Source organism: Paenibacillus barcinonensis (genome assembly GCF_003217495.1).
Classification (GTDB): Bacteria; Bacillota; Bacilli; order Paenibacillales; family Paenibacillaceae; genus Paenibacillus; species Paenibacillus barcinonensis.
Map to the genome: position 1 here is coordinate 1 of NZ_QJSW01000003.1, position 57,671 is coordinate 57,671.

The window sequence follows — 57,671 nt, forward strand, 5'->3', positions numbered from 1 at the left end:
AGCTACCGTTTCCGGTAGTTGTCCCAAGCTTGAGGGCAGGTTGCCTACGTGTTACTCACCCGTCCGCCGCTAACCATCAGAGAAGCAAGCTTCTCTTCAAGTCCGCTCGACTTGCATGTATTAGGCATGCCGCCAGCGTTCGTCCTGAGCCAGGATCAAACTCTCCAATAAAGATGAATTTCGCAGCATCGTTCAACGCTGTGCAACTCATCGGGGTATTGAAAAGAGCGATAAGCTCATTTTGAATCTGACGATTCTTTTAAAACATAGTTACTATCCATTTGTTCAGTTTTCAAGGAACTTGTTTAACCTGTCTCTCATCAACCTCCGTCAATCAGACAGGAAACTTATCATATCATGTTAACCTGTGTTCTGTCAACATTGTTTTTCGTCATTCTTCCAAGCGTTTCGACTTTCATCTGCTTGAAGCGACAAGAAATAATATATCATGGTGACAAGCATTTGGCAAGCACTTTATTCAACTTTTATCATACTCATGGATATGACTAGAATCCTTCATATTTATTTGAAGTAGGTGATCCAAAAACTTTATAATAAGGTATCTTAAATTAGAGGAAGTATCCTGAGTTCCTACATCCAAAAGCGTTGCTAACCTCACCCTGCACTTTTTTCAATCCTTTCATATTCAGTATGTATCACAACTATCCATGCACATCTCCCTAAATTTTCGTTGTCGGGCTGCAAACTCCATTCCATTTCAATCCATAACGTGAGGTGAATACATATGAAACAATGGTTAAAAACAATCCGCAAAGGATATGGTAAAAAGCTGGTCTCCATTCATGCATGGAATGCGTGGATTGTTGTTATTCTTGCCATCTCTGGTCTCATGTTAATTGGAGGCTTCTGGCGTGAAGCACTGGGCATCGGTCGTGTATGGTTAAAATGGCTGCACATCGCAGTTGGTCTCGCTATGCTTGCCCCCGTAGTGTATTACTTATTTCTGGCCAGCAAGCATTGGAAGCAGCTTCGCAATAAGCCATGGCAAAAGGCAAATACACTTATCGTGCTGGCCCTTCTGATTGGCTGGTTACTTTCAGGTCTCGTCTTGTGGCAGTTCAAGCTTGCTGGCCCGCTTTGGTCCAATGCTGCGCTGCTGATCCATGATCTGCTCACCTGGGTCGGTTTACCTTACATCATCTACCACTCCATCACACGCACCCGATGGTTAAAGGACCCGGCGCGCCGTACAATCCAGATTAATGATTCTCCAATACAGATGCCAGATGTGAAAAAAACGGCCAGCCCCTCCTCCGAAACGGACGAGTCAGTCACACGAAATACACCAGCAGCGATGTCGGCTTTGTATGCGGACAGATCGCTTCATGACCAGGAAGTTCGACCACAAGGTCTGGATGGAAACAGGACAACAACGATCGAAAAGCCACAGCCGGTATATACCCGCCGGGCTTTTATCCGCTCTGCCGTAGGCGTAGGACTTGCGGTGACACTTGGGCCAACCTTCGTATCGTGGGTAGGTAAAAATCTCAAGTTTGATAACAGCATAGACAGCATGCTGGAAAGTGACCCTAATCGGATGGTTCCGTTGCCACAGCCCCTGTCTGCTTCTTCTCCTCCGATTGGCGGCGGAGCCGAAGGGCATTTTCGGGTATACACGGTTACACCAATTCCATCCTTCTCTAATGCAAACTGGTCGTTTCGTATAGATGGACTGGTGGAGCGTGCACAGATCTGGAATTGGGAGCAATTCGTCAAGCTTGCGCGAACTGTGCAGGTCAGCGACTTTCACTGCGTAACAGGATGGTCCGTCTATAAGAATACATGGGAGGGCATCCCGCTGAAGCATTTTCTGGAGAAAGCCGGTGTGAAACCGGGAGCGCACAGCGTCAAGTTTTACTCTGGTGACGGGGTCTACACCGATGCTATTACACTTGAGCAGGCCCGAATGGATGACATTATGATCGCAGTCATGCATGACGGAAAGCCTATTCCTGCGGATCTTGGCGGCCCGGTACGCCTTGTCATTCCACAGATGTACGCCTACAAATCGGTCAAGTGGTTGAACCGTATCGAAATTATTGACAGCGAGCATATTGGCTATTGGGAAGAACGTGGGTACGACAAGGATGCATGGTTATCCGGGGCTTCACAGCGCTTCCCGAATATAAGTGGATCATAAGACGCAAAAACAGAAGGGTGATGTTTCACAAAACTCCTTCTGCGTTATACACAACATAAAGAAGCCTCCAGAAGCACGTATATGACGTGTGTCTGGAGGCTTTCCTGTACTCCTTCATTACGATGGATTCACTCCCGGGTAGGAGCACAAACAAGCTTCGTGTGCTTCATCTGTTACGAATTTAACAAACGTACCAGCTCATCCTCATCCTCGATGGTCGGGATTCCAAGATCACGTGCCTTCGTTAATTTGCTACCTGCCTTCTCTCCGGCAATGACGAGGTCTGTCTTCTTGGATACGCTGCCAGTGACCTTCGCACCAAGTGCTTCAAGCCTTTGTGTTGCCTCTTCACGCGTCAACTGATGGAGTGTACCTGTGAGCACTACCGTTTTGCCGCTGAAGAAGGAGTCCTCTGCCACAACAGCCGGAGCTTCCGGTGCCTGTGCTTTCACGCCCAGATTCAGCATTTTTTCAATTGCCGCCTGGGTGAATGGATCAGCAAAGAAATTAACGATACTCTCCGCTACGATACCACCCACGTCAGGCAGCTCAATCAATTCCTCCACAGTTGCGTTCATGATCGCGTGCAGATCACGGTAATGCTCAGCGAGCATACGTGTAGTTGATTTGCCAGTGTTCGGGATTCCCAGGGAATAGAGGAACGAAGCCAAGTCTCGGTCTTTACTCTGCTCAAGCGCAGCAAGAAGGTTGTTCGCTTTCTTTTCGCCAAACCGCTCCAGCTTCACCAGATCATCAAACTGCAGTGTATATAGATCAGCCGGTTCTCTCACGTTCAATTCATCATAAAGCTGTATGGCTGTTTTCTCACTAAACGTCTCGATATCCATCGCATCCCGTGAAGCAAAATGAGAAATACGAGCTACGGTCTGTGGTTTGCAGGCAAGCTTGTTGTTACAGAACAAGTGCGCTCCGCGCTGCTCCAGCGGGAACCCGCATGCCGGGCAGTTCTCTGGATAGATGATCTCTTCACCATCATTTTCTTCAGTCACTTTGCCGAGAATCTCAGGGATGACGTCGTTGGAGCGGCGGATAAAGACGCGTGAACCCAAAGCAAACTTCAAATTTTTGCGCTCGATATCGCCTACATTGTTCAGGGTGCAGTTCTGCACGGTAACTCCCGCAAGCTCAACAGCCTCTACTCTCGCCAATGGAGTCACTTTGCCGGTTCGACCGACATTCCACACGACTTCGTTCAGCACGGTTGTAGTCTCTTCTGCTTCAAACTTGTAGGCCACCGCCCAGCGTGGGAACTTGTCTGTATAACCCAACACTTCACGAGTCCGCATATCGGTCAGCTTAATTACAGCTCCGTCAATCAGGTAATCGAGCTGTCCACGATTTTCCTGAATGGCTGCAAGCTGCTCCATCACATCATCAAACTCATGGAAGTAGGTGATGGATGGATTCACTTTGAAACGATTCTCACGCAGGAAGTCCATCATCTCCTGATGCGTAGCAAACTGAATGTCGTCCGAATAGCCGATATTATAAAAATAGGCATTTAATCGACGCTCAGCCGTCGTTTTCGGATTCAGATTACGAAGCGCACCTGCTGCTGCATTGCGTGCATTTTTGAGCGGCTCCGCAGCCGTTTCATTGTATTGATTCAGAACAGAGAGGTTCATGATGCCTTCACCCTGCACTTCAATGGTACCGCCAGTATACGGAATTTTGAGCGGAACAGACTTGATCGTTCTGACCTGCGCCAGAATACCTTCACCCACCGTTCCGTTACCGCGCGTAGAAGCCTGCACCAGTTCGCCGTTGGTATATGTGAGGTTCAAGGTGAGTCCATCAAATTTCAATTCAATGACATAACCGGGGTCCGGCAAGGGACTCTCCGGGTTTTTGCTATTGTAGTCATTCACCAGCTTCAGAACACGAGTATTCCAATTGCGCAGCTGCTCGATGTTCTGCGCCTTGTCCAAGCTCCATAGTGGGGATAAATGACGATGCGGGGTGAATCCCTTGAGCAGTTCGCCTCCTACACGTTGTGTCGGAGAATCGGGCAATACCATGCCGCTTTCCTGCTCCAGCGTAACCAGCTCATCATACAGCAGGTCATATTCCTTATCACTGATCTGCGGCTGATCCATCGTATAGTACTGATAATTATGCTGGTTTAGCTCGGTAACGAGTTGCTCCATCCGGTGCATCGGGTCCATATCGGGCCATCCCTCCGTAAATTTAATATATGTAGAACGAACATGCCTATTGCAACAAACGAACCGGGCAGAATCAATCTCTTGGCAGTTCGGTATGATGCAATAGGCCGTTTCATTCTTATTCCACTTTAGTAATCGGGGCAAATCCGGCAAGCAGGCGCTTCACGCCCACCGGAGCCGGGAAAGCAATCTGCAGCTCGGTATCGTTACCGCTGCCTTTGACCGCTACGATGGTACCCGTTCCCCATTTGCCGTGCTGCACTTTGTCTCCTGCCTTGAAGCCTGCCGCACTGTCGGACGAGACAGACTTCGAAGCTGACGTAGGTGCTGCAGAGCCCGGACGAGAGATGCTTGTTGTTACACGTGATGTCGGTCCAGCGGATGCCATTGCGGATGAGCCGCTGCGACTTTGCTGTTCAAACAGCTCGGTAGCACTGGTTGCCCTGCTGCCGAAGTTGCTTCCGCCACTAGCGCCCAAGCCACGTCCACCATACGATCCACCACCTGTGCTGGTGCCACGACGATAACGATCACGTGCGATAGACGTATCTTCCTTCAGTTCATCCGGAATTTCATCGAGGAAACGAGAAGGTGGGTTCGCTGTAGTGCGTCCAAACAAGGTCCGCATCTGCGCGCAGGACAGGAATAGCTGCTCTTCTGCGCGTGTTATACCGACATAAGCCAGACGACGCTCTTCCTCCAGCTCTTCGTTATCCATAAAGGCCCGGCTGTGCGGGAAAACCCCTTCCTCCATACCAATGATGAAGACAACCGGGAACTCCAGACCTTTCGCACTGTGCATGGTCATCAATGTGACCGCATCGCTCTGATCCTCTTCATCATCGTTCATGCTGTCGATGTCTGCAATGAGTGCCAGATCGGTGAGGAACGAAACGAGCGTTTTGTCTTCATTATTTTTCTCAAATTCCATCGTTACCGACAGGAACTCTTCAATATTCTCCAGCCTTGCACGAGATTCAATCGTGTTTTCCTTCTGCATCTCGTCACGATACTGGCTCATCTCCAAAATTTTCTCCGTCAGCTCCGTCACCGAAAGGTATTCGACCATCTGGTGAAGCGCAGCGATCATATCATAGAATTCTACCAACGCATTACGTGTGCGACCCGCAAAACCAAGATCGTCTACCACCTGCAATACACGGAAAATGGAAATCCCACGCTCTCCCGCCGCCGCTGCCAGCTTCGCTACTGTAGTATCCCCGATGCTACGCTTAGGCACATTAATAATTCGGGTCAAGCTGATATCATCATCCGGGTTGGACAACAAACGCAAATAAGCCAGAATGTCCTTGATCTCTTTTCGATCATAGAACTTGATACCGCCGACAATCTGATAAGGAATGTCAGACTTGATGAGAATTTCCTCGATGACCCGGGACTGTGCATTGGTACGATACAAAATCGCGTGTTGCTGATAGGATTTGCCGTTTTTCACATTTTTACTAATCTCCGAGGTTACAAAATACCCTTCGTCATGCTCCGAATCCGCCCGGTATACCTTGATCTTCGAGCCACCTTCTTTGTCCGTCCAAAGCTTCTTCGGCTTGCGGCCTGTATTCAGACCGATTACTTCATTTGCCGCATTCAGAATGTTGGAGGTGGAGCGATAATTCTGCTCAAGCAGAATCGTCTGCGCTTCCGGGTAGTCTTTTTCAAAGTTAAGGATGTTGGTAATGTCCGCTCCACGCCAGCGATAGATCGACTGGTCACTATCCCCCACGACGCAGATGCGGTGATGGCTGTCAGCAAGCATACGGCACAGCATGTACTGTGCACGGTTCGTATCCTGATACTCGTCGACATGAATGTACTGGAATTTTTTCTGATAAAAATCAAGCACTTCCGGCACTTCCTTGAACAGCTGAATCGTCGCCATGATCAGGTCGTCAAAATCGAGCGAGTTGTTGGCTCTTAAACGCTTCTGATACATCGTATATACCTTCGCTACAATGCCTTCGAAATAGTCTCCAGCCTGCTTCTCATATTGCTCCGGGCTGATCAGTTCATTTTTCGCTGTGCTCATCATCGCCTGTACAGCTTTCGGTTCAAACTTCTTCGTATCAATATTCTGATCCTTCATACAGCTGCGAATAACGGATAACTGGTCCGATGAGTCCAGAATGCTGAAGTTGGATGTGAAGCCGATGCGTTCAATGTCTCGGCGCAGAATACGCACACACATGGAGTGGAAAGTGGATACCCAGATGTCACGGCCCTGAGAACCGCCGACAAGCTGGGATACCCGGTCCTGCATCTCCCGAGCTGCTTTATTGGTAAACGTGATCGCCAAAATGCCCCACGGGGGTGCTTTTCGTGTTGCGATCAGATAGGCGATGCGGTGCGTCAGCACCCGGGTTTTACCCGAGCCAGCACCAGCCATAATCAGCAATGGTCCATCGGTTGCCTCCACAGCTTGGCGCTGAGGGGTGTTCAGCCGTGCGATGGCATCATGTATATTTACAGGTTGCATGCATGCATGCTCCTTTCGTTGGTTGATCAGTATAAGGGGCATGGGGTTACACTTGTCACTCCGAGTGCAGTGGCATCTTCCGGTCGCAGTTATTCCCGAATTTTTGAATATAAGATTTATACAATTTGAACTAAAGTAGGTTTACCCGGACACTCCGATGACAGAACAACCTTCCAATCGCTGTTATCCCCAGATTTTTTTAATTCCATTTTGCAAGGGGAAAATCCGGTGATAAAGGCGATCGCTTCGCTTTTCCAGGTTTTTTCTGTCCTCTCCGTTCACGTGTAAATGAATGGTTCAACTTATATAGTGGTAAAAATTCAGGAATAAAGGCGAAAACTTCGTTTTTTCAGATCGCTTCTGCACTCTCCGTTCGCGTGTAAACATAGTCACCTTATACTTATAGTTAGGTAAGAATAACAAGAAAACTGTAGTAGCTTTTCAGTTTTATAATGAAACTTCGTTGTTGCATTACTTCTGAGCTCTGCGATTTTGTATAAACCATAAATCGTAAATACAATTGTGGTAAAAGGTTTAAAATCCCAAGTACGACATTACCTCGTTATAAAGGGCAAAGTTCTATTTTAACAGATTCAAAGAGGAATGTGGGGGGTGGTAAACTAAACCGATCAGGCACTGCCTTTCACGGCTTGTACCGTCTCCAATGCCTGACTTAAATTGCTGTACACGATATTGCCAACAACAACGGTATCGGCAGCTTGAGCCGCTTGTCCTGCTTTCTCGGCTGTATCAATTCCGCCGCCATAAATAAGATGTGCTCGCTCCAGTTGTCTGTGCGTCTCGCTGACCAGCTCCATATCACCAAATGTTCCGCTGTACTCCATATATATAATGGGCAGATTCAGCAACCGTTCTCCAGCCTGAGCATAGGCAGCTGCAGCCGCTGTAGTCAGTTCTGTATCAGCTCCGGTTAACCTCGCCACTGTAGAGTCCGCATGAAGCACAATATACCCTTCGGTAATCAGCAAATCCCACGGAATCAAATAGCCGTAACGTTCGATGGCCTGCTGGTGCTGTCCAATAATCCACTGACTGTCCGTTGTATTGAGCACCATCGGGATCAAATAACCGTCAAACCCGGGCACAACCGCTTCCAGATCGGATACTTCCAGCACACAGGGCAACTCGTAACGACGCACCCTGGACATCAGCTCCACAGTATTATCATACGTAATTCCTGATGAACCGCCGATGATGATCGCATCGGTCCCTGACATGCATACCTGATCGAGTGCATTGTCCGTAATTTCACGGTCCGGGTCGAGCTTAAATACGTGTCTCCACTGCTTAATCATGTCTATCAACGAACATTCCTCCAGAGGTTCTTCTGCATCCTTAAAAGCTTGTAAACTAAGTCTAAGTCAGCGGACAACAGGTGTCAACGTTCGTATAAAAAGGCGAACAGAAAAACACAGACTTTCCCCTGCGTATAACCTCTGAAAAAGTCCGTGTTCTGAATTTTAGTTTTTTGATTTTCTATATATCCGTCCAGCTTTTCTTGATCTCTGCCCTACTGTGTTTAAGGTTTCCAGGCAAATCTGGTGTTCATCTCTTCCATCTCCTGCTCGGTGAGCACATCAGAGTACACCCCGTACACCCCCCACTTCTCATAATTTGCTGCCTGTTGGGTATCGTTAATCGTGTGCACATAGGTAACGGCTCCCGCCTTCTTCAGCCGGGCCACAAAGTTCTGATTCACTTTATACTCAGGCATCGTTACAGCATCAATATCATTATTCTGTACAAACTGCACGACCTGATCCTCTGTATCCTGTGTGGCATACAGCGTGTAAATAATAGAGGGAAAAGGATAAACTTCCTTTACCTTATCCAGCATGGGTTCATTATAAATTTGCACCACGACTCGACTTAAAGCAGAGGAATCGTGTTTCTTCGCTGCATCAACCAGCGATTGAAGCACCTGCTGGATATCTTCGTCCTTTTGCTCCTTGGTATCAGTGACGATGTACATGTCGGGGTACTTGGACAATACGTTCATGATGCCGTCAGCATCCATAGGCTGGTATATGCCCAGAATAGGTGTGTTCATAAATTCATCATGGGTAAGTGCTCCGGTCTGCTTATGTTCAGGCAGCTCTTCATCCTGTCCCAGCATTTTGCTCATATTGGCGGTCCACTCATGCCTGGCGACAGCCACACGGTCGGAGGTCAGCATGAAATCAATTTCAAAGACCCTCGTGCCCTTCTCATAATTGGCGATCATCGCTTCATACGCATTGGTATATGGCTGTTCCCGAATGCTGCCCATCGCATGGGCAATCAAGCGATAGCTCGCAAAGCCGTCACGTCCCTCCTCACTCTGGCTGTCATGGGCCAGAAATAACGTTCCCACCGTAACAAGCAGCAGTGTCAAAACAGCAGCAATCCGTTTCATATGTTGTTCACATCCTTATGTGTCCCATTGCATTCTCATTTTGGTAACTAACTACCCGAATTCGATGAGAACAAAACAAAAAACCGCCCGAAGGCGGTACAACAAATAGTTAATTTTGGCATTAAATATCGTGTTTTTTATGATCAACTGGGCTTTTCATTTGGAATGCTCCACCTTCAACTCTTTTAAATATGCAATCAATGCCTCTCTCCAGTGCCTCATTGGTCGAAGTCCATTGATGCGAATACCCTGATGATCCATCACGGAGTATGCGGGACGTGGAGCAGGACGCGGGAACTGAGCTGTGGTACAAGGCAGGATTCGGGCTGATGTTTCAATCACTCGCTGCCTGTTTGCTTCTTCTGCAATCGCCTGGGCGAATTCGAACCATGTACAGCTCCCCGCATTAGAGACATGATAGATGCCATATTGTTCAGTTAAAGCGAGTTCAGATATCAGTCGTGCAAGATCAACCGTATACGTTGGTGAGCCCTTTTGGTCGTGCACCACTTGCAGCTCCGGTCGCTTTTCCAGCAGCTCGAGCATGGTACTGACAAAGTTACGGCCATGACTGCCAAACACCCAAGAGGTTCGGAGAATAAACCATCGTGTGCTCAGACTCTGAACCAGTAGCTCCCCGGCAAGCTTGGACTTGCCGTATACACTTTGTGGATTGGTAGCATCGTGCTCCTGATAAGGCGTGGCACTCGTCCCGTCAAACACATAATCTGTGCTGATATAGACCAGCTTGGCTTTTACTTTCTCCGCAGCCACCGTCATGTTGCGTGTACCCGCAGCATTGATCGTAAAGGCTGTATCCACATCTGATTCCGCCTGATCTACCGCAGTGTAGGCAGCACAGTGAATAATAATATCAGGCTGATATTCTTCCACCTGCTTCAGGCACTGCCGCTGATCCGTGATATCCATCTGATCCCGATCACAGCCAAGCACGTCATGTCCGGCTGCTTCCAGCATGTTCACAACATCATATCCCAGCTGCCCGGCTGCTCCTGTCACCATAATCCGCTGCTTCATACGTCCGAATCACCCACCTGCTTGCCATACTGGAGCTTCACATCATCCTGATATGCACCAGACTGCACTCTTGCCATCCAATCCTGATGATTTAAGTACCAATTTATCGTCTCTTTAATGCCTGTTTCAAAATGATGAACCGGTTTCCAGCCGAGCTCCGTCTGCAGCTTCGTCGGGTCGATACCGTAGCGCCGATCATGTCCCAGCCGATCCTGTACATACTGAATCAGACTTGCCGGTTTGCCCAGCTGTTCCAGCACCGTTTCAACAATATGAATATTCGTTCGTTCATTGTTGCCGCCGATATTGTATACCTCGCCTGATCTCCCCTGGTGCATGACGAGATCAATGGCACGGCAATGATCCTCCACATAAAGCCAGTCTCGAATATTCAGGCCGTCTCCGTATACAGGGATGGCTTCATTGTTCAATGCACGGGCGATAATGAGCGGAATGAGCTTCTCTGGAAATTGAAATGGACCGTAGTTATTGGAGCAGCGTGTAATGTTCACAGGCAAACCAAAGGTTTCGTGATAAGCTCTGACGAGCAGATCCCCTCCAGCTTTGCTCGCTGAATACGGGCTATTGGGCATCAAAGGTGTTTCTTCTGTAAAAAGCCCTGTCGGTCCAAGAGAACCATACACCTCATCGGTTGAAACCTGTAGAAATTTGGTGATCTGATATTTTTTCGCTGCATCCAGCAGGACCTGTGTACCCATCACATTCGTGCGGACAAAAACATCGGGAGACAGAATGCTGCGATCGACATGAGATTCCGCGGCGAAATTGACCACTACATCAATACCTTGAGCAAAAATGTTCTCCATCTGCTGCACATCTGCTATATCAGCCTGAATGAAAGTATGACGTATATTGGATTCTATCGACTTCAGGTTTTCGAGATTGCCCGCATACGTCAGTGCATCCACGTTGATAATGTCGTAAGTCGGATGCTCTTGAAGCATATATAAAACAAAGTTGCTGCCAATAAAGCCAGCCCCGCCTGTAACCAGTATTTTCATGCTGTCTCTCTCCCTCTGCTAAAATATAGCGCTTATCTGAAAAGTCATTTCTGCCACATTCATGGTTCACTTATTAAAAATTCAGCTCTGCATCTTGAAGCACAGGATGCTTCTGATCCTTATCGGATAAGATCGGTTCCGTTACAGGCCAATCAATCGCAAGCGCGGGATCTTTCCAAAGAATGCCACGGTCATGTTCAGGTGAATAATAAGCATCCACTTTGTAAACCACTTGTGTATCGGGAACCAGTGTGCAGAAGCCATGGGCAAACCCTTGGGGAACTAATAGCTGACGCTGATTGTGCTCGCTGAGTATGACACCCTTCCACTGACCAAAAGTCGGTGAAGCTTTGCGGATATCTACGATGACATCGTACACAGCTCCAGATATCACTCTCACCAGTTTGGTCTGCGCTTTCGGATGAAGCTGATAATGGAGCCCTCGCAGCACTCCCGCCTCTGCCGACAAGGATTGATTATCCTGAATAAAGTTATGATGTATCCCGTGTTGCATTAGAATCTGCTCATTATAACTTTCCATAAAATATCCGCGATGATCTCCATATATCTTCGGCTCCAGTACAGCTGCACCCTTCATAAAAAGCGGAATTACCTTCATGTCATCCCCCCGCTCTGCTCTCTTGCACAGTATTTCTTCATATTGGTTATGTATATGTGAGCAGGATGCCAAGTGTTTGTTCATTCGCCTTAGTACAATAGAAAAGCCCAGCCGAAACGTCATTAGCGACCGGGCTGGGCTGTGGAATTCATAAAATTATTACATGTAGAATGCGATTGCATCCGATATTTGCAAAATGAAAGAACCGGCACGTTTATCGTCTCCCAACGATCCCTTCCAGATACTTGAGCAAATCCTCCCGCAGATCGGGGCGCTGCAATGCATAGTGGATGGACGTTTCGATAAAGCCTAATTTCTCACCCACGTCATGACGCAAACCATCAAAATGATACGCAAGAATCTGGCGCTGTTCATTCAGGCGAGACAGGGCATCGGTCAACTGAATCTCTCCGCCTACGCCGACAGATTGTCTGCCCAATATGTCGAAGATGTCCGGCGTAAGTATATACCGCCCCATAATCGCCAGATTGGAAGGCGAGTCCTCTGTCTTAGGCTTTTCAATCAAGCGATGCGCCCGGAAGACACGTTCATCCGTGGACGTCAGCAGTTCTCCATCCACGATACCGTAACGGGATACCTCGTTCCAATCGACTGGCTGTACGCCGACTATTGGAGACTGAAGCTCATCATAGACTTCAATCATCTGCTGCAAGCAGGGATGATCCGCTTCCACAATGTCGTCCCCTAGCAGGACGGCAAACGGCTCATTACCAATAAACTTGCGCGCACACCAGATGGCGTGACCAAGTCCCTTAGGTTCCTTTTGCCGAATATAATGGATGTCAGCCATCTCGGAAGGTTTGCGTACCTCGTTCAGCAGGTCCCACTTCTGCTTGTCTGCCAGGTTCTGTTCCAGCTCAAAGGAATAGTCAAAATGATCCTCGATCGCCCGCTTCCCTTTACCTGTAACGATGATAATATCTTCAATTCCAGAAGCAACGGCTTCCTCAATAATGTACTGAATAGTGGGCTTGTCCACGATGGGCAGCATTTCTTTCGGCATGGCCTTGGTGGCAGGCAAAAACCGTGTGCCCAGTCCGGCGGCTGGGATGATCGCTTTGCGGATACGTATAGGAAACACTCCTTTGGCTACATAAGTAAGATGAAATTGGGGCTACATGATCAATTCAGTTGGAAAAGCAATGTATTTCTCTATACATTACCACAAAGTAATTGACAATCGTTGTATAAAAAACAGACTTGCACTAAACCATCAACAGCTCGCGTATATCCTGCTCGGACAAAGTCGTTGATCCCCCGTCACCCGGTTCGATCACCTCGGCGATCAGATCCTTCTTGCGCTGCTGCAGCTCCAGAATTTTCTCTTCAATGGTACCCTCCGTGACCAAACGAATGACCTGCACAACCTGCTTCTGCCCCATACGGTGTGCACGACCAATCGCCTGCTCCTCGACCGCAGGATTCCACCACAGATCATACAAAATCACGGTATCTGCTCCCGTCAGATTCAGCCCGGTTCCGCCAGCCTTGAGCGAGATAAGGAACAGCTCCGCTTCTCCCTCGTTAAATCTGCGGCACATGTCCACCCGGCTCTGCGCGGGAGTCTGTCCATCGAGATAAAACAAGCTTTTCCCTTGCGCTGAAAGCGTCTGACGAATGAGACCCAGCATGCTCGCGAACTGGGAGAAGATCAGAATCCGTTTGCCAGCGGCCAGACAATCCTGAACGGTCTCCAGCAGTTGTTCCATCTTCCCGGAATCGCCCTGATAACCCTCCACAAAAAGAGCCGGGTGACAGCATAACTGACGCAGACGAGTGATTCCGGCCAAAATTTTGATTCGGTTCTTCTGAAAGCCATTGTCCTCCATATCCTTCGTTGCTTCATCCTGAAGCTGAGAAAGATAGGCCGCATACAGCTTTTTCTGTTCCACCGTCAGCTCGGAGCGCTGCACCGTCTCGATGCGATCCGGCAGCTCCTCCAGCACGTCTTTTTTCAGGCGGCGCAGAATGAACGGACGCACCATGCGTGAGATGCGTTCTGGCGGCAGATCACGAAACCTTCTGTAGCTCGGAAACAATCCCGGAAATACCGCTTCAAAAATAGACCACAGCTCATCCAGCGAATTCTCCACAGGTGTGCCCGTCAGAGCAAAACGGCGCGGCGCCTGAATCTGCTTGACGGCCTGTGCCGTCTGGGAGGACGCATTTTTGATCGCCTGTGCCTCATCCAGAATCAGGGTATGGAAGGTCCGGCCCAAATACGTATCCAGATCACGCCGCAGCAGCGGGTACGATGTCACAATTACATCCGCCTGGTCCATATCCGCCAGCATGCTGGCACGTTCGTCCTTTTGCCCCGCAGCGATCAATACGTTCAGATGCGGAGCAAACCGCGCAAACTCATTCGCCCAGTTGTAAGTCAATGAAGCAGGAGCTACAACCAGAATCGGCGGATGTGTTGCGCGTGTACGGATCGTTAAGCCCTTCTGCTGTGAAGTGTCGATAACGCTCCTCTCGAGCCGTTCATCGAATAACAGATCGTTAGAGATGTTCCCGTCTGCATCCGTACCTACGCCTAATCCCGCCTGATCAGCCCCGGCCTGTTCATGCTCGTATACAGGCTTCTCCTGTAACGATGCCGTGATATAAGCGATGCTTTGCAGCGTTTTGCCGAGTCCCATATCATCGGCCAAAATGCCGCCAAACCGATAATGTGCAAGTGTCCGAAGCCACTGATACCCGCTAGTCTGATAATCCCGCAGGATGGGTGCAAGCTTCTCTGGCAATGGAAAGTCCATCCGATCAGGGTCACGCAGATCATCCAGGAAACGTTTAAGCGAACCGCCCCATTTTACATGACCGGAGACCTCATCTCTGTGCGGGAGCTGCAAAGCCTTTACCGCAGGCAGACGGATATGGCTGCTCTGGATGTCTCCTGTTTCTAGCCCAAGCGCGTCAGCCATCTGAGCGAAGCTGCTCGCGCTATCATTTTCAAGTGACAGGAAGACGCCGCTTCGCAGGCGGAAGAACGCTTTTTTTTCCACAATACTGCGCATCAGTTCCTGCAATTCCTGCTCATCTACTCCCTCCATCTCGAAGGAAATCTCCAGCCAGTCCAGTCCTCTTCCCAGATCAGCGCGAACCTTCGGCGGTACCGGATAAGTCGGCATCATCGCTTTCACTGCATTTGGCATGTAGATATCAGCCAGCTTCTCCAGCTCGGGCAAAAGGTGATACAACACATCGTAGATCGCGTCCTCACGCTCGCTTGCCCAGACACTGCCCTCACGCTCCAGGAAGGAGTGGTCCAGTCGCTCAATCAGATTACGTTCTTTGAAACGGTCGCGAATCAGAATGACCTTCTTTTCTTCCTCATGGATCAGATACTCGGCCAGCGGGTTAATGACCATCACGCCATAATCCAGCTCCAGACGTGCCGTGATGCGTTCCCGATAAAAGTCGATGTATAGCTTCGGTGATAACTGAGGTTCCGCAATTTGCTCACGCACATGCGAATCAATGGACAGATGCCCCAGCGTCCGCAGTTCCGGCACAACATGCTGTACAAATTCATCTACCTGCTGAGCTGATATATCAATGCTCTCTTTGATTCCATAGGATGTGAGGGCACTGCTAAGGTCCTCCAGACTTCGTATCTGCATCGGCTCCAGCATATAGAGCTGGCCTTCAACCACCGCCGCATCATACGCCGGAAGCAGAATCAGTTCACGTAGTCCCGACACCTCCAGCTGATATCCTTCATTAACCCCTTCTGCAATGCGATAAAATAAGGGCAACGCTCCTTCCGCCAAAGCAAGCGGCCCGTTAGCCAGTCCCGCCCCCTCCATCCGGCTGTCGGCCTGCAAAAGCAGCTCCAGCAGTGGTTTCCAAATAATCGGCGCAATGAGAATATCCCTTCCGTCCGAAGCACCCAAATACCCGGAAATCGACTGACGGTATGCTTCCTCACTCTGTCTCATGCGAATGAGCATGGATAGAATGGCTTGATCCTGCGCATTAAACACATGCAGCAGTGGATCATAATGGAACAGCTTGGTGAAGGACATCGGCTCGCCCTTCTCGACACAGTTCAGAAACTGCTTGACCTTCTGTACAACATAGAGACGTTTATTGCCCACCTTTAATTCAAGCGCAAGCTTGGCTCCTCCGCGGGAAACATGCACCAGCTTGCATATGAACTGAACCTGTAGCTCCTCACGCAGCATGGAGCGAGTGACGGGTGCCGTGTATTTCTGCTCCCGTTCATGTGGCAATCTGCGCTCCTTGGCAAACAAGGACAAAATCTGGTCTGCTGTACGGTAGGACGGTTTATCCGCAGAACGCCCCCAGCCTGAAGCAGAACTCGGACGACCCGCCTGAGCAAAGGGAGAAGGCGATAACGTCTCTGGCCTTTGCCGCTGTAACTCCTCCTGATTGCGTGATGAAGAAGGAAGCGGGAATTCAGATAAAGCCGGCGTTGAACTTGAATAAGGCCGCTCCCACGTCTCTTCCTCGACCAGTGTACCTACTTTCGATGGTGTTCCTTTGCCGCTGGATGGTTCTGGCGTGTCCACGCGTTCATGAATCGCGAGCAGAACAGCGGCAATATGCTTGCAGTAGTCATAATAGTTACCATATGCGGGGCAGTTGCAGTGCGCTTCAATGTCTCCTGCATCATCCAGATCAACCTGCACCTTATATAACTTGCTTCCCCGGACGACTGCATCATAATGACACCCGTCCTCGCTCACCGTCAGCTTGCCAATTCTCCCTGACTGCTTGTATTCTTCACCACGTTTAAATGCCGTAACCCCGCACAGCAATTTGACATCCATTATCGTAAATGGCGCCACGCTTCACACCTCCTTGGCTACCGATACCGCCCTTATAGAAAAAACCCCAAGAGCTCCGTAAAGCAGAGTTTGGGGTTGCTTATTATTTTATTTCACCAGTTGACCGCGGGTAACGCCCAGTTGGTTCGTTGCTTTCAGTGTTTTCCATACTTGTGTACCGCTGATCTCGCCGCGCAGTGCACGGTTGTACAGGTCAATCACTTCCTTCACTTGCTCGGGTGTCTCTTCCAGAAACTCTACACGGTAACGGGATACACCCAGATCCATGAAGTTGGTCAGATACTCGGCACCTGACTGCTCCACAGCATTGTATACGGTGTTACGGCAGCCTTCATCCACACGTACCGGGTGAGACATACCAATTCGGTCTTGCAGGGACGCACGCTTTTCCTCACAAGGACGGCCACAGTTCGTATAGTCTGTGCCTTCACTCATAAACGTACAGTATACACAGTGCTCGGTGTGGAACATCGGCAGATGCTGATGAATAACGACTTCGGTCTGACTTGTACGAGAGTTGCCAAGCAGGTCAACCATCTGCTGAATGTTCAGGTCATATGATGGTGTGATCCAGTCACAACCTGCTTCCAGGAACAGCTCCACTGCCTTGTGATTGGCGATGTTCAAGGAGAAGTCACCGATCAGCTGCGGATGCTTCGCGTCCGGGTTCATTCTCCGGTGACGCAGGTAGAAGTACAACGCACCTGTGTTGCGTACCAGCACCGCATCCGGCTCCAGACGCAAAATGTTGTTGTGATAGCCATTCTCGCCAGGCATGTGAATACGCGGCGTAGCCAGCGCGATTTTGCGACCTGCAGCATGAACAGCTTCCACCGCTGCCGGAAACTGCTTGATGAACTCGAAGTCGGCGTAGATCATGCCGACGCCCGCCTCCAGCGCAGCCTGCACTTGTGGCAGGCTGCGGCACAGCGCGGTCAGCTCGGCTTGACCGCGGGCCACTGGCGATGCCGGTTGTACCGCATCGCTGTACACATCTACCGCCCGCTTCACGAAGACGGGCGGTTTCGGGCGCTCGCCCGCGAGTTGTTCAACCGCCTGACGGCGAATGTTATTCAACTCGCGCATCGGGATGATGACGTCACCGTGCAGGTTGACGTCCAGTTCCTCCAGCTGGAACACGGTGCCGCCGAGACGTCCGAATTGCTCCTCGAGCAATTCATGGGTCATCGGACGTTTCTGGGCAATGTCCAGCTCCATCTCCGAATCCACGCGCACGGTCGTGCCCTTCTGCACATCAGTCCACCATGTGCTGAGCGGCTGGCCAGGGCTGCCGATGACTTTAACCTTGACCGGGAAGACACGATATGGCTTGTCGGTCTCAAAGGTTTGGCGCAGACGTTTGTCGAGCGCAGGGTCATTGGTTTTCCACACCTTGTCGCCCACCTTCACGCGGCGCAAGTCCACATCGCTGCGGCCTGGCACGAGGTCCACGATCCAGCCCTCACCAGCCTCGCCTTCGATCTTCACACCTTTGCGGCGTACATCGTATACCCGTCCACCTTCTTCTTTCTTGGTTGGATCACCTGCATCAAACACAATGCCGTCTCCACGCTTCACAGGTGCGTCCAGCTTCAGCACAACACCGTCACGTAACACTTGGTCTACCCGACCAAGATAAACACCGCGGCTTTTCGGGAATGTACCGTCCACCAGCTGTTTGTTGTTGATGCCATCCAGGAAACCATGTGTGAAACCACGCGAGAAGCTCTGTTGCAGCTCACGAATCTCTTCCTTGCTTGCTCGTGTATTGTCACCGTCAAAATAACGGTCAATGGCCTTGCGGTATTTGCTGACTACGTTCGCCACGTATTCCGGTGTTTTGAGGCGGCCTTCAATTTTGAAAGACGTCACACCTGCTTCAATCAATTCCGGCATGATATCAATAGCTGCCAGATCCTTCGGAGACAACAGGTACGCCACATCGCCCATCGGCTGATGAACACCATCCACCATGAGGTCATATGGCAAACGGCAAGCCTGTGCGCATTCCCCACGGTTCGCAGAGCGTCCGCCCCACATTTCGGAGGTCAGGCACTGACCGGAATAAGATACGCAGAGCGCACCATGCACAAATACTTCCATCGGAAGCTTTGCTTGATCGCCAATCTTTTGAATTTGCTTCAGATTGTTCTCCCGACCCAGTACGACACGTTCCATGTCAAAAGGCTTCGTAAACTCAACCGCTTCAGGCGACGTAATCGTCATCTGTGTGGAACCGTGAATCGGGAAATCCGGCGAGATTTCACGGATCATTTTGACCAGACCCAGATCCTGTACGATGACGGCATCCACACCTGCATCCACACAGGCATCAATCAGTTCCTTGGCATCTTTCAATTCATTCTCAAAAATCAATATATTAAAGGTCAGAAACCCTTTTACGCCATAACTGTGCAGAAACGCCATAATCTCCGGCAACTCGTCCATACGGAAATTGTTCGCGCGTGCGCGTGCATTAAACTTCTCGACCCCGAAGAAAATCGCATCCGCACCGTTGGCTACCGCCGAACGCATGCAATCCCAGTCTCCGGCTGGCGCCAGAAGCTCAACGTCTTCTCTTCGTATTGTTGCTGTTTTCATGTAGATCCTCCCCATACCGGACGATGCCGGTGTTCTTCCCTTCGTACCACTGTCTCGGCACGCCTGCATTGCTGTCAACGTCAAGTATCACAATATCTATACATTATGTCTGTATTGCCTGAAACTCAGGCGTACAGTCTCTCTATTTATGAAATCAGAAGCAATAGCTCCTGAACTAGTATAGTGTACCACTTCTACACCTACTCTTCTACGCTTTCCTGAAAAAACCGTTTATATATAAAAAAACCGGAAGGTCCTCAGACCCTCCGGAACTACTCCACGCTTATTTGATAAAAGTAAATGAGTTCACTGCCTTTTCCAGCATAGCTGTCTGCACCTGCGTACGATTCGCATCGTTCAGCGCCGTTGTAATCGTGTACGTCATTCCATTCTTTTCAAACACAATCTGACGTCCGGTATACAGAATACCCTTGTCCGATTCATGATAGGTGAAGGAGAACGCTGGCACTCCAGCAAAGGTCAGCTCCTCACTGCGAATCAGACTGAAGCTTTTCCGGGTTTTGGCTGCCTCGGCATACGCCTCTCTCAGCTGACTAACCGTCATCTCGATCGACTTGTCCTCCGAAGCCGTGATTGAGAAATTGCCACCCGTAAAGGTGTAGATGACCGGTGAGCTCTCAAACGTATCACTGTAAGGCGTCCAGTAGCGCGGAATATTTACGCTATAGTGGTAACGCTTGGACGTGCGGGTGATGGTCTTCATTTGATCCGTCAAATACGGGTCCTCATCCATCTGACCGAAGTTATCCTTTACCGTGTCGAACTCAATCTCGATGCTCTTCACAATGCGTTCAAACCATGCCCGGTCATGCTTCTGCTCCTCAGGGAAGCTATACTCCACATAATAACGATACCCGTTCTTCTGCAAAAGAACATTAAACTCCGTCTGCCAGCCCGCACCGAAGTTATAACGGAATTCGTTCACCTCGGCGGTTTCACCGTAAATCTCTGTCTTGGAGGAGCCTACCTGTTCGTAACTTTCTGGCGTAAAGGTATCACTCATCCATTTGTGCAGCTGGTCACTCCAGTCTTTGACCGTTGCACCAGCCTTGGCAGAAGTCACGCGCAGCTCCAGATACGCTCCGTCGTCGCCTTCATATACCATGTTTTTGTTATCCATCGACCAGCCCGCAGGAACCATCAAGCCGATACCGTAATCCTCATTCCATACCGCGCGCATGCCTTCTTCTACCGTTGACAGGTCCTTAATCGTGCGATCGGACTGTGCGTAGCTTGGCTCGAAGGAGTTCAGCAGTGAAGCGTGTTTACCCAGATCCTTATAATTCGTTGCTTCATAATCGGCCAAATAAACGTCATATTGGCGACCATCATGAACATACTGACGCAGCTCCCATAACAAACCATCCGTATCCTTGACAACGACGCGTGCATACGGTTTGTTTTTAGCAGCTACAGCCTCACGGTCCAGGACCGTATCTCCCGACTGCTTGGCCACCTGTACAAGCTGTGTAAGCAAGTCGTCCGCATCCAGCGCTACATTCTGGTCACTCACGTACACTTCGAGGTAGTAGCTTTCATCTGCCGCCCCGAAGGTCATCATGCGCTCCTGCTCACTGGATTGCAGCACAAGCAGATCAGACGGGTAATGGATGGACCAGCCATAATAGCTGTTGCCTATCCGTGTTTTACCCTTGTCCAGATCAATGCCGACCTCCTCTGTTCCCTCACCCGCTTGCAGCAAACGAATAACAATCTCTCCCGAGCTGTTCGGAGCCATCGTGGCACCAATTCCAGCGGCAACCGGACGAAGAGGAACCATCAGCACACCATTCACCATTTTGGGCGCTGCCCCCAACTCCACTTTGACGCCATCAATCCAGGCGATAGAGCTGTTCATTGTCATAGCCACTACATGCGGTCCTTGTTTAATTTTGATGACCTCATTTTTCTCCAGACGAATCTCGCTGCCAAATGCCTTCTTGAATACGCCTACAGGAACCATCGTTACCCCTTTAACAATCAGGGGTTTCGTAATATTTTGTTTCTTGCCATTGATAAAAGCACTTGTACTTCCTGCTTTGACCCGCAGCTCGTTCGTAACCAGATCATCCGATGCCCACACCGGCAGAGCTGTTCCCACCAACAGCACCCCTGCCAAAACAGCCGTGCTCAGCACACGTAACCATGACTTCTTCATTCCGTTCCTTCGTCCTCTCTACTTTCGGGTTACTTGCCGGTATTATTCTTCTTCATCTGCCAAAAATGAATCATTCGCTTCGTCCATAAGGTCTGCACGATCAGCAAGAACCAAGGTACGGGTAACAATGTCCCCGTCGGTTTGCACCAGCAGTTTCACTTTTTGTCCAGGCAAGTAGGCTTTCAGCAGCTCATTGATGTCTACAACCGAAGATACACGTTTGCCTGCCACACTGTAGATGGCATCGCCTTCTTTAAGCTTGGCCTTCTTCGCTTCCGGGCTGAGCACCTCCGTAATAGTCAGCGGATCTTCTGCAGGCAAGCCTACAATGGCAGACCAGCTTTCTTCCAGCTGTAAACCAAGACTTGCGCGTTTGATCGTTCCATATTTGAAATATTGATTCACGACAAAATTAACGGTATCAATCGGAATGGAAAACCCCATGCTCTCAATGCCCACCGCAGAGAATTTCATCGAGTTAATGCCAACAACCTCGCCCTTCAGGTTAACCAGAGGGCCTCCGCTGTTACCCGGATTAATAGCCGTATCCGTCTGAATGAGACGGTAGGACGCCTCCACGCCGCGATTCAAACCACTAATAACACCGACTGTTGCCGAGTTACGCAAGGAAAAGGAAATCGGGGTTCCAATCGCTATGACTGTTTCACCGACAACCGCTTGTGAGGCTTTGGCAAATACAGCCGGCTTGAGCGACTTGGCATTAATTTTAATGAGTGCAAGATCACTTAACGGATCACTGAAGGATTCGGTTATGTTATATGTATTGCCATCTGTCGTTACCACGACTGGATTGATCAGTCCATCAATGACATGGGCGTTGGTAACAATCCATCCGTTGGACCGAATAATGACTCCTGTACCATGCGCCAGATTATAACGGTCGTTGTCCGTTCCATCCTGTCCCTCCGTTGTTTTGCCGATAATGCCTACAACAGACGGGGATACCTTTTCGATCACTTTCGGGATGGCAGCACTTCCCTTATACGTATACGTTCCTGACTTCGCATCATATTGTCCACTGCCGCCGAACATGTTCACCAGATCCTTGGTATTCACATACACCTGGCCGTCGATTACTTTGGCCTGTGCGCCTGTCTTGGATGCCGCTGCACCAGCCGAAGCTGCCATCGTTCCGATGGAAAGCACCGTGGCCATCATTATGGCTACTGCCCGTTTCACTACCCTTTTCATCATTTCACCTGACCCTCTCTATACATCCTTCTTGCGCGACTGGACAGTAATCCTGGCCGAAGCTATGATCTCTCTCATCTGCAATACTGGTATCCCCCAATGTATCATACAAATTATGGCTGTACAATCGTTTTAATTTTCGATCTATTTCGACAAAAAACGCACTTCATTGCTGTAAAAACAGACATAAAAAAACACCTTCCATGTCCATCGTGGAAAGTGTTCGTTATTGCGATTTGTCTTCTCATTACTCTTGTCGCGTGTTATGAACCAAACCAGCCTGTAATCATCGCGTAGTCTGTCATCAAAAATACGAGCAAACTGACAATTGTAAAGCCGATGGCAAACAAGTTTTTCTTCGGTGCCCGCAGTAAACGGACCAATCCGATGGAAATCAGGATCGTAAACAGGATAACAAAGATATCAAATGCATTAAAATTCGATGTACTCGCCGTGGCAGCTTCTGCAAGCAGCATGGATAGACAGACCTCCTCACCATAGTTGAACAACTGATTAACGCATACCCTAAACTCTTCCTCTATGTTATCTGTACCCTGTTAGTAATGCAAGCCCTATCATCCAGAAAAATGAAAAAAATCCAGTCTGATCTGTCTCTCCACGAAAGCTTGCCCAATCTTATATGTAAACACTTTCATTATTCATCTCGATTCAAAAAAAACTTCTTCGCCTGAGAGAGCGTGCAGATGATCATACACATCTCTTCTCAGGCTTAGAAGATCTATCGCCAGCTTATTGCACACTGCAGGATTAGTCCGCCATTTGCAGCGCCCGACTTCGCTCCGTATCGCGCTCCAGAACAGGCTTCAGATACTTACCTGTGTATGAAGCCTCCACTTGAACGATATCCTCCGGTGTTCCTGTCGCTACAATCGTACCACCGCCGCTACCACCTTCTGGACCGAGGTCAACGATATAATCGGCTGTTTTGATTACATCCAGATTATGCTCAATGACCAGTACGGATTCCCCTGAATCCACGAGGCGATGCAGCACGTTCAGGAGTCGGTCGATATCATCGACATGCAGACCCGTTGTTGGCTCATCGAGAATATAGATCGTTTTGCCGGTACTGCGTCGGTACAGCTCGGAAGCAAGCTTCACACGCTGTGCTTCACCGCCAGACAATGTCGTTGCAGGCTGACCGAGATTAATGTAGCCCAGACCAACATCCAGCAGCGTTTGCATTTTGCGGTGAATCTTCGGAATGTTCTCGAAAAATTGGGTTGCGTCCTCCACCGTCATTTCGAGCACATCTGCAATATTTTTATTTTTATATTTCACTTCGAGCGTTTCACGGTTGTACCGTTTGCCCTTGCAGACTTCACACGGCACGTATACATCCGGCAGGAAGTGCATCTCGATTTTGATAATGCCGTCTCCGCGGCAGGCTTCACAACGTCCACCTTTGATATTGAAGCTGAACCGGCCTTTTTTGTATCCGCGCACCTTGGCTTCATTGGTCTGTGCAAACAGGTCACGAATATCGTCAAACACACCTGTGTATGTGGCCGGATTGGAGCGCGGCGTGCGGCCGATGGGCGACTGGTCAATATCAATGACTTTATCAATATGCTCCAGTCCGCGAATCTCCTTATGCTGCCCTGGGCGTACACGGGCACGATTCAGATCACGCGCCAGCGTTTTGTACAAAATCTCGTTAATCAGCGTAGATTTACCCGAACCAGATACCCCGGTCACCGCAGTAAACACTCCAACCGGAATTTTTACATTCAGATTTTTCAGGTTGTTTTCTTTCGCCCCGCGCACTTCCAGCCAGCGATCGCCTACACCTCGACGCTCGGTGCGAACCGGGATAAACTTCTTGCCGCTGAGGTATTGACCCGTTAACGATTTCTCGTCGTTCATAATCTCCTCAGGTGTACCTTGCGACATCACTGTGCCGCCGTGAATACCCGCACCTGGCCCGATATCAATAATATAGTCGGCCGCCATCATCGTATCCTCGTCATGTTCAACCACAATCAACGTGTTCCCGATATCACGCATATGCGCCAGCGTAGAGATCAAACGGTCATTATCCCGCTGGTGAAGCCCGATACTTGGCTCGTCCAGAATGTAGAGAACCCCCATCAGACTGGAACCGATCTGTGTAGCCAATCTGATCCGCTGCGCTTCCCCCCCGGATAACGTTCCGGCAGCACGGCTAAGCGTCAGGTAATCGAGACCCACATTGACAAGGAAGCCGAGACGGCTGTTGATCTCTTTCAGAATCAGCTTCGCAATCGTCTGCTCCTTCTCCGTCAGCTGTAATGAATCAAAGAAACGTCCCGCTTCACCGATAGACAAGCTCGTTACATAAGCCATATTGTGATCATTAATCGTCACAGCAAGGCTTTCACGTTTCAAACGCTGTCCTTTACACGTACCACATGGCTTCGCGCTCATATATCCTTCGATAAACTCACGGATGCCCTCAGAACCGGTTTCGCGATAACGACGCTCCAGATTATTCACGATGCCTTCGAACGTAACTAGCGCTTCCTTGCGCTGTCCAAAGTCATTCTCGTAGCGGAAACGAATCTTCTCCGAGCCTGTGCCTTGCAGCAGCTTGCTCATCTGATCGGCAGGCAGATCCTCCACAGGCACATCCTGCGGAATGTTGAAATGCTCACATACGGATCTGAGGAATTGCGGATAATACGTGGACGTTCCGCCTGTCCAGGCGTCAAACGCTCCTTCTTCGATTGTTTTGCTGCGATCCGGTACAAGTAAATCCGGGTCTACAATCATTTTGACACCCAAGCCGTCACAATCCGGGCAAGCACCAAACGGACTATTAAAAGAGAACATACGCGGTGCAAGCTCATCTATGCTGAAGCCGCAGACCGGGCAGGCAAAGTTCGAGCTGAATCGCAGCTCTTCTTCGCCAATGATGTCAACCAGCAGTTGTCCGCCGGACAAATTAAGCGCCGTTTCTATGGAATCTGCCAGGCGTGCCTGAACGTCTTCCTTTACCACAATACGGTCAACCACAACATCAATCGTGTGTTTTTTATTTTTCTCTAATTGAATGTCCTCTGACAGGTCACGCAGTTCCCCATTGACCCGAACACGGACAAAACCTTGTTTGGATACGTCAGCAAATACACTTTTGTGTTCACCTTTACGTCCTGCAACCATTGGTGCGAGAATCTGCAGCCGGGTACGTTCCGGGTACTGCATAATACGGTCCACCATCTGTTCCACCGTTTGCGATGTAATCTCGATGCCGTGATCCGGACAATGCGGGTGCCCGATACGTGCAAACAAAAGACGCAGATAATCATAAATTTCGGTAACCGTCCCGACAGTCGAGCGCGGGTTACGACTTGTTGTTTTTTGATCTATCGAGATGGCAGGAGACAGTCCTTCAATGGAATCCACATCCGGCTTCTCCATCTGGCCCAGAAACTGACGTGCATAAGCGGACAATGACTCTACATAACGCCGCTGTCCTTCGGCATAGATCGTATCAAAGGCCAGCGAGGATTTGCCTGATCCGCTCAGACCGGTCAATACGACAAACTTGTCACGCGGAATGGTAATATCAATGTTTTTCAGGTTATGCGCCCGTGCGCCTTTAATGACAATATTCTCGCTCGCCAATACTATTCATCCTCTCATTGCTTATCTATAAACCTTTTAACCATTTTCATCTGTTATACCAGTATTGACCCGATAACAGCATTTCAATATGGAATAATATCGGAACATTCAGGCTGATTCGTTACTCAACAAGAGAACGGCCAACTGGCCGTTCTCTTATCCTAAACTCTGCATCAGGAGCATCTTCTATCGAATGACCGACGATCTATTCAGCTCGCAATTCCAGCAACGCATCACGAAGCTCTGCGGCACGCTCGAACTGCAAGTTTTTGGCTGCATCCTTCATCTCTGCTTCCAGACGCTGAATGAGCGACTGGCGCTCCTTCTTCGACATCTTCTCGGCAGCGCCGGTCAGATACTCGTTTTTGGATTCGGAAGCCTTCGTTGCCTCAATGACATCTCGCACTTTTTTGCGAATTGTCTGCGGTGTTATTCCATGCTTTTCATTGTATTCCGTCTGTATGGTGCGGCGGCGCTCCGTCTCTTTCATCGCTTTATCCATAGAATCCGTCACCTTGTCACCATACAAAATAACTTTACCGTCACTGTTCCGCGCCGCACGACCAATGGTTTGAATGAGTGAACGCTCGGAACGCAGGAATCCTTCCTTGTCGGCATCCAGAATCGCTACCAAGGATACTTCCGGCAGATCCAGACCTTCCCGCAGCAGGTTGATCCCGATCAGAACGTGGAATGTACCCAGCCTCAGATCACGCAGAATGGCCATTCGTTCCAGCGTTTTGATCTCGGAGTGCAGATATCTGACCTTAATGCCAATCTCCTTGAGATAGTCCGTCAGGTCTTCCGACATCTTCTTCGTAAGCGTAGTAATCAGCACCCGTTCATCCTTCGCAATCCGCTCATGAATCTCTGCAATCAGATCATCAATCTGCCCTTTCGTCGGACGCAACTCAATGACAGGGTCAAGCAGACCGGTTGGACGAATGATCTGCTGCACCATCGTATCTGTGTGCTCGATCTCATATGGACCTGGCGTTGCAGAAACATAAATAATTTGGTTCATTTTCTCTTCAAATTCTTCGAATTTGAGCGGTCGGTTATCCAGTGCAGACGGCAGACGGAAGCCATGATCCACCAGCACCGTCTTTCTCGCCTGGTCACCGTTGTACATCGCACGAATCTGCGGCAGGGTCACATGCGACTCATCGACCACAATCAGCATGTCATCCGGGAAATAGTCCAGCAATGTATACGGCGTATCCCCACGCTCACGGAAAGTCAGCGGCCCGGAATAGTTCTCGATCCCCGAGCAGAAGCCCACTTCCTTCATCATCTCGATATCATACCGTGTGCGCTGCTCCAATCGCTGGGCCTCCAGCAGCTTGCCCTGCTCACGTAGCACCTCAAGACGTTCCTCCAGCTCACGCTCAATATTCACCAGCGCCACACGCATCGTCTCTTCCTGTGTTACGAAGTGAGATGCCGGGAAAATAGCAATATGCTCACGCTCGCCAATCAATTCTCCGGTCAAAACATCAATTTCGGTAATTTTCTCAATCTCGTCTCCGAACAGCTCAACCCGAATCGCATGCTCCCCCTTGGAAGCCGGGAAAATCTCGACGACATCACCACGAACACGGAACGTTCCCCGCACAAAGTTAATATCATTCCGCTGGTATTGAATCTCCACCAGACGTGACAATATCTGATTGCGTGGCTTCTCCATGCCTACCCGCAGGGACAACAGCATGCTGGAATAATCATTCGGCGAACCGAGACCGTATATACACGACACACTCGCTACAATAATGACATCCCGACGCTCAAACAACGAGCTGGTTGCTGCATGCCGCAGCTTATCAATCTCTTCATTAATGCTTGAATCCTTCTCGATATACGTATCGGATGAAGGAATGTAGGCTTCTGGCTGATAGTAGTCGTAGTAACTGACAAAATACTCCACCATGTTATTCGGAAAAAATTCCTTGAACTCGCTCGCCAGTTGCGCTGCCAGTGTCTTGTTATGCGCAATAATCAGCGTAGGACGCTGCAGCTTGGCGATCGTCTGTGCAATAGTAAACGTCTTGCCCGTACCCGTTGCACCCAGCAGTGTCTGGTATCTCTTCCCTTCCTGAACACCCTTCACCAATTCCAGAATGGCGGCGGGCTGATCACCCTGGGGAGAAAACTCTGACTCGATTTCGAACGTTTTGTCGCTCATAATAATATCGCTCATTGCCGTATCTCACCCTATCGTCTAAAATAATAGTCACTATATATTGTCGAAGTTCCCCGAATTTCCAGTTGGGAAAACTTATAGTAATAGGAATATTTGTTCCCGTTCAATTATACCTTGTTCGTTTTCGTGTTGCAAACGTGAATTGAAGATAGGAGTGGGTTAATTTATGGATATTGCGACACTTATCGGTATAATCGCCGGAATTGCCGCAGTCATCAGTGGTTTTCTATGGGAAGGCGGACAGCTGTCCGGTCTGCTTCAGAAAACCGCTGCTTTAATTGTGTTCGGTGGAACGATTGCTGCCGTTGTGGCCAGCTTCCCCACATACCGTCTGCGTACGATACCGGCTGCATTACGCATGGCTTTTGGACGCCATCGTTACGATTCCAAACAATGGGTGGAGGAGCTGATTGAAATGTCCACCATTGCCCGCAGATCGGGCGTGCTTGCTTTGGAGCGCAAAGTTATAGATCATCCCAATCCCTTTTTGCAAGATGGCATCCAGATGGTGGTTGACGGAACAGACCCGGATATCGTTCGGCAAATTCTGGAGATGGAGATTGACTCAGTCGAGCAAAAACATGAAGGTTACGCCAAAATATTTGAAGCAGCCGGCGGCTATGCCCCCACGATGGGCATCATCGGAACCGTGATGGGGCTAATCCAGGTGCTTGGAAGCTTAACCGATCCCACTGGGCTCGGGCCAGCTATCGCCGTTGCTTTTACCGCGACCCTGTACGGGGTCGCCAGTGCCAATCTGATCTTCCTGCCTATTGCCTCCAAGATCAAATCCAGAAGTGCTGACGAAGTTCAAGCGATGGAGATGATGCTCGAAGGGGTGCTTGCGATTCAGAACGGTGAGAATCCACAGCTTGTCCGTAAACGGCTGGAGTCTTTTACTCTCACACATCGTCATGTCGCACCGTCTCCACTGGCAAAGGAGGGATTGGATGAGTCGGCGCAGTAAACGGCGTGCCAAACGCGGGTCGACTGACCATCGGGATCGGTGGATGATTACCTATGCCGATCTTATTACACTGCTGCTGATCTTTTTTGTCATCATGTACGCCATGAGCAATCCGGATTCAGGTAAATATGACGTCGTTACCCAATCCCTCCAGAGCACTTTTAATAAATCCAACTCCATACTTGAACTGGGAAACGGACTTGGAGATACTCCCGGTCATACGAGCAGTAAAACACCTTCTGCCCAGGTTCAGGGGGAATCGGAGAACAAACAGGAAGACCCTGCAGCGGATTCAGGCAAAGATACTCAGGATGATCAAAATCGTCCGCTCACGGAGCGAGAGGAACAGTTCAGAACACAGGAGCAGGAGCTACAAAATCTATTCAATGTGATTACCCAATATATTGAGGATAATAAACTGGAGAACCAGATTTATGTTGCGGATAAGCCGCAAGGTATCTCCATTACGCTCAGTGACCGATTCTTGTTTGATCAGGGACAGGCTGCACTGAAAAAAGATGCCGCGCCTACCCTTAGTAAGCTTGCCAGCTTGTTCCGTAATCTTCAAATGGTCGTCAGTATCGAGGGGCATACGGACAATGTTCCGATTGGAGCGAATTCGACCTACAAGGATAACTGGGAATTGTCTGGTGAACGTGCATTATCTATCCTGCGCTTTTTTCTGGATAAGGAGAAACTTGATCCAGACCACTTCCAATATGCAGGATACGCAGATACTCGTCCAACCGGAGATAACAAAACGCCCGCCGGACGGCAGAAAAACCGTCGGGTTGAAATTACCGTCCTTCGCCAGCTACAGCCTTGATTGATGATGAGGGAGTAAACTATGAATCTGTAGAAACTAGAAACAGCACAAAGCACGTCTGTGGTATGTTCATGTACCTGACAGACGTGCTTTTTAAGTTTATCTTATCCTCACGATTCGTCTATTTACCCATCTATCTTAGATGCTTGTGCTCGCATGGTTACGCATCCATACCCGGCTGATCTGGCCGAAGGATGGCCGAGCCGACAGCCAGCAGAATCACAGCCATTGCACACAGAATGAGCAGAGGCAGTGTAATATCTGCAAGCGTACCTCCGGCAGAGATCGTTTCAACAGCCTGAATCGTCCATTTCTGCGGTACAAAGTTTGCCAGCTTCTGCATATACTCCGGCATGATCGACAAGGGCCAGAAGCAACCTCCAATCATGCAGGTCGGTACAATAATAAGGGAGTTCAGCATACTGGCATTTTTCGTTTCACGGATTAGACCGCTGACTGTGCTTGCAAGCCCCATCGACACCAGCATAAACGCGCCAAGAATCAGAAAATGAATGCCAAACGGAATCCCGGCATCATAATGCAGCACCCATCTGCTAATTCCCAGCACAAGCACAATCTGAATGATCCCGATAGCAAGACTGCCCAAAAAATTGCCTAGCGCAATCTCGTACGATCTGACCGGAGCCGTGTACATCCGAGCCATCGTACGCTGCTTACGATCCTCCATAATAACAGACACCGCACTGGTTAACAGCCCCATCATAAACATGACCGTAAACCCGGTGACGTTTTTCAGCCCTGGCTTGGGATAGAGCCGTAGCTGCAGTTCTTCCCCGGATATCGTATGCTTGCTCATCTCTTGCAGCAATTCTTCAAGCTTTTCCCCTGCGCCCACCGCTTCAGAATTGGAGGAAGACAGCGGGGAAAAGGTACGCAAAGCAGAAGCGGACTGCATAAGTCCCTCTGTCAAACCTTCAACAGCTGCCCGAAGCATATATGAGCTTTCGCTGACACGCATCTCGATCAGCTCGATCTCTGTCCGCTTGCCCTGCAGCAACGACTGTGTGTAATGAGCTGGAATAATGATGCCCGTGCTTCCTTTTTGCGAAACGATATCCGATCTCACTTCCGTTTCACTATTTACAGCCTTGAAGCTGTATTCTTTGCTACGAGCCAGCTCCTTGATCAGCCATGATCCCGCAGCACCCTGATCCAGATTCACATAAGGGACGACAGCCCTGCTTGCCTGCTCGCTTCCAAAAAGAGCAATCGCTCCTGTCACCACGAGGCATGGAAGCAGGAGAAAAGCAATGAATCCTCGTTTGCGTCCCAGAGTTCTTCTGATCATCAGCCAAGCGATATGCAAACTATTCATAGCGGTATCCAACCTTTCTGTAGATCACTGCCGCTGCGGCAGCGAGCACTGCACATACCACTCCAAGCATGTAAATGTTGTGCATAATTTCGCGTGAAGGAGCATCCAGCATCATGCTGAGGAAGCTTTGAAGAGCCCAGTGATTCACCGTAAACTCGCTGATTCGCTGTACGACATCTATAGCAATTGGAGTAAAGCCACCGCTAATAAAGGTCATTACAATAATAATGCCCTGCATCAGCGCCGTGGCCGAGGTGGCGTTTTTGCTTAACAGTGCCACGATGCTACCTAATGTCATGGAAGCTAGCGTAATCAGTACACAGATTAGTATAATCCACCAGGGATGACGTCCCCAATTCACACCAAATAACAGATGTGTCATCACAATAATGACGATGGCCTGCATGAAGGCAAGAAGACTGTTACCTGCAATTTTGCCAGCAAATATAACCCCGGTACCCACGGGAGATGCCTGAAGACGAGCAAGTGTGTTTTTGTCCCTTTCCGTAAACAGGCTATTAATCGTGGTCATGCCGGAGTACAGCATAAACATCGCCAGCATCGCTGCGGCGTAGTATTGGGATGCACTGTACGACTGATTAGAGTTGCCAGGACTGCTGATCGTTATATTCGATTGTGCAACCAACCCGTTTTTAGCATCTGCACCTGGAACGGAATTCAATGTCATCTCAGGGCCGAGAACTTTCATCATAGCCATCTGTCGGTTTAACTCATCCGTGAACCGAGTGAACAGCGTCTGCCCCACCACATTCAATGTGCCATCTTTCCCCAGTATCCATTGCAGCGTGGTCTTTTCTCCTGCCATCCACTGCCGTACCATATCGGAAGTAACGATAACCGCGAAATCAAGCTCTCCCTTTTTCAGTGCGTCTACTGCCTCGTCCTGAGAATTCATATTCTCGACCTTTAGCATCGTGACCACCTCAGGAGAAGCTACATATGCTTTTAGCGCTTTACCTACAGTCGAATTTGCTGCTTCAGCCGTTTCAACCATTCCTACACGAACCTGACCAGGAACAGCTTCTTTTCCGTTCCCCATCGTACTGGATAGTGCGGTTCCTAATATGAAGATTAATAATAGTGGCAAAAGAAACAGATTCAGCACAACGGAACGAATTTTCAGAATCCGTCTTAATTCAAACATGCAAATATGCCATACACTCATTCCACAGCCCTCCTAATCTCGCAGCGTACGCCCGGTCAGATTAAGGAACAATGTTTCCAGGTCAGGCTCTTCGACTCGCAATGAATGAATGGACAACTCATGTTTACTGCAAATGAACAGCATATCCTGCAGCGCGAGCTGCGCAGAAGGCAGAATAATGGTTAATGCATCCCCACTTACTTCGACCGCCTGGACACGCGGGTGAAGCTTTAGCTCCTCCACTACACCGCCACCTATGCCAGAGGCGGTGAGCACAATTTTTTCCTCCGATGCAACACGTTCCCTTAGCTCAGCCTCGGTTCCACAAGCAATAATTCTCCCTTGATCCATAATAGCCAACCGATCACTAATCGCCGCGACCTCCTCCATATAATGACTGGTATAAATAATCGTCGAGCCCATTTGGTTAAGCGTGCGCACGGATTCAAGAATGTGATTCCGGGACTGCGGATCAATGCCGACTGTCGGTTCGTCCATAATAATCAGATCAGGCCGATGGCTTAGAGCACATGCGATGTTTAACCTTCGCTTCATTCCTCCTGAAAAGGTGGAGGGGGCTTCCTTGGCTTTATCCTGCAATCCGACAAACTCCAGGGACTCCCGCACTCTCTCTTTAAGCATTTTCCCCCGCAATCCGTACAGCCGGGCAAAAAAAGTAACATTATCCTCGGCACTCATCGTTTCATATAACGCCAAATCCTGTGGCACAAGCCCGATTTTGCGCTTTACATCCAGCGGTCGCTCCTTCACAGATATGCCATCCAGCCTGATGTCCCCCTGATCCATGCTCAGGAGACCAGCAATCATACTGATGGTTGTGCTTTTACCCGCACCATTGGGTCCAAGCAGTCCAAAGATTTCTCCCCGGCCTACACTCAGATTCAAATGATCTACTGACAGCTTGCTGCCGTATCGCTTCACAACATGATCAATTTCCAGTATGTTCATTCTTCTACGCCCCTTGTCGGTTTCAGCTTTTGCCACGAACTATCGTATTATCAGCATCACGAACTATGTTATTTCCAGTATAATGAATCGTTTACCTTTCTAAAGGTACACAAAGTCATGAGTCAAAGGTGACTTAAGTCACCTCCTGTATCAGAGATGGCCTATGCTATAATCAAGGATGCATGATGCGAAAATATATTTACTCCGAACTGCTTCGTTCACTTTCAATCCTATCATCATAAAAAGGATGTCTATGACCTATGCCCCTACGGTTTCTGCAATATGGTTTATTACTTGTGCCCACTGTGCTGTACAGTCTGATGCTGCCCGCAGAAAGCGAAGCGCTGTACACCTTCTATATTCTCATTGCTGTAGGACTGGCTGTTGCCCACCGCTTCACCCGTTCAGGTGCACCGCAGGCACTGTTATTTCTGGCAGAAATCGTGTGGAGCAGCCACTTGATCGCTTCATACGGCCCCTTCATGTTATCCACTGGTCTATCAGCGCTCTATGTATATATGTATCGGCTCAATGGGTCTATGCGATGGACGATGCTAGCTATACAGATTACCGCCATTAATCTTACATTATGTGAACATTATTCATCTTTACCATGGCTAATGTGGAATACTGCGGAGCTTCAGGCGATGGACTGGTCTTCAGAATCAACGCAGGTGATCATTGCCATGAATTTGCTCCTGTTCATGACAGCGGCGCTTGCATGGCAGGGAGCCAAAACAGCTACGAGCAGAGGACAACTGGAGCATGTGTATGACGAGCTGCGGAATAAACACTATGAGCTACAGGAAGCACGCGCGCAATTACTGCTATTTTCCAAACAACTGGAGGATGCAGCCCAGATCGAAGAACGTACTCGCATATCGAGACAGCTCCATGACGATATCGGTCATCGCCTGATACGTACCAAGATGATGTCTGAAGCTGCTCTGCTCACACTGCCCTTGCATCCAGAACAAGGACTTGTCATAGTTGAGCAGATTCGGGATCAATTAACGGCCAGCATGGAGGATATGCGCAATACGCTGCTTAAACTCAAGCCCGATCCACAGCCTTCCGACGCCTACGCGTTAGATCGTCTGCTGGAGGAGGTTGGCCGGGACACAGGGATTATAACCAATTACGCGATTCGTGGTCAGGCGTATCCCCTGTATCCGAGCACACAGATTGTGCTGTACAAAAATGCCAGAGAAGCGATAACGAATGCTCTTAGACACGGAAAAGCTAATGAGATTAAGCTAGAACTCGTATTCGAACAGCAAGAGGTCACGATGATGATCAGTAATGATGGCAGCACTCTCTCGCTGCTACATGCAGAGGGCTCCACCAGTACAGGTCTTGGACTCGAAAGCATGCGCCAGCGTACACAGTACCTGGGAGGCACTGTGGAGATTCAAGCCAACTATCCGTACACGGTAATCACCCGCATCCCTATTTCAAATAAAATGAACTTACTTTAAGCAGGATTTAGAAGGGAGCACATTTATGCCAGAGCCAGAGCAAGAGCGGAAGGTTGATAGCAAGGAGCTACCACCTGATGCATCTCCCCGTATCCAGGTGTTGCTTGTCGACGATGATTACTTTATCCGAGAGAGCCTGAAGGTTGTGCTCGGTCTTGATACAAGCATTCATATCACAGGTACAGCTTCGAACGGAAAGGAAGCGCTTGATCTACTCGCGTCAGGAACATCAGCAGATGTAGTGCTTATGGATATTCGAATGCCTGAATGTGATGGAGTCGAAGGCACACGACTCATCAAATCCCGTTTTCCCGACGTTCAGGTGCTCATGCTGACAACCTTTGATGACGATGAATATATCATTCAGGCTTTGCAGAACGGCGCAAGCGGATATTTACTGAAAAATGTACCTCCTGCCCGCATCATTCAAGGGATTGCCGCTGTATACCGAGGGGACATGCTGATTCATCCCGATATTGCCCGCAAACTTACAGGGCTTCTCCGTCCACCCGCGTCTGGCCCTGCACAGGAGCCTTTGGAAACCTACGGTCTTACCCGCGCAGAGCTGTCCGTTGCTGAAGCGATATCCGAGGGGCTATCCAACAAAGAAATTGCCGCCAGACTATTCCTGAGCGAGGGCACTGTCAAAAACTACGTTACCGACATCCTGGGCAAGCTGCACCTGCGGGATCGTACTCAAATCGCCATTTTTATGTTAAAAAAATAAACAACCCAAAAAGGCAGCCCCCACGCCAATTCTGGCGGTGGGAGCTGCCTTTTTGGATTACATTTCGACAGACCCTTTGTCACTCACTACAGGGGCCGGTGGCAGAGCAAGAGGAGCATCATCCGTGCGCCGCTCTTTCCGGCGTGTGAACAGCTTGAGCGTCAGTACCTGAAGCAGCGTCACTGGACGCAACTGCACAGCCAAGGCCTCATGATTATCCGGCGCCATAACAACCCCAAGCTGGTGATGCTCACCTTCGTAGATGGCACGCTGCATAAACTTGCTCTCTCCTTGATGGTTCCGAATCTCCAGCTTGCAGAAGGCCGAGTTCATTCGCAGGGCGCGGTGCAGCTCTTCCGGTGAATGAACAAGCATACCGTTCACCTTGTACAGCGTTTCCCCTGCTTCGATGCCCAGTTCTGCAGCCGGACTATTCGGAATTACACTCAGAACCTTGAGCCCGTGCTGCGGATGCACAAATGCTGGACTGAGGTGCTGCTCTTCCCGTGCACTGTACCATACCAGAAGCTCATGCCCGGCAAAAGCCACCAGCGCAGCCACTACGGTCAGAGATGGCCACCACACGGCAAGCAAACTGAACACAAGCAGGACGACGCTGTATAACAGCAAACGCTTTGCCGTAAGCTGAATTTTACGTCCTGGCAACATGCTTTGCGTGTTATCACTCAGCCCCAGCAGAATAGGCAGCGCAACCAGCGTGTAGCCTTGCCCCGCTTGAAACAACGGAGTCCATGGAAGTGTTGCCCCCGCTCCTGTGGCGGGAACAAGAATGAACAGCGGGAGTGCCCAGAAAAGCTGCATCTGATATCCGCCCACCAATTTGCCCCGTTTGCCCTCTATCAGAAAAGGAGAAGCCATAGATACCCCTTGCATGCGAACGAAGGCAGCTTCGCCAAAGTGCAATAACGCAGCCAGCACAAGCAATGCAGGCATGTCCAGTGCACGCACAGTCTCCACAGCCTGTCCGAGTATACCGGATGGCTGCCAGCCAGAAGCTATATTGAATGCAAATTGAAGTATGCCAAGCGCTCCCGCCGCATAAGCAAAGCACAGATAACGGATACGAATCAGAGCTAACACTAACGCTGCAATCCATATGCTGATCAGACTTCCCAATGTAAGGTGGGCGCCAAGGAACAGAAACGCGATCGACACCACGGCACCAATGATAATCCCTCCGAGCACAGCTCGAATCGTCTGTGTAATCGAGCTCTGCATACGAACAAGGAATAGCTTACGCTCCTGGAGCAGCTGACGATGGTACATCAAGGCAATCAAAATGATCGAGATATAATAAAACGGCTGAATCAACAACTGTAACAATGCTTCCCCTAAAGTAGTTAACCACGGCCATACCCATTCCATTGCGGCGTTCACTCCTCTCCTTCAGCCGGTTCAGAAAAAAAGAAGGCTGAAAATCAGCCTTCTTTATGGCTTCGACACAGCGGACGAAATATCCTTCGAGACATTTTCGATCGCGCGTTTCAGCTGTGCATCATATTGAGGATTGGCAATCCGTTCGATCAAAGATGCTTCCAGGGATTCAGCCGTTTTTTCATCAATCTGACCTGTAACCTGGATGCCTTTTTTCTTCTGGAATGCCTTGACCGCTTCCTCCGTCTTCTGATCGTAGTATCCATCCACACGATCCGGCTTGAAGTCAAGTCCTCTTAGCATCGTCTGCGCACTCTTCACATCCGTGCTATTGCTGTCATATTTCAGCGGCAGCTTCTCTTTATTAATCGGAGCTACCGAGAAATAGTCCGGCTGATTTACGGCAATGTCCGGTTTGATTCCTTTTTCATGAATCCAGTCCCCGTTAGGCGTCAGCCACTTCGCAATGGTAATTTTCAGCAAGCTGCCGTCACCCATTTGTTTATCGTAGCTGGTCTGTACGGTACCTTTACCAAACGAGTTTTCACCCACCAACGTAGCACCTGCCGACTGCTGCAGAGCTCCTGCCAGAATTTCGGATGCACTTGCACTACCCTTGTTCATCAATACCGTGATTGGGTAAGGCTTGGCTGTTCCACTTGATTTGCTTTGTTCCTTCTTGCCATTTTTATCTTCAACCTGAACGATGACTTTACCCTTCGGTACGAATTGCTCCGCAATATCAATAACGACTTGCAGCACGCCGCCCGGATCGTTCCGCACATCAATAATCAGGCCTTTCATGTTCTGCTTCTCCAGCTTCGCCAGCTCTTCCTTGAAGCGCTCACCTGTATTCATCGAGAACTGAGTGATGTTAATGACACCAATGCCGCCGTCCTCCATATGTGCATAGACGGTTTCCAGATCAATATCATCACGTATAATGGTGAATTCAATCGGCTCTGTAGACCCGGCACGTTTCACCTGTACTTTGGCTTCACTGCCTTTAGGACCCCTGATTTTGTTCACCGCTTTGTTCAATTCAAGCCCTTGAAGAGACTCGCCGTTAACAGACAAAATGATGTCCTTTGCGCGAATACCCGCTTTTTCGGCTGGTGAGCCTTTGATCGGGGATACGACAACAACATAACCATCCTTCGAGGAAACCTCTGCGCCGATGCCTGTAAATGAACCTTCAATCGACTCTTCAAATTGGGCCGCCGTTTCCTGTGCCATATAGTTGGAATACGGATCACCAAGCGATTCCATCATGCCATTGATCGCACCATCAATCAGCTTGGTACGGTCCACTTCCTTATAATAGTTTCTGGAGATCAAATCCATCGCGGTTTCAATCTTCTTCATATCGTTCTTCTGCTGCGAGCTTCCAGTAACACTTGCCAGAAGTCCTTCACCTGGTGCAGCCTGACTTGTAATACCCGGGTAAGTCATTAACACCAGCGTCAATAGACTTCCACCAAGCAGACCCAGTATAACGAACAGCAGTGCCGATCTTTTCTTCATCATCCGTTTGTCACCGCCTTTAGTTTTGAAGCTCCTCCGATTCGGACGATCCGAATCATTCCCTGAACATGCCAGCTTAGTATATGTCTAGCTTGTACGGAATATGTTTTTTCCATTCGGGATTTCATATTTCATCCCATTTATCAAAGAGTTAACCCGCATACATCCGTTGATGAATTATCAGTTATACCGTCATTCCATGCGACCATTCTACAGATAATTCATCGGATTCACAGCTGTTCCATTATCACGCACCTCAAAGTGCAAGTGAGGACCTGTAGAATTACCCGTGTTCCCGGACTCGGCAATCAGATCACCTTTATTTACCGTATCTCCCTTGCTGACTTTGATCCCGCCTTCACGCAAATGACCATACAACGACCACAAGCCACCGCCATGATCAATAATTACGGTATATCCGTAACCACTGTACCACTCTGCCATAATGACGATACCGCCAGAAGCTGCATGAACGGATGTGCCTACTGGAACTGCGAAATCGACACCGTTATGCATTTTGCCGACTTCTCCCGTAATCGGGTGCACCCGCGGACCAAATGGCGAGGATATACGTCCACCAGAGACAGGTCTTGCAAAGATACCACTGCCTGATGAGTATGTTTCATCACTGCCACCTGTACTGATACGGGTTGGAGCCTTTGCTGCTGCTTTGGCTCTTGCCGCAGCTTCAGCACGGGCTTTGGCCGCCGCTGCCGCCTGCTGCTCGCGCAATTTATTTTTTTCCTGTAAGAGAGCTGAGCGTTTACCGGCAATTTGCATTAATACCGCTTCCTGCTCAGCGGTCAACTCCTCGGATTGTTCAATTTTAGCATCATATGAGGCCAGAAGCACCTGCTTTTCCTTTTCTTTCTCGTTCAGCTGCGACTTCCGCTGCTGCTTCTGTGAATACAGACTTTTGGCTTCAGCATACTGCCGATCCAGGTCTGCCTTTTTCTCCACAACCAGCTGCTTGTCTGCTTTATGCTCGTCCAGCAGATGCTGATCCTGATCTACAATCGTCTTGAGTGAATCAGCTCGAGTCAGAAAATCGGTGAAGCTGGTGGAAGATAACAGGACATCCAGGTACGATACAGCACCGTCTGTGTACATCAGGCGCACACGTGATTCCAGCAGCTTTTCTCTGGCTACAATTCGGTCTTCTGCGGCCTGCAGATCCTTTTTCGTTGTACGAAGATCCTCCTCCGTATTTTCAATCTGCAACGATACACTCGCCAGCTCATCACTAACGACATTGATCTGCTCCAACACGACCTTCAGATAAGCATTGGTTTTATTCTTATAATGCTGTGCTTCCTTTTTGTTGGCAGCAGCTTTCTTCTGCTCCTGCTTGGCAGAAGCCGCTTTGCTCTCAAGCTGCTGAATCTGCTGATCAATATCGCTGATGCTGTTCTTGGCATATCCGTCAGAAGGTTGAAACGTCATACCGGCCAGTAACATGACGGCCAGCAGCGAAGCAGTTTTTTTCAAAATGATAATCCCCCATCCTATGAATTCACAAGAAAGCAACCTGCACAGATGGTGAACAGCATGTTCCTTTGCTTTCTTTCATTACATGTTCCTAAGAACGTTCTGAGCGTTGCGTCTTCCATACATATCGTCAAACAGCGCCCAATAATGAACCTGTTTTGCTATTCTTTTCGACAATTAATGCAAAATGCAGCTTACACTTTAAGTGACTTGCGGATGGACAGTGTACTGCCCAGAATGCCGACCAACACACCAAGCCCGATCAGAAGTGTTCCCATCAGCGGCCAAATCTCACTGAGCGGAACCAGATTAAGCATCTGCATAAACACATCCTGACCTACGGTTGCCATCAGGCGGCTGTATCCGAAGAAGAGAACACCCACTGTAATGATGGAACCGATTAACCCGATCAGTGCCCCTTCCACAAAGAAAGGCCAGCGGATAAAGGTGTTGGTTGCGCCCACCAGCTTCATGATGCCAATCTCCCGGCGGCGTGCCAGAATCGTTACGCGAATCGTATTTGAGATCAGGAACATGGACATAAGCCCCAGTCCCCCGACAAAAATAAATCCGATGTTCCGCACAAGCTTCGTAAATTTGAACAGCACTTCAACCGTTTCCTTACCATAATTCACTTTCATAATCGGCTTCTCCGGGTGCTTCTCGTTCAACGCTTCAATCTTCTGCGCTACAAAATTGACTGTTTCCGGTTCAATCACCTTGACTTCAATTGTATCCGGCAAGGGATTGTTATCCACATCGAAGCCACTTAATACATTATCTGCGCTTGATCCAAGACGCTCGCGGAACTCCTTGAGCCCTTCTTCCTTGGAAACAAAACGAATCTCGCTAACCTCAGGCATCGCGCTGATCTCCTGCTGCAACGTATTACGCAGGTTCTCATCGACATTCAGCTCCAAAAACGCGCTGATCTCCACCTGACTGTCTACCTGGTTCGCCATAGAGTTCACATTGAGCACCAGCAGCATAAACACGCCAAGAATAAACAGAGAGACGATGATCGACATGACGGATGCCACAGACATCCAACCATTGCGGAATACGTTCTTGAAGCCCTCCCGCAGATGTCGCAAGAGAGTACTAAAATTCATAACCGTACTCCCCTCTCATCTGATCCCGTACAATCTGTCCACGTTCAATGGCGATAACCCGTTTACGCATCGTATTAACGATGTCCTTGTTGTGCGTAGCCATGACAATCGTCGTTCCCCGGAAATTGATCTCGTCCAGCAGCTGCATAATGCCCCAGGACGTCTCCGGGTCCAGATTCCCTGTAGGCTCGTCCGCAATAATGACCGAAGGGTTGTTTACAATCGCACGTGCGATGGCAATCCGCTGCTGCTCCCCGCCGGAGAGCTGAGAAGGCTCACGATTGGCTTTGCTACGCAGACCTACCAGATCGAGCACTTCCATGACCCGTTTCTTGATATGCCGCTTGGGCGCTTCAATTACTTCCATCGCAAACGCAACATTCTCAAAAGCGGTCATCTTCGGCAACAAGCGAAAATCCTGGAACACTACGCCGATGTTGCGGCGCACGTATGGAATTTTGCGCGGTTTTAACTTGCCAATATTAAATCCGTTTATGGATATTTGCCCTTTGGTTGGCACTTCTTCTCTGTACATCAGCTTCATAAATGTCGATTTGCCTGCACCGGATGGACCAACGATATAGACAAATTCATTGCGGTCGATCTTCACCGACACCCCTTGTAATGCGTGGGTCCCGTTGGCGTAGGTCTTCCACACGTCCTGCATTTCTATCACATCATCACTTCCTGCTCACATAGTTAGCCATTATGATTTCGACACAATCCCGGCATTTCCTTTAAAAAGACCTGAATTTCATCAGGAAAAATCCACGGTTCCCCTCTTTTGCTGGTGAAGCATGGATTCATATGAAGTTTATTGTAACAAATTTGTTACCTATTGAGTACCCGAAAGTTTTCCTCCCTTGAATCATATAGATAGAACATGTTACGAATTCCGAAACAACAGAAGCCAAAAGGAGCGTTCGGTTATGAAAAAATTTCATGTAACGGTCATCGTCCTGTTCTCCCTGCTCTTGATCGGCTCCGCGTCCTATGGATTGCTCTATATGTACGTGCATCAGCCCAACCTGCCTAAAGGCGTGAAGGTCGGCGGCTGGGGAATGGATGACAAGCCACGCAAGAATGTGCTGAAGGAGCTGCACACACGTATTCAACAATTGCAGAGCTGGCCCGTTACCCTCGAAGTTGCAGAGCCAAGCCCGATCACAATGACACATACTGCAGGCGAACTTGGGGTGAGCTACCACGCAATCAGCTTCGAAAATGCCTTAAAAGAGCTGGAGGAGGGCAACCTGTGGGAGCGCGCATACGCAAGGCATCAGTTTCCCGAAACATTCCCTTTGGAGCTGACCTATAACGAACCAACACTGAAGCAACTGCTTAGCCCTGCCTGGGAAAAAGAAACCTTCGGTACCCCTACGGAGGCCGTGCGCCGTATCACCGCAAATGATAAAGTACAGTACATTCCGGAGAAAAGCGTGCACCGGATAGATTGGAAAACCCTCTCCACCCTTTTGCAGATGAACTTGCACCGGGAATTGAGTGATGTACATGAAGGCGCAAAGCCAGACCCCGTTCACATCGTTTTGCCCCTATACATCTTGAAGCCTGAGGTTACTATTGACTCATTAAAGAACGAGGGCATTGAGCGTAAAATCATACAATTCTCCACGGGTCTGGGCAATAGCAGTAAAGGCCGGATACATAATGTAAGCGCTGCGGCTCAAGCGATTAACGGTATGATTTTGCCGCCTGGGGGTGTATTTGACTATGAAAAGGTGATTCGCAAAGCGGAGAAGGAATATGGCTTTCGTGAAGCCCCGGTCATCGTCAATGGCCGACTGACACCGGGAATTGGCGGCGGAATCTGTCAGGTATCCAGCACCGTATATAACGCCGCCCTGCTGACAGGTCTGGATATTGTGGAGAGACGCAACCATTCACTTCCGGTTAAATATATCCCTAAGGGACTGGATGCCACCTTTGCGTCGGGAGCAATTAATTTTCGTTTCAAAAACAACACTGAAAAATCATTATTGATTCATGCGAAGGTACAGGGCGGGCGTATGGTTGTGAAATTTTTTGGCACATTTCCCGAGAATGTCAGCTATGCGCTGGAGTCCCGTACCATTGAAACGCTGAGTGTGCCCGTAAAATATGTATCCAGCAACGTACTCCCCGAGGGTGCCCAGCAAGTGCTTCAAAATGGACAGCCCGGTTATATCGTCGAGACGGTACGCACCAAGAAGGTGGCTGGAAAGGTCGTGGAGTCTAAAACGATCTCCCGCGATACCTACAAGGCTCAAAGTCGTCTGATCGCACGTTCAGGCCACATCAGCATGCCTGATCCAAAACAGCCTTCTGTAGTGGAGGATGGCATTCGTGAGGGGAACCAGCCTTAGATCTAGGAGGACAAGTAGAACGAAAGAAATTCACACCTGGCACTCCGCTGACAGAATAACCTTTCGATCACTGTTATCCCCGGAACTATTAAACTCCCTTTTCCTAAGGGGTACATCCGGGCATAAAGGCGAAGCTTATGCTTCCGATGTAAGCCTCAAACCCCCAACGAATGATCTGTAAAAAGTAAAAAGACACATGCCTCACCCACTTTTACGGGATATGAGGCATGTGTCTTAATTTCACGAATTATTTAAAACATCTTTATCATAGCCTTGTGTTCACTTAAATCACATCGTGTTATAACCAAGACTAATACTGGTTCATTGGTTGAAGTAAAGCGGCTGGACATTAACTTTGCTAGCTTGTCGCTTAGTGCCCACCCGTGTATTCATGCTGCTCTTCTCCCACAACCATCTTTTCGTTGCCCATGAAGAAGGAAGCGATCAACGCTAGTGCCGCAGGAATGACCGCCCAGGCGAACAGTTGCACAATGGAGGAGGACAGCGCATGGGTGATGGCATCCAGCACCTGAGACGGAATATGCTGTCTTAGTTCTGGCGATAACAGCGCATGCGGGTCCGTCAGATCCATTCCGGCAGGCAGACCGCCCGCACCCGCAGGTGCTCCAGCAGATGCGCCAGCTTCTCCGGCAGCGCCAGCCATGCTGTCCGTCATTTTACGCGTGAACACCTGGCTCTGCACGATTCCAAAAATCGTAATGCCCATCGTCATACCGAGTGAACGCAGGAAGTTCAGCGTGGAGCTGGCTGCTCCTCTTCTGCGTGGCTCAAATGCATTCATCGCTGCATTGCTCAGCACCGAGAATGATGAACCGACACCCAGACCAATCATAACCATGTATACCCGAATCGTCCATAAGGATGAGTCCTGATCCAGCGTAGTCAGCAGCCCCAGACCGACAACTAGCAGTGCCAGTGTAGGAATCATAATGTTGCGATACTTTGTTTTGGTCATGAGCACACCACCCAAGGAGGCTGTCACGACAGAGCCCAGCATCATCGGCAGCAGGACAAGACCGGAATTGGTTGCCTTCCCCCCAAGCACACCCTGGATGAAGATCGGGATATACACCGATGCCGTAATAAACGCTGCGCCGCTGAACATCGCAATGACATTGCTTGACCAATACACCCGCTTGCGGAACATGCTGAATGAAATAATTGGCTCCTTGGCCTTGCTCTCAGCATACAGGAAGAGCAGTGCAAGCACGACGAATCCGGCAAATAACCCCAGAATCTGCGCCGAGTCCCAAGCATAGGTTTTGCCACCCAGCTCCAGTCCGAAGATCAGGCAGACCACTGCACCGATCAATGTAACAGCCCCCAGCCAGTCAATCTGCTGCGACTGATGCTGGTGAGATTCCTTGTAGAAGAAGGCGATAAACAGGAAGGCAATCAAGCCAAGTGGCAGGTTAATGTAGAAGACCCATTCCCATGTTGCATACTCTGTAATATACGCACCTAACAGTGGACCAAATACACTGGAAAGCCCAAACACGGCTCCAAACAATCCCCCCAGCTTCCCACGTGCTTCAGGTGCAACCACGTCAAACATAATCGTAAATGCAATAGGCACCAGCGCTCCTGCACCAATCCCTTGAATCGCTCTGTACACTGTCAATTCTATAATCGACGTTGCCGTTCCGCATAATGCAGAACCCAGCATAAACACGATAATTCCGAATACAAAAAACTTCTTGCGTCCATACATATCGGACAGCTTGCCGAAGATCGGCATACCTGCCATCTCCGCCACCATATAAGCAGAGGTTACCCATACGAACTTGTCGAGTCCGCCAAGCTTGCCTACGATATCCCCCATTGCCGTAGCCACAATGGTATTATCCATAGAGGCCATTAATATGCTAAGCAGTAGTCCCGCCAGCACAAATCCAATTTTATTGTTGCGTGCAGCCATTGTTGTTAATCTCTCCATTCCCGTTCTATTCATATGACTGCATTAGTATATCCGAAAAGCAGCAACAAGCAATCAGTCCAAGGACCGATTGCTTTTGTGGCAAAACCTTCTATTAACATGCAGCAGCAGTTTCACCTCTAGATGAGCTGACTGTGGCCTACCTTCGCCTCCGGATCAACCGAAAGCTCACCAGAATACTCCACATGACGGATGTTGCAGCCACGACCGATATGAACCCTCGTCCCCCGAACTATATCTGCTTCGGTGTCTTCAAGCACAATTTCATCCCCTTCGATGAGCTGTGCCCGGAAGGAAGGAGCGCCTCCTAAACCAAGTGCTTTCCAGAAGCCGCTCCGTTCTTTGCGCCGAATATCAATACGCTCCCCGCCTACTTCTCTTGCGGAAGACGACGTGTATAACCGGATAAGCACACTATCTGCATTAAGCAGTCCACCTACCTTGATATTGCCTTGAACGCTGATTACCTCACCTTGAACATCTCCATCAATGGTTGCCATACCGCCAATGTCGATGCGCTCGCCATCTACTGTGCCACGCACATTACACTTTCCGTTCACCGTTAATTCTGGCGTAGACAGATCTCCATTAACCGTGGTCATGCCATCAATACGAACCCTGGAGCTGACCAGCGGACCGTTAATTGTACACATGCCGTTAACGTTAGTGCTTTCAGCGTGGGTAGCTCCATGCACCCCGAGCGTTCCGTTGACATCAAGGGACTGGGTGCGCATTGCTCCCTCCACCTTGGCCATTCCGTTCACCGTTGTGCTTTCCGAGATTAAGGAGCCATAGATTTTCAGAGTGCCATTAACGCTCAGGGAAAAGCAATCCAGATCTCCATCCAGTTTCGCCATCCCGTCGATATTAACCCGGTGGTAACTACCACCTGCCGTTTTGCGTGACCCTGTAACATTCAGATCATTTCTCAAATGACGTTCTTCCATTCGTATACTCCCCCTCAGCCCAATTTAAGTTTCAGCTCTTCCATAAAGGCTGCCAGTGGAATGCGAAGTACCACCTTCACGCCTTGGTCAAAATAAAGCTCTGCTCCCGCACCCACCAGCATGAAGGAAGGTATGCCCATCTTGCGAATCAGCAGCAGCTCGCTCGCCCGGTCACGGAAGCGATAGTAATGTTCAGACATCACATCAATCAGTAGCATGCCTTCCTGCTGGGTAATGTCTCCGCCCAGCAGCAGCTTCTCCAGCACATAGAGCATCATAATCTGTTCCAGACCATATAATGACTGCTGGCGTCCAGATTCGTTTAACAATTCCAGTGAAGATAATGAAACAATGTTTCGATCAAGCAGCTGCTGGTCGGACATCTCTATCTCACCCAGTGTTGGGGAGAATACGTCCGCCAGTTCATCCAGCGATAACCCGTCTTTCATATGAATGATCTTATCAATTCGCTGTAAAATCTGTTGTTTTGGGAAAAATGTCTCCTGTCCCGTAAACGAAGACTTCCGAATAAACCATTCCTCGGGAATAAGGTTTTTCCGTTTCCAGCGATACAATTGACCATATGAAATACCTGTCAGATCAAGCAATTCTTTTTTGGAGATCAAATCATTGGTCATATCAGGACCCCCTATTCATTAAAAATAGTGTAACAAAACATTGTTACGTTGTAAAACAAAATTATTGAATCCGTTTTCGAAACTGTCATTGCGTCCGTCGTATTTTGGGTATAACCTTTGATTATAGGCTCACCTTCTATTATGAAAGGGGTTACTTTGTAATGGCACTCATTAAATGTGAATTTTACTCGGACACGCTTGGATTAAGCACTAGCATGCATGTGATTCTGCCGCAGCAAACCCATAATCAGATCGGTCTGGACAATGTCACAGGTTCAGGTCTTCACCCGACTCTGTATTTGCTTCACGGTCTGTCTGATGACGACTCCATCTGGCTGCGCCGTACATCAATCGAACGATATGTCGCCTCTCTTGGCATCGCTGTCGTTATGCCTCAGGTCCACCGCAGCTTCTATACCGATATGGCCGAGGGAGGTCGATACTGGACCTTCATCAGCGAAGAATTGCCTGCACTTGCCCGCTCTTTCTTCCCGCTGTCTCCCCAAAGAGAAGATAACTATGTCGCCGGTTTGTCGATGGGCGGGTATGGAGCATTCAAGCTGGCTCTTCGCAAACCAGAGCAATACGCCGCCGCTGCAAGCCTCTCTGGCGCTCTGGATATGGCCCCTCATATGAACAATGAAGAGCCTTCTGCCTTACAACGGGACGAGCTGTTACGTATCTTTGGACCCGAATTTGCCGGTTCGGATAATGATCTGATTCATCTGCTCAAGGAAAGTAAAACGAGTCAGGGCCCGCGCCCTCTCCTGTATCAATGCTGTGGAACAGAGGACTTCTTGTATGAAGAGAATCAGACCTTCCGCAAAGCCTGCGCAGAGACCGATTTTGAGTTAACGTATGAGGAGGAGCAGGGTGAGCATGAATGGGGATATTGGGATATGAAAATTCAGGATGTATTAAAGTGGCTGCCGGTGCCTAAACAGGGTTAAATAATCCGCCAAGGCCCCGCAGCAGGGTTCAACAAAACAGGCCTGGAGTGCCGCTGCATTCCACCCGGTCAGTGTCATGTCGCACTTGACGTTGACCATTCATGGAGGCTCAGCTCTTCCCGGCCTGTTTTTTATCCAAACCTGTATATTGCCGCTATGTTCACCAATCCGCTTTCCCTTCTTCCGGCAGCAAAGCTTTAATCCGAAAGGCCATCCGAAGACGCAGCGTTTCCTCCGGGTCCTTCAGACTGCGGCCGATAATCTCCTCACATTTTTCCAACCGATAGATGACCGTATTGCGGTGAATGTACAACCGCTTCGCCGTCTCGGCAAGATGGCAGTGTGTTTCCAGATAAACCGACAGGGTATGAAGCAGCATCTGGTGATCCTTCAGCGTTTCATCTTCAAAGCCCTGCATCGTATCCATATAAAATTTCCGCAGATGCTCATGAGGGATCAGGCGCAGAATTTCCGGCACTTCCTTGGGCTGGTAAAGTTCTATAAAACGTGTTTTGCCTGAAATGCTTCCGAAATAGAGCGCCTCATTCGCTTCTTTAAAAGACATAGGAATCTGGGGCAGCGGCTGTGCGTAACTGCTGAAGCCAAAAGACAGGTCCGATTCGTAGTATGCTGCAATTCTGCTCTGAAGACGCTCCAGAAGCTCAATAAAGAAGGGCCGGATTACCTTCCACTCCTCGGTTAAGCGCATCAGTAAAATGTAAGATTGATCATGAGTATACACTTGGATTGGATAACGAAACTGAGCCACTTCTCCTTCAAGATACTCAGCGATTTGATCCTGCTCCGCCTTGTACTGCACAAACGAAGTTGTCTTATCTTTATTGTTCAGCTTGCCTACTGCACATATATATCGTTGGTCATTAGAAAGCCCAAACTCCCGGCCCCGACTGGCAATCTCTTCACTGCTAGAGAATACCCCGCCAATGAAATTTGTAAAAAACTCATTCTGGATGCGACGACGATTCTGCTTCAATGCATTATCCTTCATTAGTTCAAATGCAATAACGTTAGTAGCCTGTTCGATAGTCAGAATACTTGAACGCTCAGAGGGCGGCACAAAACCTGCAATACAGAGGTAATGCAATTGTCGATGCGTGTATACAGGAAACAGGGTCATCGTCTCACTCTCCCCCCCTAGCCAAGAGAATGCAGAGAAGGTGGACGGTGGCACGTAGAAGCGCCCTCCCTCGGATAACAAAGCCTCAAGCCGCACAGCATTTCGGGGTGACAGACGACCAAAGACAGGCTGCAAATAAGGACCAAGCAGAATAACAGGAAATTTCAGCAAGGCGGACAGCTGATCCAGCAGCTTGGGAACACCCTGACCGCTCATAATTTGCTGCGTGAACTGTCTGTGGGTCTGTATAGCATGGTGTAGCTGCGTTGTCTGCACATCAAGAATATGATTAAGCGCCTTGTTGACAATATCGCCAAGCGAAGGCTCCACAGGCAGCTCCAGGAGAGGCAGATGCAGTTCGTCAGCCAGCTGAACCGCTGAATCAGGGATGCTTCCAAGGAATCTTTTGCTTTTGATACCAAGCCCCGCGCATTCCTGACGGCCCATTTCACGGATCAGCTCAAGCAGAGCGGGCAGATCATCCTTAAAGTGAAAAGCGGTTGTGATTAACAATTCACTCCTTTTCAGATAAGGGATGATATCGGGAGCATCCATCATATTTACTGTATGAACTTCCCTGTTTAAACCCTGCTCTCCCCCCACAATGACTGTCCCGTTAAATATAGGCAGCTTCAGCAGGTCATTAATTTTCATCTTCCCCACTCCTTGGTTAACATGCACAACGAATTGAATGATTCTTCTACATTTTCGTGAATGATTTCTATTATTTTTTATTTTACGATTAATTAAACACAATGCCAAGTTAATTAATATAACATCAATTGGAAAGCTTGCGCTGCCGGAATGGGGGAAACTGCATTTGATCATCAAACAATTAAAACCATCTGCCTTGTCTGCACAAATCGAGGACATGGTGGAATGGCTGGCCTCGTACGGATCAGACAACAGCGGCGGTGTGACCCGTTTGCTCTATGACCCGGCTTGGAGTGCAGCCCAGAAGGCCGTTCAGGCGAAAATAGAACACCTTGGACTTACGGCACGTTATGACGATGTCGGCAATTTATTTGGGCGGCTTGCCGGGAGAGATCCCGAAGCAAAGGTGGTATTAACCGGTTCTCATATTGATACCGTAACCGGTGGCGGCAAGTACGACGGAGCGTTCGGAATCATCGCTTCCCTCCTTGCCGTGGAATATTTGCTGACGCATCACGGTCAGCCGCTCAAACCCATTGAAATTGTATCGCTGTGTGAAGAAGAGGGCAGTCGATTCCCCATGACGTACTGGGGCTCAGGAAATATAACAGGAGTAAAGGATCGAGATAACGTTCATCACGTCAAGGACGCAAACGGAATATCTCTGGATCAAGCGATGCAGGCTGCAGGATTTGGATCAGACCTTCATCCAAGCCCGGAGCGCACTGACCTCGAATGCTTCATCGAATTACACATCGAGCAAGGTGAAGTGCTAGAACGTGAAGGGAAATCCATCGGAATTGTCAGCCACATCGTCGGGCAGCGCCGCTATAACATTACCGTGTATGGGGAAAGCAATCACGCGGGAACAACACCTATGAAATGGCGCCGCGACGCCATGTTCACCGCCGCCGAAATGATACGCCTTTTGACGATTCGTGCCACAGCAGACCAGAGCGGACTTGTAGCTACCGTAGGACATATGGAGGTCAAGCCGAATGTAGGGAACGTTATCGCACGCGAAGTTACCTTCAGTCTGGATGTACGCCACAGCAATGCGGAAACGATTAAACAGTTCTGCGAGGCATGCTTTAGTGAATTCGAGATAATCGCGGCACAACACGGGACACAAATAAGGTATCATAAATGGATGGATGAACCACCAGTAGCGATGGATCACACGTTAACCAAGGCAGCTGAAGACATTCTGAAACGTGGTCGAATCTCATATAAACGGATGACCAGCGGGGCCGGGCATGATTCACAGATCTTCGGAACCCATTGTCCGACAGCACTGCTATTTGTACCAAGCCAGGGCGGAATCAGTCATTCCCCCGCTGAATTTACTCATACGGAAGATTTGCAGCGCGGTGTACTCCTGCTCATCGACCTGTTATATAAGCTGGCATATTGAACGAACAATCAGGAGGGGATTACAAGATGACACAGTATCGGGAAATTCACGCACCTTTGAGAACAATTATGACACCCGGCCCCGTTGAAGCGGACCCTAGAGTTCTACGAGCCATGAGCACCCCTATTCTGGGTCAATTTGATCCAGAATTCACTCGCATGATGAATGAAACGATGGATATGCTGCGACAAACGTTCCAAACGACGAACCAATGGGCCTTTCCCGTAGATGGCACATCACGTTCAGGTCTGGAAGCCGTACTATGCAGTCTGATTGAGCCTGGCGACAAAGTGCTTGTCCCCATTTTCGGACGCTTCGGACATCTATTGACCGAAATTGCCGAGAGACAAGGTGCCGAGCTCCATCTGATGGAATGCCCGTGGGGACAAGTATTCGACCAGCAAGCGGTAATCGACGAAGTCAAGCGAGTCCAGCCGAAAATACTGGCAATTGTACATGGCGAAACCTCAACAGGCTGTATGCAGCCACTCGACCTGATCGGTCCAGCCTGCCGAGAGCTTGGCGTGCTAACAGTAGTCGATGCTGTCGCCTCGATCGGAGGTGCACCGGTCAAAGTGGACGAATGGCAACTGGATGCAGTGATTGGCGGTACCCAAAAATGCATTTCTGTACCTTCCGGCATGGCGCCAATTACCTACAACGAGCGAGTGGAACGCATTCTGACCAGTCGGAAAAAGGTCGAACGTGGCGTTGCACTGGAAAGCGATCGCCGAGATGTCGCATATCCGATCCGCAGCAATTATTTTGATCTTAGTCAGCTACAGGACTACTGGGGACCGCGCCGTTTGAACCACCACACCGAGGCAACCTCCATGTTGTACGCACTCCGTGAAGGTCTGCGTATCCTGCTTGAAGAAGGGCTGGAAGCACGCTTCGCTCGTCACAAAATACACGAACAAGCGTTAATGGCCGGCATTCGGGGTATGGGGCTGGAGTTATTCAACGATGTCACATGGAAGCTGCCTGTCGTAACCTGTGTCAAGATTCCAGCAGGTATTGATGGCGAGGCTGTACGCACCACTCTTTTGAAACAATTCGGTATTGAGATCGCCAGTTCGTTCGGTCCATTACACGGGCAAATCTGGCGAATTGGTACGATGGGCTACAGCTGTCGAAAGGAAAACGTCCTGTTTGTGCTCGCCGCACTGGAAGCAGTGCTTATTCGGAATCACGCTCCGATTGTCATCGGGCGCGGGGTACAGGAAGCGCTTGACGTGTACGAACATTCTGATATCTCATAATAAATAAGAGAAACTATATACCGCTACACCAGCCAATCTTTACGTTTACGTGTAAATGAATGGTTCAACGTATAGAGTATCGCCAACCCTTTGTTTTCGTTCAACAGGAAGGATTCCGGGAATAACCGGAATCCTTTTATATCATGTAGCCATCCCATGGTTCAATAACTACATGTGATTCATGGATTCTATCCCTTGATGACACAGTCAATTAAGTGCTTTAACGTTTTGGATACGCAAACATTCTATATATTTTTTTGGGATACACCCATTTGTTTTTTTCAGACACTCAGGCTTCTTATAAGTTTTATTAACAGCCTGTAATTACACACGCGCAATTTATCAACGTGGCGTTAAACGGAAGGTGACACATGATTCATATCAACTGGCTGCGCTCTGGACTGGCCGGACTGCAATGGCTCTTCTTTTTATTTACCAATACAGTTGTTATCCCCATTACCGTCGGAGCAGCATTTGCACTGCCCCAAGACAAAATTCAATTCCTGATCCAATGCTCATTTGTGCTCACAGGTTTAGCCTGCGCTGCCCAAGCAGGCTTCGGACACAAAAGAGCTGTTATGGAAGGTCAGTCCGGGTTATGGTGGGGTGTTATTCTTAGCCTTGCCACCGCCGCTCCCTCACTGGGCATATCATTAACCGAGTTGGGAGGCAGTCTGGCTGTCGGAATATTAATCTCGGGTGCGATCACCATTCTCATCGGTTTATGCGGTCTGGCCAAGCCATTATCGAAGCTATTTACACCCGGCGTCATGGCTGTATTTATGTTCCTGCTCGCCTGTCGACTGAATATCATTTTTCTCGAAGGCATGCTCGGCATTTCGTCAGGCTCATCTGCTGAAGACAAAGTGATCCAGCCTCTCATCTTTCTTCTGGCCGCAGCCGTAGCTATCTTTGTTGTTATCCTTTCCGTCAAAGCGCGCCCCGTCATCGGCCAGTATGCCTTGTTAATCGGCATTCTGGGAGGATGGGTATTACACACCTTGATCTTCGGCAGCACAAGCGATGCATCAAACGCTGGCACTGCGGGGACAGACTGGTTTCCGCTCGGAGCACCCTCGGACGGACTGAACGCAGGTGTAGTCACGATCGCAATCATTACAGGCCTGATTAACACCTCGAATACGTTCGGCGCCCTGAAGGGTACAGATCAGCTATATGAACGGGAAACGTCTAGTAATCAATATAAACGATCCTTTACAATAAGTGGTGTACTTGCGATGATCTCCGGTCTTCTGGGGCTGGTGCCTTACGCCCCTTATGTCTCATCTATCGGATTTCTCCAGCAGACGCGCATCCGGGACCGCATGCCACTTGTCACTGGCGGTCTGCTATTCGCAGCAATCGGTCTGGTTCCGTCCATCAGCAACGTACTGACAACACTGCCGCTAAGTATCGGAAGCGCTGTGCTGTTCGTAACCTACCTGCGACTGCTAGGTTCCTCGCTGCAGTATTTCGGACGCATTGATATGAATGCAGCGAACCTCTATCGGACAGCCGCACCTCTATTCACAGGCATTATCGTTATGGGCTTACCATCTGATGTTTTCGTTTCACTGCCTCCTCTGTTACGCCCACTGCTTGGCAACGGGCTATTAGTAGGCATTTTGCTTGCTTTGTTATTAAATCAGGTGCTCTCCAGCTCCCCCCGGAGCAGGCTGAGTCCCCGTATGAATACGAAAGGAGAACAACCATGAGCGTTTATGACGAGAATCAACCCGAGGAATTACAGCCGCATTTGAACAAAACAGGGGACACACCTCCTTCTGACCCGTGGGGAGCGTATGTGAATGCGGGAATTTGCGTGCCTGCCACGCAGCCCGGCTCGCTCAGCGGACTGTCTTTTGCAGTTAAAGATGTCTTCGACATCAAGGGACACACCAGCGGGGCAGGCAACCCCGATTGGCTGCGTACACATTCACCAGCAGAATCCACCGCCCCAGCATTACTCTCTTTACTGCAAAACGGCGCCTCGCTTGAGGGCACAACACACACAGACGAACTGATGTACAGCCTGAATGGCGAAAACGCCCATTACGGAACTCCAACCAACCCCACTGCTCCTGACCGAATCCCAGGCGGATCATCAAGCGGTTCGGCTGTTGCGGCAGCAGCAGGGCTGGTTGATTTTGCGATCGGTACCGATACTGGCGGCTCTGTGCGCATCCCTTCTTCCTATTGCGGTCTGTACGGCTTCCGGCCGACGCATGGAGCTATTTCCACTGAAGGACTCATCCCCCTTGCCCATAGCTTCGATACCGTCGGCTGGATGAGCCGGGATGTCAACATTCTGCTCAAGGCAGGTCGTGTCCTGTTAAAAGAAAAGCCAACCGCTCCTAATGAGGCATCAGCACCTCAGGCCAATGCAAGTGACGATGCTCAGCAATCGTTTGAGCTTGATTCTTCACCCTTCACCCACCATTTTATCGCGGCAGAAGCGTGGAGCTTGCCAGAAGCAGCGGACCACACACTTCTGCTTGCCAGATTGCATCAGCTTCCGGGCTGGCAGCCGGATCAAACGACCACAGTACAGCTAACCGAAACCAGCGAGAGCCTGGCAGAGTGGTCAGCAGCCTTCCGCGTGCTTCAAGGGCTCGAAATTGCGCACGAACATGGGGAATGGATCAAAAAGGAGCAGCCCAAGTTCGGCCCAGGTATCGCAGAACGCTTTGAATGGGCTCAACAGTTGGAGCCGTCTGCAACCACTGAAGAAGCGAATCTACGCGCTCGGATCAAACATACTCTCGCTGAGCTGCTAGGAGAACATGGATTACTCGCGATCCCAACGGCACCAGGGCCAGCACCCTTCCTCGGCCTGAAAGGCCCTGAAGCCGAAGCTTACCGCGCCAAAACCATGCAGCTCTCTTGTATCGCCGGGCTCTCCGGCCTACCCCAAATTACCGTGCCCGTCATTCGCCCGGACGGACTGCCTATTGGCTTATCCTTTATCGGCGGCAAACATACAGACCTGAGACTACTGCAGTGGGCAGTCCAACATTTTACAGAAGAGGTGCACAGATGAAGCTGGTTACGATTGAACATAAGGACCGGGAGCAGGTCGCTTTCTGGACGAACCACGGAGTCATTCCGATGACTTGGCTGAATGAACAGGCGGGCACAGACTGGAATACTGATCTCCTCGCGTTGCTTCAGCACAATCAGTTCACCGAACTGCATAAATGGTATAACAGTCATGGTCAGGCGTACCTTTCCCGCCTGCCTTATCTTGCAGCGAGTGACACAACCTATCGTGCATTGTTTCGCAGGCCGGGAAAAATCATCGGGGTTGGCCTGAACTACAGAGAAAAGGCTATTGAGATCTCCGGACAGGCAGCCGAGGAAGAGCCTGTAATTTTCATCAAACCCGATTCGACCCTGATTGGACCAGGGGAATCCATCCAATTGCCGAGCAAAGCAGGTCAGGTTACAGCCGAAGCAGAGCTCGCGCTGGTTATCGGGCAAACCTGCAAAAATATAAATGAAGAGCAGGCCATGAGCGTCGTAGCCGGTTTTACAACGTCACTTGACATGACCGCCAAAGAGATCCACGCACGCAACCCGCGATTCATGCAACGCGCCAAGAGCTTTGACACCTTCCTGAGTCTTGGCTCCTCCCTCTCCACGCCTGACGAATACAGCAACCTGGATGCTCTGGAGATCAAGACAATGCACAACGGACGTGTTGCTCACAGCAACACCGTTAGCAGTATGATCTTTTCTCCTGCTTATTTAATTGCTTTCCTATCCGAAGTGATGACACTGCATGCCGGGGATGTCATTCTCACAGGAACACCAGGCTCAGTCACCATTCAAGCAGGCGATAAGACGGGCTGCGAAATCGCGGGACTTATGCAGCTAAACAATGTAGTCGAGAGCTAAATCCGAACATTCATAGGGATCTTTTACATCAAAATACGTATATAACACCCTCACTCCTCTAAAATAACATCATATGTCATATTTTTTCATGCAAATTCAACAGAAATTTAGATGATAATCTACGTTTTTGTCAATGAATTGTACAAACAAGGTGATAAAATAAGATATATGAAGTTCAGGTAAGGAAATATAACATAATTAAGTTATTATACCTTACATTTTTTTGATATCATTCATGGCGTGACTTCAGGACCGTACGTACAGCTCGTTGATCTAACATCGTTCTGGTCCTGCAGTCCCCCATATTAAAGAGGAGTGGGGAAACATATGTCTACCAATTTAGCAGGACAAGTACTGGAACCGGTACAGTTGCATGAAGAAATCAGCATGGATGAATCCCTCAAGCCCAAACGAGAGAGCGACCGAACGGTTGGGCCTGTACCTTACATGTTCATGTGGATCGGGGATGGTGTGAATCTCGGTAACATGACGCTCGGGGCAAGCCTGATCGTTGCCGGAGTTGCCACACTGAATGTATTCCAGACGTTTGTAGCAGCGATGATCGCCATTGGCATCATCTCCTTGATCTTTGCTATTAATGACCGTTTCGGTTATCGGACAGGCATTCCCTATGTTGTTCAACTACGTATGTCCTTTGGCATCAAAGGAGCCATCATCTCCTCCTTCCTTCGAGGTGTACCTGCAATCGTCTGGTACGGCTTCCAAAGCTGGGTCGGAGCAACAGCCCTGAATGAAATCATTAAAGTGTTCAGTGGTGGCAGCTTCGATAGCATCCCGATCTGTTTCATCCTGCTACAGGCAGTTCAAATCGTCCTGTCCATGTACGGATTCCATGCCATCAAATGGGTAGAAACGC

Annotated in this window: 40 protein-coding genes and 1 rRNA gene (1 of these 41 running past the window's edge); 13 read left to right on the forward strand and 28 right to left on the reverse strand. The window is 49.4% G+C overall.

Going from position 1 to position 57,671, the window contains the following annotated elements; translation table 11 throughout:
- A 16S ribosomal RNA gene (locus tag DFQ00_RS05915) occupies positions 1–171 on the reverse strand; the annotation flags it as partial.
- Between the two features lie 574 nt (positions 172–745).
- On the opposite strand from DFQ00_RS05915, the gene DFQ00_RS05920 reads away from it, so the two are divergent.
- Positions 746–2,161, forward strand: a complete 1,416-nt coding sequence (locus DFQ00_RS05920) for a molybdopterin-dependent oxidoreductase (RefSeq protein WP_110895458.1) — start codon at positions 746–748, stop codon at positions 2,159–2,161.
- A gap of 173 nt (positions 2,162–2,334) precedes the next feature.
- Here the strand turns inward: DFQ00_RS05920 and ligA are convergent, their stop codons facing one another.
- The 15 genes from ligA to uvrB form a co-directional block, all read right to left on the reverse strand.
- Positions 2,335–4,347 carry an NAD-dependent DNA ligase LigA gene (ligA, locus tag DFQ00_RS05925; RefSeq protein ID WP_110895460.1) on the reverse strand — a complete coding sequence of 671 codons (2,013 nt, stop codon included), beginning with the start codon at positions 4,345–4,347 and terminating at the stop codon, positions 2,335–2,337.
- A gap of 118 nt (positions 4,348–4,465) precedes the next feature.
- Positions 4,466–6,838 (reverse strand): DNA helicase PcrA, encoded by a 2,373-nt coding sequence (gene pcrA / locus DFQ00_RS05930; protein WP_110895461.1) that lies wholly within the window; start codon positions 6,836–6,838, stop codon positions 4,466–4,468.
- A gap of 629 nt (positions 6,839–7,467) precedes the next feature.
- Complete coding sequence (gene pcrB, locus DFQ00_RS05935; protein WP_110895463.1) at positions 7,468–8,163, reverse strand: heptaprenylglyceryl phosphate synthase; 696 nt, start codon at positions 8,161–8,163, stop codon at positions 7,468–7,470.
- 215 nt (positions 8,164–8,378) lie between these two features.
- Entirely contained in the window at positions 8,379–9,254 is an 876-nt protein-coding gene (locus tag DFQ00_RS05940) for a phosphatidylinositol-specific phospholipase C/glycerophosphodiester phosphodiesterase family protein (RefSeq protein ID WP_110895465.1), read from the reverse strand.
- A gap of 156 nt (positions 9,255–9,410) precedes the next feature.
- Complete coding sequence (gene rfbD / locus DFQ00_RS05945) at positions 9,411–10,292, reverse strand: dTDP-4-dehydrorhamnose reductase (protein ID WP_110895467.1); 882 nt, start codon at positions 10,290–10,292, stop codon at positions 9,411–9,413.
- Positions 10,289–11,314, reverse strand: a complete 1,026-nt coding sequence (gene rfbB / locus DFQ00_RS05950) for a dTDP-glucose 4,6-dehydratase (protein ID WP_110895469.1) — start codon at positions 11,312–11,314, stop codon at positions 10,289–10,291. The genes rfbD and rfbB overlap by 4 nt, the downstream gene beginning before the upstream one ends.
- A gap of 73 nt (positions 11,315–11,387) precedes the next feature.
- Complete coding sequence (gene rfbC / locus DFQ00_RS05955) at positions 11,388–11,933, reverse strand: dTDP-4-dehydrorhamnose 3,5-epimerase (RefSeq protein ID WP_110895471.1); 546 nt, start codon at positions 11,931–11,933, stop codon at positions 11,388–11,390.
- A gap of 214 nt (positions 11,934–12,147) precedes the next feature.
- Positions 12,148–13,026 (reverse strand): UTP--glucose-1-phosphate uridylyltransferase GalU, encoded by an 879-nt coding sequence (gene galU, locus DFQ00_RS05960; protein WP_110895870.1) that lies wholly within the window; start codon positions 13,024–13,026, stop codon positions 12,148–12,150.
- A 133-nt stretch (positions 13,027–13,159) separates the two neighbouring features.
- Positions 13,160–16,768 (reverse strand): DEAD/DEAH box helicase, encoded by a 3,609-nt coding sequence (locus DFQ00_RS05965; protein ID WP_110895473.1) that lies wholly within the window; start codon positions 16,766–16,768, stop codon positions 13,160–13,162.
- An 87-nt stretch (positions 16,769–16,855) separates the two neighbouring features.
- Positions 16,856–19,369 (reverse strand): U32 family peptidase, encoded by a 2,514-nt coding sequence (locus DFQ00_RS05970; RefSeq protein WP_110895475.1) that lies wholly within the window; start codon positions 19,367–19,369, stop codon positions 16,856–16,858.
- Positions 19,370–19,652: 283 nt separating this feature from the next.
- Entirely contained in the window at positions 19,653–21,548 is a 1,896-nt protein-coding gene (locus DFQ00_RS05975; RefSeq protein WP_110895476.1) for a stalk domain-containing protein, read from the reverse strand.
- A gap of 42 nt (positions 21,549–21,590) precedes the next feature.
- Positions 21,591–22,760 (reverse strand): S1C family serine protease, encoded by a 1,170-nt coding sequence (locus DFQ00_RS05980; protein ID WP_110895871.1) that lies wholly within the window; start codon positions 22,758–22,760, stop codon positions 21,591–21,593.
- Between the two features lie 263 nt (positions 22,761–23,023).
- Entirely contained in the window at positions 23,024–23,236 is a 213-nt protein-coding gene (locus DFQ00_RS05985; protein ID WP_110895478.1) for a hypothetical protein, read from the reverse strand.
- Positions 23,237–23,528: 292 nt separating this feature from the next.
- Positions 23,529–26,387: an excinuclease ABC subunit UvrA gene (uvrA, locus tag DFQ00_RS05990; protein ID WP_110895480.1), complete on the reverse strand. Its 2,859-nt coding sequence runs from the start codon at positions 26,385–26,387 to the stop codon at positions 23,529–23,531.
- Between the two features lie 205 nt (positions 26,388–26,592).
- A complete protein-coding gene (gene uvrB / locus DFQ00_RS05995; protein WP_110895482.1) occupies positions 26,593–28,584 on the reverse strand; it encodes an excinuclease ABC subunit UvrB in 1,992 nt (663 codons plus the stop codon).
- Positions 28,585–28,753: 169 nt separating this feature from the next.
- On the opposite strand from uvrB, the gene DFQ00_RS06000 reads away from it, so the two are divergent.
- Together DFQ00_RS06000 and DFQ00_RS06005 are read left to right on the forward strand one after the other, a co-directional pair.
- The gene (locus DFQ00_RS06000; RefSeq protein ID WP_110895484.1) at positions 28,754–29,554 is read left to right on the forward strand and encodes a flagellar motor protein; all 801 of its coding nucleotides are present in this window, start codon (positions 28,754–28,756) and stop codon (positions 29,552–29,554) included.
- Positions 29,538–30,380 carry a flagellar motor protein MotB gene (locus DFQ00_RS06005; RefSeq protein WP_110895486.1) on the forward strand — a complete coding sequence of 281 codons (843 nt, stop codon included), beginning with the start codon at positions 29,538–29,540 and terminating at the stop codon, positions 30,378–30,380. Before DFQ00_RS06000 ends, DFQ00_RS06005 begins: the two co-directional genes overlap by 17 nt.
- 160 nt (positions 30,381–30,540) lie before the next feature.
- Here the strand turns inward: DFQ00_RS06005 and DFQ00_RS06010 are convergent, their stop codons facing one another.
- Genes DFQ00_RS06010 through DFQ00_RS06020 form a run of 3 tightly spaced genes read right to left on the reverse strand, consistent with a single transcriptional unit; the run spans position 30,541 to position 33,850 of the window.
- Entirely contained in the window at positions 30,541–31,716 is a 1,176-nt protein-coding gene (locus DFQ00_RS06010; protein ID WP_110895488.1) for an ABC transporter permease, read from the reverse strand.
- Positions 31,709–32,902 (reverse strand): ABC transporter permease, encoded by a 1,194-nt coding sequence (locus DFQ00_RS06015; RefSeq protein ID WP_110895490.1) that lies wholly within the window; start codon positions 32,900–32,902, stop codon positions 31,709–31,711. The genes DFQ00_RS06010 and DFQ00_RS06015 overlap by 8 nt, the downstream gene beginning before the upstream one ends.
- Before the next feature lie 12 nt (positions 32,903–32,914).
- Positions 32,915–33,850 carry an ABC transporter ATP-binding protein gene (locus DFQ00_RS06020; protein ID WP_110895492.1) on the reverse strand — a complete coding sequence of 312 codons (936 nt, stop codon included), beginning with the start codon at positions 33,848–33,850 and terminating at the stop codon, positions 32,915–32,917.
- A 260-nt stretch (positions 33,851–34,110) separates the two neighbouring features.
- Here DFQ00_RS06020 and DFQ00_RS06025 point away from each other — a divergent pair, with 260 nt between their 5' ends.
- A complete protein-coding gene (locus tag DFQ00_RS06025; protein ID WP_110895494.1) occupies positions 34,111–35,328 on the forward strand; it encodes a sensor histidine kinase in 1,218 nt (405 codons plus the stop codon).
- 25 nt (positions 35,329–35,353) lie between these two features.
- Positions 35,354–36,055 carry a response regulator transcription factor gene (locus DFQ00_RS06030; RefSeq protein WP_110895496.1) on the forward strand — a complete coding sequence of 234 codons (702 nt, stop codon included), beginning with the start codon at positions 35,354–35,356 and terminating at the stop codon, positions 36,053–36,055.
- A 57-nt stretch (positions 36,056–36,112) separates the two neighbouring features.
- On the opposite strand, the gene DFQ00_RS06035 is transcribed toward DFQ00_RS06030, so the two are convergent.
- From DFQ00_RS06035 to ftsE, 5 genes are all read right to left on the reverse strand, one after another.
- The gene (locus DFQ00_RS06035) at positions 36,113–37,441 is read right to left on the reverse strand and encodes a PDZ domain-containing protein (protein ID WP_110895498.1); all 1,329 of its coding nucleotides are present in this window, start codon (positions 37,439–37,441) and stop codon (positions 36,113–36,115) included.
- A 63-nt stretch (positions 37,442–37,504) separates the two neighbouring features.
- The gene (locus DFQ00_RS06040; protein ID WP_110895500.1) at positions 37,505–38,977 is read right to left on the reverse strand and encodes a S41 family peptidase; all 1,473 of its coding nucleotides are present in this window, start codon (positions 38,975–38,977) and stop codon (positions 37,505–37,507) included.
- A gap of 207 nt (positions 38,978–39,184) precedes the next feature.
- Positions 39,185–40,462, reverse strand: coding sequence for a murein hydrolase activator EnvC family protein (locus DFQ00_RS06045; RefSeq protein WP_110895502.1), 1,278 nt, complete (start codon positions 40,460–40,462; stop codon positions 39,185–39,187).
- Between the two features lie 194 nt (positions 40,463–40,656).
- Positions 40,657–41,574 carry a permease-like cell division protein FtsX gene (gene ftsX, locus DFQ00_RS06050; protein ID WP_110895504.1) on the reverse strand — a complete coding sequence of 306 codons (918 nt, stop codon included), beginning with the start codon at positions 41,572–41,574 and terminating at the stop codon, positions 40,657–40,659.
- A complete protein-coding gene (gene ftsE / locus DFQ00_RS06055) occupies positions 41,564–42,250 on the reverse strand; it encodes a cell division ATP-binding protein FtsE (protein WP_056693908.1) in 687 nt (228 codons plus the stop codon). Before ftsE ends, ftsX begins: the two co-directional genes overlap by 11 nt.
- Positions 42,251–42,503: 253 nt before the next feature.
- On the opposite strand from ftsE, the gene DFQ00_RS06060 reads away from it, so the two are divergent.
- Positions 42,504–43,937: a VanW family protein gene (locus tag DFQ00_RS06060; protein WP_110895506.1), complete on the forward strand. Its 1,434-nt coding sequence runs from the start codon at positions 42,504–42,506 to the stop codon at positions 43,935–43,937.
- 370 nt (positions 43,938–44,307) lie between these two features.
- On the opposite strand, the gene DFQ00_RS06065 is transcribed toward DFQ00_RS06060, so the two are convergent.
- The 3 genes from DFQ00_RS06065 to DFQ00_RS06075 all read right to left on the reverse strand — a co-directional run bounded on the left by DFQ00_RS06065 (position 44,308) and on the right by DFQ00_RS06075 (position 47,479).
- The gene (locus DFQ00_RS06065) at positions 44,308–45,876 is read right to left on the reverse strand and encodes an MDR family MFS transporter (RefSeq protein WP_110895508.1); all 1,569 of its coding nucleotides are present in this window, start codon (positions 45,874–45,876) and stop codon (positions 44,308–44,310) included.
- 137 nt (positions 45,877–46,013) lie between these two features.
- Positions 46,014–46,841: a bactofilin family protein gene (locus tag DFQ00_RS06070; RefSeq protein WP_110895510.1), complete on the reverse strand. Its 828-nt coding sequence runs from the start codon at positions 46,839–46,841 to the stop codon at positions 46,014–46,016.
- A 14-nt stretch (positions 46,842–46,855) separates the two neighbouring features.
- Complete coding sequence (locus DFQ00_RS06075; RefSeq protein ID WP_110895512.1) at positions 46,856–47,479, reverse strand: YhbD family protein; 624 nt, start codon at positions 47,477–47,479, stop codon at positions 46,856–46,858.
- Positions 47,480–47,640: 161 nt separating this feature from the next.
- Between DFQ00_RS06075 and DFQ00_RS06080 the strand changes: the two genes are divergently transcribed.
- Positions 47,641–48,429, forward strand: a complete 789-nt coding sequence (locus tag DFQ00_RS06080; protein ID WP_110895514.1) for an alpha/beta hydrolase — start codon at positions 47,641–47,643, stop codon at positions 48,427–48,429.
- Between the two features lie 160 nt (positions 48,430–48,589).
- Here DFQ00_RS06080 and DFQ00_RS06085 read toward each other — a convergent pair whose 3' ends face one another.
- The gene (locus tag DFQ00_RS06085) at positions 48,590–50,221 is read right to left on the reverse strand and encodes a PucR family transcriptional regulator (RefSeq protein WP_110895515.1); all 1,632 of its coding nucleotides are present in this window, start codon (positions 50,219–50,221) and stop codon (positions 48,590–48,592) included.
- A gap of 169 nt (positions 50,222–50,390) precedes the next feature.
- Between DFQ00_RS06085 and allC the strand changes: the two genes are divergently transcribed.
- From allC to DFQ00_RS06115, 6 genes are all read left to right on the forward strand, one after another.
- A complete protein-coding gene (gene allC, locus DFQ00_RS06090; RefSeq protein ID WP_110895872.1) occupies positions 50,391–51,635 on the forward strand; it encodes an allantoate deiminase in 1,245 nt (414 codons plus the stop codon).
- Between the two features lie 26 nt (positions 51,636–51,661).
- Positions 51,662–52,897 (forward strand): pyridoxal-phosphate-dependent aminotransferase family protein, encoded by a 1,236-nt coding sequence (locus DFQ00_RS06095; RefSeq protein ID WP_110895516.1) that lies wholly within the window; start codon positions 51,662–51,664, stop codon positions 52,895–52,897.
- Between the two features lie 371 nt (positions 52,898–53,268).
- Entirely contained in the window at positions 53,269–54,612 is a 1,344-nt protein-coding gene (locus tag DFQ00_RS06100; protein ID WP_110895517.1) for a uracil/xanthine transporter, read from the forward strand.
- On the forward strand, positions 54,609–55,937 hold the full coding sequence (locus tag DFQ00_RS06105; protein WP_110895518.1) for an amidase family protein: 1,329 nt from the start codon (positions 54,609–54,611) through the stop codon (positions 55,935–55,937). The genes DFQ00_RS06100 and DFQ00_RS06105 overlap by 4 nt, the downstream gene beginning before the upstream one ends.
- On the forward strand, positions 55,934–56,794 hold the full coding sequence (locus tag DFQ00_RS06110) for a fumarylacetoacetate hydrolase family protein (RefSeq protein ID WP_110895519.1): 861 nt from the start codon (positions 55,934–55,936) through the stop codon (positions 56,792–56,794). Before DFQ00_RS06105 ends, DFQ00_RS06110 begins: the two co-directional genes overlap by 4 nt.
- A 327-nt stretch (positions 56,795–57,121) precedes the next feature.
- Positions 57,122–57,671, forward strand: the 5' end (the start) of a protein-coding gene (locus DFQ00_RS06115; protein ID WP_110895520.1) for an NCS1 family transporter. Its footprint extends 845 nt past the window's final position; 550 of the gene's 1,395 nt are visible here — the first part of the coding sequence; the start codon lies at positions 57,122–57,124; the stop codon falls past the right edge of the window.

What these genes read in the sequence shown, in the direction of transcription:
- DFQ00_RS05980 (WP_110895871.1), bottom strand. Translation starts at nt 22,760, where the DNA reads ATGAAAAGGGTAGTGAAACGGGCAGTAGCCATAATGATGGCCACGGTG.
- DFQ00_RS06065 (WP_110895508.1), bottom strand. Translation starts at nt 45,876, where the DNA reads ATGGCTGCACGCAACAATAAAATTGGATTTGTGCTGGCGGGACTACTG.
- DFQ00_RS06030 (WP_110895496.1), top strand. Translation starts at nt 35,354, where the DNA reads ATGCCAGAGCCAGAGCAAGAGCGGAAGGTTGATAGCAAGGAGCTACCA.
- DFQ00_RS06100 (WP_110895517.1), top strand. Translation starts at nt 53,269, where the DNA reads ATGATTCATATCAACTGGCTGCGCTCTGGACTGGCCGGACTGCAATGG.
- DFQ00_RS06000 (WP_110895484.1), top strand. Translation starts at nt 28,754, where the DNA reads ATGGATATTGCGACACTTATCGGTATAATCGCCGGAATTGCCGCAGTC.
- DFQ00_RS06015 (WP_110895490.1), bottom strand. Translation starts at nt 32,902, where the DNA reads ATGAGTGTATGGCATATTTGCATGTTTGAATTAAGACGGATTCTGAAA.
- DFQ00_RS06105 (WP_110895518.1), top strand. Translation starts at nt 54,609, where the DNA reads ATGAGCGTTTATGACGAGAATCAACCCGAGGAATTACAGCCGCATTTG.
- DFQ00_RS05975 (WP_110895476.1), bottom strand. Translation starts at nt 21,548, where the DNA reads ATGAAGAAGTCATGGTTACGTGTGCTGAGCACGGCTGTTTTGGCAGGG.
- DFQ00_RS06035 (WP_110895498.1), bottom strand. Translation starts at nt 37,441, where the DNA reads ATGGAATGGGTATGGCCGTGGTTAACTACTTTAGGGGAAGCATTGTTA.
- DFQ00_RS05985 (WP_110895478.1), bottom strand. Translation starts at nt 23,236, where the DNA reads ATGCTGCTTGCAGAAGCTGCCACGGCGAGTACATCGAATTTTAATGCA.
- DFQ00_RS06085 (WP_110895515.1), bottom strand. Translation starts at nt 50,221, where the DNA reads ATGAAAATTAATGACCTGCTGAAGCTGCCTATATTTAACGGGACAGTC.
- rfbD (WP_110895467.1), bottom strand. Translation starts at nt 10,292, where the DNA reads ATGAAGCAGCGGATTATGGTGACAGGAGCAGCCGGGCAGCTGGGATAT.
- DFQ00_RS06020 (WP_110895492.1), bottom strand. Translation starts at nt 33,850, where the DNA reads ATGAACATACTGGAAATTGATCATGTTGTGAAGCGATACGGCAGCAAG.
- ligA (WP_110895460.1), bottom strand. Translation starts at nt 4,347, where the DNA reads ATGGACCCGATGCACCGGATGGAGCAACTCGTTACCGAGCTAAACCAG.
- DFQ00_RS06060 (WP_110895506.1), top strand. Translation starts at nt 42,504, where the DNA reads ATGAAAAAATTTCATGTAACGGTCATCGTCCTGTTCTCCCTGCTCTTG.
- rfbB (WP_110895469.1), bottom strand. Translation starts at nt 11,314, where the DNA reads ATGAAAATACTGGTTACAGGCGGGGCTGGCTTTATTGGCAGCAACTTT.
- pcrA (WP_110895461.1), bottom strand. Translation starts at nt 6,838, where the DNA reads ATGCAACCTGTAAATATACATGATGCCATCGCACGGCTGAACACCCCT.
- rfbC (WP_110895471.1), bottom strand. Translation starts at nt 11,933, where the DNA reads ATGAAGGTAATTCCGCTTTTTATGAAGGGTGCAGCTGTACTGGAGCCG.
- DFQ00_RS06095 (WP_110895516.1), top strand. Translation starts at nt 51,662, where the DNA reads ATGACACAGTATCGGGAAATTCACGCACCTTTGAGAACAATTATGACA.
- DFQ00_RS06040 (WP_110895500.1), bottom strand. Translation starts at nt 38,977, where the DNA reads ATGATGAAGAAAAGATCGGCACTGCTGTTCGTTATACTGGGTCTGCTT.
- DFQ00_RS06080 (WP_110895514.1), top strand. Translation starts at nt 47,641, where the DNA reads ATGGCACTCATTAAATGTGAATTTTACTCGGACACGCTTGGATTAAGC.
- DFQ00_RS05940 (WP_110895465.1), bottom strand. Translation starts at nt 9,254, where the DNA reads ATGAAACGGATTGCTGCTGTTTTGACACTGCTGCTTGTTACGGTGGGA.
- DFQ00_RS06110 (WP_110895519.1), top strand. Translation starts at nt 55,934, where the DNA reads ATGAAGCTGGTTACGATTGAACATAAGGACCGGGAGCAGGTCGCTTTC.
- uvrB (WP_110895482.1), bottom strand. Translation starts at nt 28,584, where the DNA reads ATGAGCGATATTATTATGAGCGACAAAACGTTCGAAATCGAGTCAGAG.
- DFQ00_RS06005 (WP_110895486.1), top strand. Translation starts at nt 29,538, where the DNA reads ATGAGTCGGCGCAGTAAACGGCGTGCCAAACGCGGGTCGACTGACCAT.
- ftsX (WP_110895504.1), bottom strand. Translation starts at nt 41,574, where the DNA reads ATGAATTTTAGTACTCTCTTGCGACATCTGCGGGAGGGCTTCAAGAAC.
- DFQ00_RS06010 (WP_110895488.1), bottom strand. Translation starts at nt 31,716, where the DNA reads ATGAATAGTTTGCATATCGCTTGGCTGATGATCAGAAGAACTCTGGGA.
- DFQ00_RS06070 (WP_110895510.1), bottom strand. Translation starts at nt 46,841, where the DNA reads ATGGAAGAACGTCATTTGAGAAATGATCTGAATGTTACAGGGTCACGC.
- DFQ00_RS06025 (WP_110895494.1), top strand. Translation starts at nt 34,111, where the DNA reads ATGCCCCTACGGTTTCTGCAATATGGTTTATTACTTGTGCCCACTGTG.
- DFQ00_RS05920 (WP_110895458.1), top strand. Translation starts at nt 746, where the DNA reads ATGAAACAATGGTTAAAAACAATCCGCAAAGGATATGGTAAAAAGCTG.
- DFQ00_RS05970 (WP_110895475.1), bottom strand. Translation starts at nt 19,369, where the DNA reads ATGAAAACAGCAACAATACGAAGAGAAGACGTTGAGCTTCTGGCGCCA.
- DFQ00_RS06075 (WP_110895512.1), bottom strand. Translation starts at nt 47,479, where the DNA reads ATGACCAATGATTTGATCTCCAAAAAAGAATTGCTTGATCTGACAGGT.